This is a genomic window from Halarchaeum nitratireducens, assembly GCF_017874695.1.
In the GTDB taxonomy this organism is placed as follows: domain Archaea; phylum Halobacteriota; class Halobacteria; order Halobacteriales; family Halobacteriaceae; genus Halarchaeum; species Halarchaeum nitratireducens.
This window is the reverse complement of sequence record NZ_JAGIKY010000015.1, coordinates 1-57,671: the sequence shown is the minus strand read 5'-3', so window position 1 is coordinate 57,671 and position 57,671 is coordinate 1. Positions and strand designations below refer to the sequence as shown.

The following is a 57,671-nucleotide window of genomic DNA, read 5'->3' as shown; positions in this document are numbered from 1 at the left end:
GTGTTCGCGTTCTCGACGGTGAGCGTGCCGAGCTTCTTCATCGGCATCCTCTTCCAGCTCGCCTTCGGCTACTTCCTCCAGTGGTTCCCGATCACGGGCCGCGTCTCCTCGGCGGCCGCCGCCGAGTTCACGCGCGTCACGGGCTTCTACCTGCTCGACACCCTGCTCGCCGGCGCGTTCGCGGCACACGTCGACGTCTGGGGTCACCTGCTGCTACCCGCGCTCGCGCTGTCGTTCAGCGGGATGGGGCAGGTCATCCGCATCACGCGCTCGAGCATGATCGACGTCGAGGGCAAGGACTACATCGTGGCCTCGCGCGGCTTCGGACTGCCGTCGTGGATGGTGACGCACAAGTACACGCTGAAGAACGCGTTCGTGCCGACGCTGACGATCCTCGGACTCCAGTACGCGTGGCTCCTCAGCGGCGCGTTCATCATCGAAATCGTCTACTCGTGGCCGGGCGTCGCGAAGTACGGCGTCCAGTCCGTCCTCACCTCGGACGTGAACGCCGTCGTCGGCGTGACGATGCTCATCGGCGTCGCGTTCGTCACCGTGAACTTCCTCGTCGACGTCGTCATGGCTGTCCTCGACCCCCGCATCGACCTCACGGGTGATACGACATGAGCACTGACACCGACCACTCACACGCCCTCGACCGGCTTGTTTCCCCGGCGAGACGCGAACTCTGGTACCGGTCGTATCGCCGCTTCGCGAACCAGCCGATGAGCATGGTCGGGCTCGGCATCGTCACCGTCGTCGTGCTCGCCGCTGTCTTCGCGCCGTACGTCGCGCCCTACCCGGCACAGGTCGGCTCCTTCACCGACTTCGCGAACGCCTACCAGCCCCCGACGGTCGCTCACCCGTTCGGGACGGACAGCGCCGGCCGCGACATCCTCACGCGCGTCATCTACGGCTACCGCATCTCGCTGCTACTCGTCGCGGTCGTGCTCGGAATCGGCGTCCCCGTCGGCGTGCTCCTCGGCCTCGTCGCCGGCTACACCGGCGGCTGGGTCGACACGGTGATCATGCGCGTGACGGACACCTTCCTCGCGCTCCCGCCGCTCGTGCTCGCGCTCGCCATCGCGTCGGCGTTCGAGCCGACGCTCGAAGTCGCGATGTTCGCGGTCGCGTCGCTCTGGTGGACGTGGTACGCCCGCCTCGCGCGCGGACTCGCGGCTGGCCAACGCGACGAGGAGTACGTGCAGGCCGCGGAGCTCGCGGGCGCGGGCACGCCCCACGTGCTCTTTCGCGAGATACTCCCGAACTGCCTCTCGCCGATCCTCGTGAAGGTGACGCTGGACGCCGGCATCGTCATCCTCACGGGCGCGTCGCTCTCGTTCATCGGGCTCGGCGTCCAGCCGCCACAGCCCGGTCTCGGGACGATGGTCGCGAACGGGACGCAGTACCTGCCGGGCAAATGGTGGATCAGCGTCTTCCCCGGGTTCGCCATCTTCGTCCTCGTGATCGGGTTCAACATGCTCGGGGACGGCTTGCGTGACCTCTTCGACGTGGAGGTGGAACAGTGAGCGACGACGCCCTCCTCGACGTCAGCGGCCTCTCCGTGGGCTTCGAGGGGCTCGACGGCTACGCGGACGTCGTCGGCGACGTCGACCTCCGCGTCGAGCACGGCGAAGTCGTGACGATAGTCGGTGAAACCGGCTGCGGGAAGTCGGTGACGACGAAGGCCATCACCGGCCTGCTCGACGAGCCGCCCGCGCACGTCGAGGGCGACGTCGAGTTCGACGGGATGGACTTACGCGAGCTCTCCGAGGCGGAGCGCGAGGACCTGAACGGCGACCGCCTCGGGATGGTCTCGCAGAACCCGCTCTCGAGTCTGAACCCCGTCTTCACCGTCGGTGAGCAGCTCACGGACACCGCGCAGTTCGGTGGGAGCGACGACGCGGGGCTGCTCTCCTACCTCCGCCGGCGGCACTCGGGCTCGGAGCGGGCGGCGGCGCGTGAGCGCGTTCTCGAGATGCTCCGCGAGGTGCAGATGCCCGACCCGGAGGCCGTCATCGACAGCTATCCGTCGGAGCTCTCCGGCGGGATGCGCCAGCGTGCGCTCATCGCGCAGGCGCTCCTCAACGAGCCGGACCTCCTCATCGCCGACGAGCCCGGTTCCGCGCTCGACGTCACCGTCCACGACAGAATCCTCTCGCTCCTCACGGACGTCATCGCCGAGCGCGACATGAGCGTCCTGATGATCACGCACAACCTCGGCGTCGCGCGCCAGATCAGCGACCGGATATACATCATGTACGGCGGCCGCATCGTCGAGTCGGCGCCGACAGAGGAGATATTCACCGAGGCCCGCCATCCGTACACGCAGGGCCTCATCGCGTCCATCCCCCGGCTCTCCGGCGAGCCGATGGCGGGCGGAATCGACGGCTCGGTGCCCGAGTACACCGACCCGCCCTCGGGGTGTCGCTTCCACCCGCGCTGTCCGTACGCGGACGACGACTGCCGGAGCGCGGCGCCGCCGCGTACCGACTTCGGTGAGGAAGCGCACGCGGTCTGCGTGCGCCACGTCGACGGCGGCCCGACGCCGACGATCGCGGAGACGAAGCGCCGACTGATGGCGGACGACGAGCGCGCGGAGTCGGAGGTGGAGCGATGAGCGCGCCCGTCCTCGAAGTGAAGAACCTGAAGAAGCACTTCGCGTCGGACGGCTGGCTCACGGACGAGCCGCCGGCGAAGGCGGTCGACGGCGTCTCGTTCAGCATCGACGAGGGCGAGACGCTCGCGCTCATCGGCGAGTCCGGGAGCGGGAAGTCGACGGTCGCGGAGACCATCATCGACATCCACGAGACCACGGACGGCCTCATCCGCTATCAGGGCGAGGACATCACGAACCCGATCCGCCGGCAGGTGGAGACGATTCGCTCGGAGATCCAGCTCGTCTTCCAGGACCCGACGTCGTGTCTGAACCCGCGGCGGACGATTCGGAAGACGCTGCTCGTCCCGCTGAAGGCGACGGGCGTCCCGCGCGAGGAGCGCGAGGCACGCGTGAGCGAGATGCTCGAGCGCGTCGGCCTCACGGACGAGTATCTCCACAAGTACCCCCACGAGCTGAGCGGCGGCCAGAAGCAGCGCGTGAACATCGCGCGAGCGCTCGCCGTCGAGCCACAGCTCCTGTTGCTCGACGAGCCGACGAGCGCGCTCGACGTCTCGGTGCAGGCGAAGATCGTCGACCTGCTCGCGGACCTCCAAGCGGAACTCGGCCTCACCTACCTCTTCATCACGCACGACCTCTCGCTCGTCCGGAACTTCGCGGACGAGACGGCCGTGATGTACCTCGGAGAGATCCAGGAGCAAGGGCCGACGGCGGAGCTCTTCGAGTCCCCACGCCACCCCTACACGCGCGCGCTCCTCTCCTCGATTCCGGTGACGTCGGCGGCCGACGAAGCGTACAGACCCGAGAGCGAACCGCTGCGCGGCGAGGTGCCGAGCCCACGGGACGTCCCGTCGGGCTGTCGCCTCCACCCGCGCTGTCCACACGCCACCGAGGACTGCTCGATGCGCCAGCCAGACACACGACACGTGAACGACGTAGCGGTCAACTGCATCGCGTACGACGACGACACCGACGGCTTCGACGCGCTGCTCGACGCCGCGACCACCACGCCGGGGGACGCGTCGTGAGCGTCGACCTGGTCGTCGTCGGCGGGACGCTCGCGACGGTGGACGGCCGCCGCGACGCGGGGTTCGCGGTCGACGACGGAACCATCGTCGCGGTCGGTGACCCGGACCGACTCCCGGCGGCCGAGCGGACGCTCGACGTCGACGGCCGCCTCGTCATGCCGGGCGTCGTCGACCCGCACGTCCACGTCGACGGCTTCAACTCCATCGACAGCTACGAGACGGGGACGGCCGCCGCGGCGCGCGGTGGCGTCACCACCGTCATCAACTTCGCGTGGCAGACGTGGACGGGCGAGCGCGAGTACGGCGCGGACGGCTCCGTCTGGGCGGACGAGGGGTCGCTACTCGACGCCATCGAGCGCCAGAAGCGCAAGGCCGACGGCGCGTACGTCGATTACGGCCTCCACGCGACCGTGACGGCCGAGGACGAGTCCGTGTTCGAGGAGTTCGATGCCCTCATCGAGGCCGGCGTCCCGACGGTCAAGTTCTTCACCGCCTACGACATCGGCGTCTCGAACGGCTTCCTCCGGCTCGCGTTCGAGGAGCTCGCCGACCGCGACGCGGTCGCCGTCCTCCACACCGAGGACGCCGCCGTCTGCGAGGCCCTCACGGAAGAGCGGCGCCGCGAGGGGCGGGGCGACCCGGTGGACTACCCGGGCGCGCGCCCCGACTACGCGGAGGCGATGGCGCTCGCGGACGCGGTCACGCTCGCCGACGCGACCGGCTGCAAGTACTACGGCATCCACACGTCCTCGCGCGCGGCCGCGGCGGAGCTCGCGGCCGTCCGAGAGGACGGCAGTCAGTTCCGTGGGGAGACCTGCACGCACTACGCGACGCTCACCGAGGACGCGTACGCCGAGCGGGGGACGCTCGCGCTCCAGTCGCCGCCGCTTCGACGCGCCGACGACGTCGACGCGATGTTCGAGTACCTCCGCGAGGGGACGCTCGACGTCGTCTCGACGGACCACGTCGCCTCGACGCGCGAGGAGAAGACCGTCGATGACTGGTGGGAGTGCTCGTTCGGCGTGAACGGCCTCCAGACGAGCCTCCCGGTCTTCCACGACGAGGCCGTCAACGAGCGCGGGCACTCCTACGGGTTTCTCGTGCGCGCGATGTGCGCGAAGCCGGCGGCGACGTTCGGCCTCCCGAAGAAGGGTCGGCTCGCCGTCGGCGCGGACGCGGACTTCGTCGTCTTCGACCCCGACGAGTCGTACACCATCACGGCCGAGGAGAACGCCTCGAAGGCAGATTACTCGATCTACGAGGGCCGCGAGGTCACCGGGCGCGTGACGGCGACGTACGTTCGGGGCGAACGCGTCGCCGACGAGTCCGGCGTCACGGTCGACCCCGGCTACGGCGAGTTCCGCGCACGGGACGTCCCGGAGTGGGGCGCGCGGGGAGGGAACACGTGAACGTCGAGAGCGCCGTCGACGGCGACGCGCTCCGGCGCGACGTGGAGCGAACCGCCGCGTTCGGTGCGGTCGAGTCCGAGGCGGGACGCGGCCGAACGGCGCTCCCCGCGGACGCGGCGAACGCGCAGGCGCGCGACTACTTCGTCGAGCGACTGGAGGCCGCCGGCCTCGACGTGCGCGTGGACGCCGTCGGGAACATCGCGGGGCGCTGGACACCGCCGAGCGCGGACCCGGACGCTGCGCCCGTCGCCGCCGGCAGCCACCTCGACTCGGTGCCGCGCGGCGGCGTCTTCGACGGCGTCCTCGGCGTCTACGCCGCCCTCGAGGCCGTGCGCTCGCTCCAGCGCCGCGCGGTCGCACCGTCGCGACCACTCGACGTCGTCTGCTTCACGGGCGAGGAGGGAACGCGCTTCGCGGACGGCGTCCTCGGCTCGACGGTCGCGAGCGGGAAGCGCGGCGTCGAGGAGACGCTCGCGCTCTCGGACGGTGACGTCACGCTCGACGCGGCGCTCTCGGAGGCCGGCTACCGGGGGACCGGCCGACTCGACGCGGGCGCGTGGGACTCGTGGCTCGAGCTCCACATCGAGCAGACCACGCGCCTCCGCGACGCGGGCGTGCCGCTCGGCGTCGTCACCGACATCACGGGGACGGCGCGCTGCCACGTCACCATCGAGGGCGAGGCCGACCACTCGGGGACGACGGGGATGGGCGAGCGCCGAGACGCGCTCGCGGCGGCGAGCGAGCTCGTACTCGCGGTCGAGGAGCGTGCGACGGACGCCGCCGCGGACGGGAGCGGCACCGCCGTCGGCACCGTCGGCCGCCTCGACGTCGAGCCGAACACCGTCAACGTCGTCCCCGGTGCGGTCTCGCTCCGCCTCGACCTCCGGTCGGTCGAGCGCCCGGAGATACGGACGCAGCTCGACGCCGTGAAGCGCGCACTCGAGGACATCGAAGCCGAGCGCGGCGTCGGGACGACGTTCGACTGCGACTACGACGTCCCGCCGACCTCGCTCTCCGAACGCTGCCGGCGGACCGTCGCGGACGCGGCGCGCGCACGCGGCATCGAGACGGCGGCCGTCCACTCCGGCGCCGGCCACGACACGATGCAGGTCGCCGACGTCACGGACGCGGCGCTCCTGTTCGTCGCGTCCGAGAACGGCCACTCGCACTCGCCGAGGGAGCGCGCGGACTGGGCGGACTGCACCACCGCGACGGCCGTCCTCACAGACGCGCTCGCGGACCTCGCAACGACCACTGATCACTGAGACAACACAATGTTAGAGATAGAGATAGACGACACGACGTTGACAGCCGAACTGCACGAAGACCGAGCCCCGGAGTCCGTCGCCGCGGTCCGGGAGTTCCTCCCGCTGGAGTCGGAGCTGATGCACGTCCGCTGGAGCGGAATTGCGACGTGGATCAACATCGACGAGATCGAGCTGCCAGAGATTCCACGGGAGAACCACACGGTCTACCCCTCGCGGGGCGACCTCCTGCTCTACCCGGGCTACCGGAACGAACAGGAGATCCTCGTCCCTTGCGGGCCGACCTGTTTCAAGAGCCCGGCCGGGGAACTCGCCGGCAACCACTTCGCGACCATCGACGCCACCCCCAAGGAGCTGAAGGCCATCGAGGAGCGTACCCTCCGCGACGGCATGCTCGAGGTCACAATTCGGGAGGTGGAGGGATGACGGACGTGGTCGTCCTGCGGCAGAAGATCCACGGGCTCGATCCGGCGGATTACGCCGAGGCGATCCGCGAGCGCCTCCCCGAGGCGGACGTTGCGCTCGCGGGCACGCCGAGCGAGGAGCGCGAGCTCCTGATGGAGGCGACGGTGGCGACCGGCTTCCGGATCGACCCGGACGTCGTCGCGGCGTCCGACAGCCTCGACCTCTTCGTCTGCACGTTCGCCGGTACCGACCACCTCCCCCTCGACGCGCTGGAGGAGGCGGGCGTGACGGTCGCGAACGCCTCGGGCGTGCACGGGCCGAACATCGCCGAGCAGGTGCTGGGGTACGTCCTCGCGGACGTCCGGAACCTCCGTCGGGGGTGGGCTCAACACGAGCGCGGCGAGTGGAACCACTATCAGGGCGGGGAACTCGCGGGCTCGACCGCGACGGTCGTCGGGATGGGCCCCATCGGCGAGACGATCATCGACCGCTTCGGGGCCTTCGACGTCGAGACGATCGGCGTGCGCTACACGCCCGCGAAGGGCGGGAACGCAGACGACGTCATCGGTTTCGAGGAGACGGCGCTGCTCGACGCCTTCGCGCGCAGCGACTACCTCGTGCTCGCCTGCCCGCTCACCGACACCACCGAGGGGCTCGTGGACGAGGAGGCCTTCCTCACGCTCCCGACGGACGCGATGGTCGTCAACGTCGCGCGCGGGCCCGTCATCGACACGGACGCGCTCGTGAGCGCGCTGCGCGGCAACGACATCCGGAGCGCCGCCCTCGACGTCACCGACCCCGAACCCCTCCCCGCTGACCACCCCCTCTGGACGCTCGAAAACTGCCTCGTCACGCCGCATAACGCCGGACACACCCCCGAGTACTGGAACCGCTGCGCCGACATCCTCCTCGACGCCGCGAGCGACACCGCGCTCGCGGACGACTGACCAGCCACGCGGGTGGCCTCGGCGTCAGTCTGACGGACAGGCGTGACAGACGTCACACGATCGCCAAGATGTCGGAGGTGATCTATGGTTCCGCTTATTCTACAGATTACTGGACGTACCCTCGCATAAGGGAAAATTTTATGCACTTCCTTTGAATTGTAGTCGATGAAGGTTGACACACAATGACTACGGAATCCGCACGGACCAAACCGCTGCTCGCGATCGTCGGGGCGGCGGTGGCGTTGCTTGCGCTCGGATACGCAGTGATCATGCTCCCGGTGAGCGGGATGAAGGTAGTCGACTCGACGACGGCGCTCGCGGTCGTCGGTGTCCTGTTCATCCTCAGCGGTATCTGGGTGTTCAGAAACGCCCGGAGCACGGAATGAACGAGCGTGTCGATAGCCCATGCCAGCAATAGAACTCGACGGCCTCACGTTCCAGTACCGGGGCGAGAGCGAACCCGCAATCGACGACGTCTCGCTCACCGTCGAGCGCGGGGAGTTCCTCGGTATCGCCGGTGAGACCGGAGTGGGAAAGACGACGCTGCTCAAGTCGATCTGTGGCATCATTCCCTTCCAGGAGGCTGGAACGCGTGAGGGGTCCGTCGTCGTCGACAGCAAGCGCGTCATCGACGCCGAGTCGGTCGATCAGCTCGCCCCGACGGTCTCGATGATCCTGCAGAACCCGGAGAGCCAGCTGTTCAACCTCCGCGTGTTCGACGAGATCATCTGGGGGCCCGAGAACCTCGAGATGGACCGCGAGGAGATCGTCCGCCGCGGTGAGGAGGCCATGGAGTTGTTCGGGTTGGAGGGGTTCGGTGACCGAATCACGTACAACCTCTCCGGGGGGGAGAAACAGAAGGTCGCGATTGCGTCAGTCTACGCGATGAACCCGGACATCATCCTGCTCGACGAGCCGACGAGTCAGCTCGACCCTATCGGGACCGAAATGGTCTTCGACGCGATCGACCGACTCGTCGATGAGGGTGTGACCATCGTCATGGTCGAGCACAAGATCGAGGAGCTCGCGGAGTACGCCGATCGCATCGCCCTGCTCGAGGACGGGTCGGTGACACGTCTCGACGAGACGCGCTCGTTCTTCACCGATACGACCGTCGAGCACGCCAGACCCCAGGTCACGCAGCTCGGAATGCAGTTGAACGAGACCGGCGTCGCGGACGTCGATGTCCCGCTGACGCAGGACGAAGCGGTCGTCGAGTACGACGCGCTACTCGGAGAGCCATGAGCGACTCACGACCGATAATCGAAATCGACAGTGTCGAGTTCGGATACGACCCCGGAACGACGGTCCTGCGAGGCGTCGACCTCACATTCGACCGCGGCGAGTTCGTCACGGTCATCGGGCAGAACGGCTCGGGGAAGTCGACGCTCGTGAAACACCTCACCGGACTGCTCGAACCGGATGAGGGGTCGGTGACGCTGTACGACGGGACGGGCGAGTCGTACGATACGCGGCGGGACTCGATAACCGATCTCTCCGCACACATCGGCTACGTCTTTCAGAATCCCGACGACCAGATCTTCCACACGCGAATCGACGAGGAGATCGAGTACGGACTGAAGAACATCGGCGTGCCACCCGACGAGCGCGAGGAGCGGATCGAATCGGTACTCGAAGCCACGCAGCTCGAGGAACACCGATACGGGAATCCGTTCAGTCTCAGTATCGGGGAACGCCAGCGCCTCGCGATCGCGTCGGTCTTGGCGATGGAACCCGACGTGATCTGCGTCGACGAGCCGACGACCGGACAGGACCACGCGGAAGCGCGGAAGATCATGGACATCCTCCAAGACTACAACGACCGCGGGCACACCGTCGTCGCGGTGACGCACGACATGGGTCTCGCCGCCGAATACACCGACCGCGTCGTCGTCGTGAAGGACGGTGATGTCATCGATGATGGTCCGCCCGAAGAAGTGTTCCTCCGCGGAGAGGTCTTAGAGGAGTCGAACATTCGCCCACCACAGATTACGCAGGTCGGCATTCAACTCGAGGAGGAATCACCGGCGGACGTCCTCGAGGAGATGTGGCTCACCGTGGAGGACGCCTACGACGATATCGAGTCGTTTCACCGCCGAGAGCCGGCACCGACGGGAGTAGCGGAGCGGGGACTCGGTTCGGTCGACGACTAGGCGACGACGCCCTCTCCACGATCGTATACAATCAACCATATCGACTCTAATTTAGACATTCATCGCTATATTCACCAGATCTGCTACCATATGAGGTTATCTAGATCGTATTAGTATCCAAAACCCTTAATTGACTCGCGTCGAAAAGGCGTGTTGTGAGACGGTTTCAATGAGCGAAATGAGCACCACGACTGACGCCGTACATCGAGAACAGAACACCGCGCCGGGACCGCTTCCAGATCGGCTGTTCGGCCAGATGCCGGACTGGAACTACATGCTTTGGCCGAAGTCGACTCAGGTCATCATGTCCTCGTTGTTCTTGGCACTGGGACTGATCGTCTCCCTCCAGGTCGCCGAGCGGCTCGACACGATCATGTTCGGCGGCGTCGCCCCGATATGGGGGACGATCCTCTTCACGCCATGGCTGATAGCAGCTGGTATCTTCTATGGACTGACCGGGGGGCTGATCGTCGCGAACATCAATCCGATCGTCTCGAACCTCACCGCGTCTAGCCCGCTCGCGCCGCTGTTCTTCCCGGCGAACACCCTCTACGCGGTGACGATCGCCCTCTTCGCGTGGTACTTCAAGACGCCCGGCGAGGGGCTGCGGTTCCGCGAGGTGTTCGTCGCGAACGCGATCGCCGGCCTCCTCAATGTCGTTCCGTACATCCTCTACCAGACGATCGTCCTCAAGCTCCCGCTCCGCGTGAGTCTCGGGATCGAGACCATCCAGTTCGTCGCGTTTATCTTGAGCCTCGGCATCGCGTACCCCTTCTGTAAGAAACTCCTCGAGGCCGGCGTAGTCCAAGTCAGGTAGTCGATCGATGAAATCGTTATTCCTCTTCTCGGATCAGGACTCGTTCCTGCATCGTCTCGATCCACGGCCGAAGTTCCTCGTCGTCATCGCTACCCTCACGTACGTCATGCTGTTCGAGCAGCCAGCCTACATGTTCGCGGCGCTCGGCATCATCGTCGCGCTCATCTGGGGGCTGGGTGGTCTCTCCCCGGCGAAGTACTGGCGTGTCCTCCTATTCCTCGTGCCGATGATCGTCGTCGTCTCGCTCATCCAATCGCTGACGTACCATCCGCCCGGGACGACCTATCTCGCCATGGTCGGCCCATTCCGGGTCGCGACGGACGGCCTCGTCCGCGGCGCAGGTGTCGGCGGCCGACTCGGGACCATGGCTCTGTCGTTCATGCTGTTCTCCATGACGACGACGCCGAAGGAAGTCGGGCTGGCACTCAACAGGACCGGCGTCCCGTACAAGTACGCGTATCTGGCGACGATGGGACTCCGTTTCCTCCCACTCATGCAGGAGGACCTGAGCCGACTGCAGAACGCGCGCGCGGCGCGCGGCGACCCGAACGTCGGGTCCCGGAACGTCTTCCGGCGGATAATAAGCCTCCAGAAGTCGCTCTTCCCGTTGGCCGCGACGTCGCTCCGGCAGAGCAACGAGATCGCGACCGCGCTCGAGCTTCGCGGATACGGCGCCAGTGAGAACCGGACGACTGTCGACCGTCTGACCATCGCATCGTACGACTACGCCGTCACTGCCCTCGCGATCGTGAGTATCGCTGCGATCGTCTACGCACGGTTCGCTCTGCATCTCGGGACGCTGGCGAGCTGACACTCCCTCCCAGCAGCTTCGCCGCGGTAGGGCGCGGACGGGCGAAACCGGACTGTGGCGACGCGAGACGGCGCGCGACTCGCGGGCGCGTCGATTCTCTTAATCGAATATCGTCCACTTTTCCATGATTTCTATTTTCAACTTTCCCCTAACTACGCCAGACACGGACCATATGAATACATAATAGGTGCGTAAGGGGAAGATTGAAAAGAAATAATACACTCAGAGTGAGCGTGAGTGGATCAGAAGCCACCGGATCGGAGAGCGACTCCGTCGTGTTGTACGACATCGAAGACAAGCCACCACTGGGGGAGGCGATTCCGCTCGGCATCCAGCACGTGCTCGCGATGTTCCTCGGGAACGTCGCGCCACCGCTTATCCTCGCGGGCGCCGTCGGCGGCGTTACCGGCCAGACGACGTTCCTCGTGCAGATGGCTCTCATCGTCGCTGGCGTCGCGACGCTCGTGCAGGTGTTCCCCATCGGCCCCGTCGGCGCGAAACTCCCCATCGTCATGGGGACGAGCTTCGCGTTCCTCGGACCGCTCATCGGCATCGGGAACCAGTTCGGCATCGCCGCCGTCTTCGGCGCGTCACTGCTCGCCGCGCCCGTCGAGATGGCGATGGGGCTCACGCTCGATCGCTTCCGTAACTACTTCCCGCCGCTCGTCACCGGTATCGTCGTGATGCTCATCGGCCTCACGCTGATTCCGACCGGGATGAACTACGCCGCGGGGGCGTCCGCCGGTCCCGGCGCGGCGGGCTACGGCTCGCTCGCCAACCTCGGGCTCGCCGGCCTCGTCCTCGTCGTCACCGTCGTCCTCAATCAGTTCTTCGAGGGGTTCCTCCGCGTCATCAGCGTCTTCGTCGGCATCGTCGTCGGCTACGTCGTCGCGATCGCGATGGGGATGGTGGACTTCGCCGCCGTCGCGTCCGCCGGCTGGCTCACCGTCCCGACGCCCCTCCGGTACGGCCTCGCGTTCCCGCCGAGCGCCGTCCTCACCGTCGCGTTCCTCTACGTCATCACCGGCATGGAGACGATCGGCGACATCTCCGGCACCGTCTCCGCGACCGGGCGCGACCCCTCGCGTGAGGAGTTACGCGGCGGCCTCATCGCCGACGGCGTCATGAGCGCGTTCGGCGCCGTGTTCAACGCGCTCCCGAACACGTCCTTCTCGCAGAACGTCGGCCTCGTGAACTTCACGGGCGTCGCGAGCCGCTACGTCGTCGGCATCGGCGGCGTCGTCCTCATCCTCCTCGGGCTCGTGCCGAAGGTCGGCGCGGTCGTCTCCGCGATGCCCGACGCCGTCCTCGGCGGCGGCGCGCTCATCCTCTTCGCGATGATCTTCTCGTCGGGCGCGCGCATCATCACGCAGAACGTCACGCTCGACCACCGGAACTCGACGATCCTCGCGCTCTCGATGGCGCTCGGTCTCGGTGTCGCGTTCCGCCCGGAGATCCTCCAGAACCTCCCGACGGAGGTACAGACGCTCTTCGGGTCCGCGCTCGTCACCGGCGGCATCGCCGCGCTCGTCCTCAACGTCGTCATCCCCGGCGGCGGCGTCGGCACCGGCCCAACCGAGTACACGGACGGTCTCGCGCCCGAGACCCCGACGAATATGCAGGATGACATCCCGGACTCCGGGACGTCACCGACCCCCATCGACGACGACTGAGATGCGCGCTCGCACGCATCCCAACGTATGAGCGGGGACGCCGACCCCATCGACCTCCTCGTCCGCGGGACGGTCGTGAACGTCACGACGGGAACGCTACGCGACGGCGCGGTCGCGGTCGACGACGGCGAGATCGTCGCGCTCGCGGAGCGCCCCGCCGAGCGCGTCGTCGAGGGCGCGTACGTCGCGCCCGGCCTCATCGACGCGCACATGCACGTCGAGTCCTCGATGGTGACGCTCCCGCGCTACGGCGAGGCGGTCGTGCCGCGCGGCGTGACGAGCGTCGTCCACGACCCCCACGAGGTCGCGAACGTCCTCGGGGAAGCGGGGGTTCGCGGCGTCATCGCCGACGCCGCGCGCACGCCGCTGAAGGCGCGCTTCACCGTGCCGTCCTCGGTGCCCGCGTCCGACCTACAGGACGGCGGCGCGACCCTCGACGCGGACGCGGTCGCGGACCTACTCGACCACGAGCGCGTCGTCGCGCTCGGTGAGGTGATGAACGTCCCGGGCGTGCTCGCTGGCGACCCGGAAGTGCACGCGAAGATCGAGGCGGCGCGCGAGCGCGGCCTCCCCGTCGACGGCCACGCGCCGCGCCTCGGCGGCGACGACCTCCACGAGGTCGCGCGCCACCTCGACACCGACCACGAGAGCATCGGGCTCCCCGAGGCCCGCGAGAAGGCGCGGGCGGGACTGCGCGTCTACCTCCGCGAGGGCTCCTCGAGCCGGAATCTCGCGGACCTCGCACCGCTTGTCGAGGCGGTGGACGCGCGCCGGCTCTCGCTCTGCACGGACGACCGCGAGGTGACGGACCTCCTCGCGGAGGGCGGCGTCGACAACGCGCTCCGCGAGCTCGTCGACTGCGGCGTCGACCCCGTGACCGCGGTGCAGATGGCGACGCGCAACACCGCGGACGCGTACGGCCTCCCGTTCGGCCGCATCGAGCCCGGCGCGCCCGCGGACCTCGTCGTCCTCTCCGACCTCGCGTCGTGGGACGTCGAGCACGTCGTCGTCGACGGCGTCCTCGACCCGACCGCGGACGCGACCGACCCGCCCCCGACACAGCTCGCGATCGACACGGTCGAGTTCCGCGCGCTCAACGCCGCCGACCTGGCGCTCGCGCATCCGGGCGAAGAGACGGCGACGGTCCGCGTCGTCGACGCCGTCGGCGGCTTACAGACGGGGCGGATGACCGCGACGGTGCCGGCCGTTCCGCTCGCGGACGCCGACGACGCGCCCAGTGTACTCGGTGCCGACGTGGCGAGCGATGTCCTCCCGCTCGCGGTCGTCGAACGCCACGGCGGTGATGGGAGCGTCGGTCGCGGGTTCGTGCACGGCCTCGGGCTGGAGCGTGGCGCGGTCGGGTCGACGGTCGCGCACGACGCGCACAACTGCGTCGTCGCGGGCGCCTCCCACGACGCGATGGCGCGCGTCGCGAACCACCTCCGCGAGGTCGGGGGCGGCGTCGCCGCCTACGACCCCGAGAGCGAGTCGGTCGAGTCGCTCGCGCTCCCGGTCGCGGGGCTGATGTCGGACGCGCCGCTGGCCGACGTCCGCGCGGGTTTCGAGGCCGTGGAGGCGGCGGCGCGCGACCTCGGCCTCCGGGGCGAGGCGGGACTGATGGAGCTCTCCTTCCTCGCACTCGAGGTCATCCCCGAGTACCGCCTGACGAACAACGGCCTCGTGGACGTCGAGGCGTTCGACTACGTCAACGTGGTCGTCGACTGACGCACTCGTGCCGTCGAATTCGATATCCCGGACGCACGTCCGCGTTTCGCTCGATTCGGTTTCGGGTACCAGAAGTTCTAACACGGTCGGGGCGACAGGTGCACTCGAATGAGTGTTGATACGGTAATCGCGGGCGGGACGCTCGTCACCGCCTCCGGAACGCGCGAGGGCGCGCTCGCCATCGACGGCGGCGAGATCGTCGGCGTGGGCGACGAAGCGGCGCTCCCCGACGCCGACGAGCGCGTCGACGCGACCGACCGCCTCGTCATGCCGGGCGTCGTCGACCCGCACGTCCACATCGGTGACCACGTCTCCATCGACAGCTACGAGACGGCGACGCGCGCGGCCGCGCTCGGCGGCGTCACGACCGTCGTCGACTTCGCGTGGCAGGCGTACACGGGCGCGGAGAGCCCGTGGGACGAGCCCGCGCCTCTGCTCGACGGCGTCGAGGAGAAGCGCGCGAACGCCGCGGAGGCGCTCGTCGACTTCGGCCTCCACGGCGGGATCCTCCGCGAAGACGACGACCTCTTCGCGGAGCTGGAGGACGTCGTCGAGGCGGGCGTGACGTCGTTCAAGATGTACACCGCGTACGACTACGGCCTCTCGAACGGCTTCATGGAGCACGTGTTCGAGCGCCTCGCGGAGCACGGCGCGGTCGGCCTCGTCCACAGCGAGGACGACTCGGTCTGCGAGGCGCGCACGGAGCGCCTGCGTGCGGCCGGCCGGGACGAGCCCGAGGCGTACCCGGAGTCGCGCCCCGATTACGCGGAGGCGATGGCCGCCGAGGACGCGGTGCGTCTCGCCCGCGAGGCGGGCGCGAAGTACTACGGCATCCACACGACCGCGCGGGCGTCCGCGGAGGTGATGGAGCGCTTCCGCGAGGACGGCTCGCGGGTCCGCGCGGAGACGTGCGTCCACTACGCGACGCTCGACGACTCCGTCTACGCGGAGCTGGGGAACCTCCCGAAGATCGCGCCGCCGATCCGCGCGCCGGACGACGTCGAGGCGATGTTCGAGTACCTCCGGCAGGGCGTGCTGAGCGTCGTCTCGACGGACCACGTCGCCGCGGCGCGCGCCGACAAGGAGGACCGGCCGTGGTGGGAGGGGCCGTTCGGCGCGAACGGCGTCCAGCGCAGTCTCCCCGTCTTCCACGACGAGGCCGTGAACGAGCGAAGCTTCTCCTATCCCTTCCTCGTGCGCGTCATGTGCGCGAACCCCGCGGAGACGTTCGGGATGCCCGAGAAGGGCACGCTCGACCCGGGGACGGACGCCGACGTCGTCGTCTTCGACCCCGACGCGACGCACACCGTCACGGCCGAGGAGAACGCCTCGAAGGCGGACTACTCGATCTACGAGGGCCGCGAGGTGACGGGTCGCGTGCGAAAGACGTTCGTGCGCGGCGAGCTCGTCGCGGACGACGGCAACATCGTCGCGGAACCCGGGCACGGCGAGTTCCTCGAGCGCGAGATTCCGGAGTGGGGGACGTAGATGGCGGCGCGAGCGACGCGGACGACGCGAGCGAGTCCGAGCAGCGAGTCGACGACCACCGATGGATTCAGTACGCGATGAACGAACACACGACGACGCTGGCGGCGGTGAACGACGCGGACGAGGAGCGCTTCGTCGACCTGCTCGGTGGCGTCTACGAGGAGTCACCGTGGGTGGCCGCGCGGACGCACGCGAAGCGGCCGTTCGGCTCGGTCGAGGAGCTGGCGGCCGCGATGGCCGAGACGGTCGCGGACGCCTCGCGCGAGCGGAAGCTCGAGTTGCTCCGCGCGCACCCCGACCTCGGTGAGCAGACGGAGATGACGGACGCCTCCGAACGCGAGCAGGCGTCGGCCGGCCTCGACGAGTTGAGCCGCGAGCAGTACGAGGCGTTCGAGGAACTGAATGCGCGCTACCGCGAGAAGTTCGGGTTCCCGTTCGTCATGGCGGTGACGGGCGCGTCGCCGGAGGAGATTCGGGCGGCGATGGAAGAGCGCGTCGAGCACGCGGAGGCCGAGGAGTTCCGGACGGCGCTCGAAGAAGTGCACGAGATCGCGCGCCTCCGCCTCGAGGAGCGCGTGCACGCGATCGAGTGAGAGTGTGGAGGCGTTCGTCCACTGAGTAGCCACTTCGGTTCTCGTTGTCCAGTCCTGACGCGAAGTTTTTTGTACGTAGGTGAGAAGGTATCGGATGAGCGATGACGACTCGCAAACCCCTAGCGGACAGTGACGACACGGGCGACTCGGAACGCGCGATGAACTACGGGAAGGAGCAGGTCGCGGTCTACCGGACGTACGCGACGCCGCTCGAGGGCGTCCGGACGATCCCGGAGTCGGACTTCGACGGCCGCGAGAACACGCTCTTCGGGCTGGACGTCCGCGTGCAGGTCGAGGGCGAGGAGTTCCTCCCGTCGTTCAGCGAGGGCGACAACAGCATGGTGGTAGCGACGGACTCGATGAAGAACTTCATCCTCCACCACGCGGGCGAGTACGACGGCGCGACGCTCGAGGGCTTCCTCAAGTACGTCGGGTCGCGCTTCCTCGACACCTACGACCAGATGGAGGCCGTCACGGTGTCCGCGGACGAGATCCCGTTCGACGAGCGCCCCGTCCCCGCGGAGGACGGCGAGGGCTTCGAGGCGAGCGACCTCGTCTTCGGGGTCTCCGACGACGAGTCCGGCTACGGCGAGATCGCGCTCGAGCGCGACGGCGACGACACCGCCATCACCGGCCAGACGAGCGGCGTCACCGACCTCGAGCTCGTGAAGGTGTCCGGGAGCTCGTTCACCGACTACGTGCAGGACGAGTACACGACGCTCCCGGAGCGCGAGGACCGCACGCTCTACATCTCTCTCGACGTCTTCTGGACGTATGACGACGCGACGGACGCGCTCGGTGACGACCCCGAGCGCTACGTCCCGGCCGAGCAAGTGCGCGACATCGCGGGCGTCGTCTTCGACGAGTACGACTCGAACTCGATTCAGGACCTCATCTACCGGGTCGGCCTGCGCGTCCTCGAGCGCTACCCGCAGCTCGAGTCGGTGAGCTTCGAGGCGAACAACCGGACGTGGATCGAGGTCCGCGACGACCTCGAGGGCGACGCGACGGTGCTGCGCGAGCCCGCGCGGCCGACGGGCTTCCAGCAGTTCTCGATGGACCGCGGCGACCTGGAGGGCGAGTGATGAGCGCCGGCCTCACCACGCACGTCCTCGACACGAGCCGCGAGGGGCCGGCGGAGGGCGTGGACGTGACCCTGGAGCGCATCGACGACGCGGGCGACACGACGATGCTCGCGGACGCGACGACGAACGCGGACGGCCGCGTCGACGACCCGCTCCTCTCCGCCGACGAGATGGAGACCGGTACCTATCACCTCCGTTTCGAGGTGGGCGCGTACTACCGCGGCCTCGACGCCGAGCCCTCCTTCCTCGAGACGGTACCGGTGCGCTTCGTCATCGACGACGTCGAGGAGCACTACCACGTCCCCCTCCTCCTCTCACCCGGCGGGTACACGACGTACCGCGGGAGCTGATCCGCTCCCGGGCTCGCTGGCCGTGTGGCACTACTGACGCAGTCGGGTCCGTCGGGACACTCCGAGTCCGTCCGGTCGAGCCTCACCGCATCGGCCAACGAGGGAGAGCGCGGGTGTCGCGAGCGGGTTACTCGATGCCGACGCGCTCGACGACATCCGCGCCGACGGCGGCGGCGTCGCGCAGAATCGCGGCCGTGTCGTCGAGCGTCGCGACCTCGCGCTCCTCCATCACGATATCGCCCGCACAGAGGACGGTATCGACCTCGAAGCCCTGCGCGGCGTAGACGAGCGCGTGGACGGGGTCGGGGCACGGCGTGAGATGGGGATGGTCGAGATCGATGATCGCGACGTCCGCGAGCTTGCCGGCTTCGAGCGACCCGAGGTCGTCCGCGCGGCCGATGGCGCGCGCACCGTCGATCGTCACCATGTCGAAGGCGGTCTGCGCGGGGATGACACCGGGGTCGCGGTGGTAACCCTTGTGCGCGCTCGCGACGGCGCGCAGGTCCGAGAGCGGATTGACGGTGTCGTTCAGGTTCGCGTTGTCGGTGCCGAGGCCGACGGTAACGCCGGCGTCGAGCAGCTCGACGACGGGCGCGAACCCGGTGGCGAGTCGCATGTTCGCCATGAAGTTGTGCGCGACGCTCGTCCCGCTCTTCGCGAGCAAGCGGACGTCCCCGGCGTCGATCTGGACGCAGTGCCCGAGGAGGGTGCGCTCGCCGAGGTAGCCGGCGTTCCGGAGGTACTCGATGCTGGAGAGGCCGGCGTCCGCCTCCTCGACCTCGGCCTCGGCGATGTGCATGGTCGTCCGGACATCGTGCTCCTCGGCGAGCCGAGAGGCCTCCCGGAGGCCGCGCGTAGAGGAGGACGCGAGGACGATCGGGGTCGGCCAGACCGACTGGCGGCCGTCGGCGCTCCCGTGGTGGCGCTCGATGAGGCGCTCGGTCTCGCGGACCGCCCGATCGGTGTCGATCGCGAAGTGGTCGGCGGGCGGGTGCTCGACCCCCGAATCGCGGAGCTGGTAGTCCGCCAGGAGTGCCTCGAACGCCTCGTCGGGCGGGCTGTCCGCGAAGCCCGCGCCGTAGACGTTCCGGACGCCCGCGGTGTCGTAGACGTCGAGTTTCGCCTCGATGGTCTCCGGGGCGTCCCAGACGACCTCGGTGTCGTTCTCGACGAACGTCGTGACACCCGCTCGAATCGCCTCGAGACAGTAGAGCGCGGCGGCGACGGCGTGCTCGTCGGGCGTCATCGCGACGGACGCGGGGCGCTTAACGTTGTAGAGCCAGTCGTAGAGCCCGCGGTCGGCGGCGAACGCGCCGCCGCGGAGGACGACGTCGGAGACGTGCGTGTGCGTGTTGATGAGCCCGGGGATCACCGCGCCGCCGTCGGCGTCGACGACGCGATCGGCGTCGTACTCGTCCGTGACCTCCGCAGTGGGGCCGACCGCCTCGATACGCTCGTCGGTGATCGCGAGCGCGCCGTCCGCGACGACGTCCCGCTCGGCGTTCTGCGTGACGACGCGGCCGTTGGTGACGAGGAGGTCACTCACCAGTGCTCACCCGCGAGTAGTCGGCGAGACAGGAGTTGACGATATCGTACTCTGATTCGTCTAGTCACCATATTCCCTGTGAATATATGTAGATAAATAAGCGTTCGTCTACCGATAGTCGAGGATGTGGACAGCGAAGCGAGGCGGGTTCGAGACGTCAATTACAGACATACACATGTAAATTCACGTAGTTTACACAAGCGGGAGGTTGGGGAAGAAGTGTCGGAGGCGGCTGTGTGGCGAACAAGAACGACAAATCGTCGTCAGTTTGGCTCTGACAGCCTTCGGTCTGGAATCCCCGGCGGCGCGCGACGCCTCACTCGACGGTGTACTTGTGGACGTCCGTCTCGCGGTCGGTCTCGAGGAAATAATCGACGCTCTCGACGTCATCGAGGCCGCGAACGGTGTTCAACAGGTCGGTAGCGTCCTCGACGCCGGCGGCGGTCGCGACTGCGTGGACGTCGATAGACCCGAAGCCACGACAGACCAGCCAGAAGTCGAGTTCGCTCAGTCGCTCGTAGACGGCGTCGGCCGCGGCGGTACCGCCACGGACCGTCACGTCGACACGGAGGACCTGCCAGTCGTGGCCCTGGGGGGCCGTGAGGAGGAGGATCGAGGACTCGTCGAGGAGGTCGGTGACGCGGTGTCGGACACCCTCGGCGCTCATCTCGTAGCCCGCTTCCTCGAGTCGGCTGGCGATCCGCGAGTACGGCATCCGTGGGTCCTCGCTGAGCGTCTGGAGGATCTCCCGATCGATCTCGTCTACGCTGTCACGTACCATACGGTGCCCGTCTCGACGAGCCGACTTAAATCCTCCACGGCGCCATGCGACCGGACGGGACACCGTGTCGTCGACGCTATCGGGGACACGTGAGGGGAGACGGAGCCTACGGGAGGTGAACGGTTCGACGAGGCGAAGCGCGGCGAACGGGGGTTCCGAGCGGGACGGTCGGAGCGCGCGGCGTCGAGTCAAGGGAGGCGTGATGCGAGCGGGTCGTGTGCCCCCGAGAGCGGGCGACCGACCGTTCAGTCGTCCTCGAACTTCCGGCGTCGCGCCTCGAGGACGTTCTCGACGATCAGGTCGGTGACGTCGGGAATGGTCCGGGCGATCGCGTCGTCGAGCTCGCGGCCGGTGACGTCTTTCACGCCGTGGTCGCGGAGTTTCCGCTTGACCTCGAAGTCGAGGGCGGCCTCGCGTGCGTCCCACGAGTCGGGACGCGGGTAGACGGCCTTCTGCCGGACGGCGTCGAACTCGAAGGCCGGCCCCGAGTCGGCGGGGTCGACGGTCGGGGCGACCGCGTCATCGGTCGCGGTGGTGTCGGCGTCGCCCGTCGACTCGGATGCCTCTTCCCCGGGAGCCTCGTCGTCCGCCGTCGGCTCGGCTACGTCTTCCGCGGAGGACGCGTCGGAGGGGTCGTCGCGGCCGTCGTCCGGTGCCGCGTCCCCGTCCGTGTCCGCGTCCGCGTCGTCCACGCCGATGTTGGCGAAGCGGTTGTCGTCAGGCATCGACGGCACCCCGCTCGACGATGTCGGCGAGCTCGTCCAACCGCGGGAGCTGGTCGTTCTCGGAGTCGTAGGCCGCGAGCGGCTTCCCCTCGCGGTACGCGCGACCGAACGCGACGCGCTTTCGGAGGCCGGGGCCGGGCGATGCGTCGAACTGCGCGGAGCGCGCGAACGCCGGGAGGCGATCCGCCCACGGGGAGTCCTCGATGTCCCGGATGATGCGTTTCTCCTCGCCGTCGCCTTCGAGGATGTTCGGGACGATCGCGAGGACGCGGACGTCGATCCCACCCTCGTCGCGCAGCGGGCGGAGCTGTTGTTCGACCATCCGCTGGAACCCGGAGATCGAGGCCTCGCGCATCTTCAGGGGGACGATGACGTTCTGCGTCCCGACGAGCGCCGAGTCGGAGAGCGGGCCGATGCTCGGCGGGCTATCGACGACGATGTAGTCGTACTCGTCGCCGAGCAGCGGATCGACGACGTAGTTGCGGATCCGCGTGACGCCGTACGCGCTCGTGCGGAGTTGGTTCTCGACCTCGTCGAGGTCGCGGTGGCTCGGCACGACGTCCATCCACTCGGTCTCGCGGATGAGATCGTGGATGTCGACGTCCGAGTCGGCGTCCCAGACGTCGCCGAGGGTGTGCTCGGCCTCGTAGCAGTGCGCGAGGCCGACGCCCTCGGTGGCGTTCCCCTGTTGGTCGAGGTCGACGAGGAGCACGTCGTGGCCGCGTGCGTCGAGTCGTTCCGCGACGTTGATCGCGACGGTGGTCTTCCCCACCCCGCCCTTCTGCAGGGCGACGGTCACCGCGCGCGGTTCCGGGTCGTCGGTCATGGGCTACCTACCGTGCCCACCATAGTAAAACTACCCACGGTGACAAAGTGGTGCAAGCTACCTACCGTAGCTACCTTAGCTAAGGTAGATATAGAGTGGCGGGTGAGCCCCGCACGGACCAGTCGCGTTCCCCCACCAGATTATAAGTGTTTTCCCGGTCATCGACACCTCAGGAGGGTGGTTTCGTCGGACGATCCGAAAACGAGTGCCGCGGTCCGCTCCGCGTCGGGTTCGTGTGCGAACGGGGTTACTCCTCGAACTGGTAGACGTCCGGGTACCCGCGGATGCGCTTCGGTTCCGGCGAGCGGTACGTCAACACCTTGCTCGTCGTCTTCCCGAGTTGCACGAGGCTCTCCGCGTGGACGGCGGCGGCGCCGACGCTGTCGATAACCGGCACGGGAAGCTCGGCCTCCAGTTCGACGTCGAGTTTCCCCATGCCCGCACAGCCTAGACAGATAACCTCCGCGCCGTCCTCCTCGATCGCGCGCTCGCTCGCCTCCAACAGCGCGCCCACCGCGGCGTCGCGGGCCGTCTCCGTCTCGACGACCGTGAGTTCCGTGCAGCGGACGGACGCGTACTTCTCGGCGAGTCCCGTCTTCCTGACCGTCTCCTCGAAAGTCCTTCGCGCGCGGGAGGATCGTCGCGACCGAGAAGGACGCGCCGAGGCTGTTCACGACGTACATCGACGCCTCCGCGATGCCGACGACCGGTTTCTCCGTGACTTCGCGGCACGCGTCGAGGCCGGGATCGCCCCAACACGCGTTGATGAACGCGTCGTACTCGTCCGCGTCCCGCCGGATCTCCTCTAGGAGGCCGGGAACCGCAAGGTAGTCGTCGTAGTAGGACTCGATGCTGATCGGGCCCTTCTCAGGGGAGACGGCGACGACATCGGTGTCGTCGCGCGTGTAGCGATCGGCGACGTCGCCGATGTTCTCCGTCATCTCAAGCGTCGTGTTCGGATTGATGGCTTTGATTCGCATGATCGTGTCGTATCGTCTCAGTCGTCGTCGAGCGCCTGGCGGCGCTCGCGCGTCGCGGCCTCGTCTACGGACCCGTCGTCGGTCAGGATGACACCGTAGATCTCGCGCGCACGCTCGCGACTCACGAGGTCGTCAAGGACGTCGGCGCGGACCTTCTCGGGGTCGCGTTCCGTCGGATCGCCCCACCCGCCGGCGCCCGGGCCGACGAGTCGGAGCCGCTGTCCGGCCGCCATCGGGCGGTTTTCGAGCTTCGAGGGGAGCGACTCCTCGTTCTCGTCGCCCGCGTTCCGGACGATCGCGCCCGTCGTCCCCTCGTTCCCCCCGGCGAACCCCCACGGCGGATACTCGTTGCCGTCGCCCTCGATGGAGACGCGGCCGGGCGAGGTGAACTCGATCTCCCGGATCGTCCCGGCCCCGCCGCGGTTTCGTCCCGCGCCCTCCGCGTCTTCGCGGAGTTCGTACGTGCTCACGCGGAGCGGGTAGTGACTCTCGATGTCCTCGATGGGGTTGTTCCGGGTGTTCGCGTACAGCGTGTCGACGGCGTCGATGCCGTCCTTCCCCGGCCGCCCGCCGTAGCTCCCGGACGTGATGTCCATGTAGACCCAGTACTCGTCGTCCGTCACGCCACTGAACGTGGAGATCTTGAGGTTCCCGGTGCCGGCGCAGGTCTGCTCGGGGACGACCTCCGCGAGCGCCTTCAGCGTCAGGTCGGCGATACGATTGCCGGGGCAAAAGCGGGCGATGGTCGGCGCCGGGAAGCGGGGGTTCACGATCGAGCCCTTCGGCGCGTGGACCGAGACCGGCCGCGTGATGCCGTGGTTCTGCGGGATCAGGTCGTGCTCCTCCGTGTCCAACAGCGTCGAGCGGAGCACTAACAGCACCGCGGGGACGACCGTCCCCTCGAACGGCATGTTGATCGGGCGGTTGTCGAGTTGATCGTCGCAGCGCGAAAGGTCGACGTCGACGGACGATCCCTCAACGGTGAGATCGACGGCGAGGAAGACGTCCTTCTCGTCCGGGTCGGTCGACTCCGGGAAGCCGTCGAGATAGCCCTCGGCCGAGTACGTCCCGTCGGGGAGGGACTCAATCCGCCGCCGGAGGTGTTCCTCGGAGTAGTTCATCGCGTCCTGTCCGGCGTATTTCACCGTCTCGTGGCCGTGCTCCTCGAAGAGGTCGACCATCCGCTCGGCGCCGGCGCGCGCGGCCGAGATCTGGGCTTCGACGTCGCCCATCACCATGGCCGGCGTCCGGATGTTGTCGGCGATCAGCTGCCACGCGGTCTCGTTGCGCTCGCCCCCCTCGACGATCTTCAGGGCGTCCAGCCTGATCGACTCGCTGTACGCGTCGATGGTCTCGATGATGCACGTCCCGGGCTTGTCCGCACCGACGTCCAAGTGGTGCGCCGTCGTGACTGAGAACCCGGTCAGCTCGTCCTCGTAGAACACCGGGACGACGACGGCGAAGTCGGGGGCGTGCGTCGCGCCGTGGTACGGGTCGTTGTGGAGGACGACGTCGCCGGGCTCGAAACGCTGGCCGCGCTCCGCGAAGAGGTCGATGACGCCCCGGACGTACGCGGGGATCGGCCCCATCTGGAGGGGCGTGCTGTCAGTCTCGCAGAGCTGTCGGGCGCGCTCGTCGAGCAGCGCGCAGCCGAAGTCCTCCGATTCGCGGATGATGCTTGAGTAGCTCGTCCGCATGAGCTTGTGCCCCATCTCGTCGCAGATGTTCGTGAGACTCCCGGCGACGACGCGGCTCGTCACCGGGTCGATCCGGTCGCCCGGGTCGTCCACGTCGAGCAGCGGCGCGGTCTGTTCTCTGACGGTCGCGGCGGTGTCGTCTGTGTCTGTCATGGTGTTATCGGGTCAGTTCGATGTCGCCGTGCTGGAGGACGGAGACGTCGAAGTCCGGCGGGACGATGATGGTCGAATCCTTCTCCGCGATGATGGCGGGCCCGGAGAGCGAGTGGCCCGCGCGGAGGTCGGTGCGGTCGACGAACGGCGTCGCGTGCGCCTCGATCTCGCCGTCGACGTCGAAGTAGACGTCGTCCTTGAACAGGACGTGCTCCTCTACCATGCTCGTCGCCTCGGGGATCGTGACGAGATCCGCGGTGGGGAGCCGGCCGTACGCGGTTACGCGCTCGTTGACGAGTTCGACGGCGTTCTCGTCGAAGCCGTGACCGAACTCGGATTCGTGGGCGGCGTCGAACGCCGCGTCGATGCGCTCGATCGGGCGAACGCGGCGGCCGTCGCTGACGGGGACGGTGAGTTCGTACCCCTGTCCCTCGTAGCGACAGTCCGCGCTCAGTTCGAGATCGATGCGTTCGTCGGCGACGCCGTCGCGGTGAAGGCGATCCTCGGCGTCCGCGACGAGGGCGTCGTAGTCGGACTGGAGGCGCTCGCGGTCGAGGTCGCTCAGCGTCTCGAAGGTCGTGTGTATCTGATCGAACTGCAGATCGGTCGTCGAGAGCCCAACCGCAGAGAGGACGCCAGAGCTCGCCGGGATGAGCGTGCGCGATACGTCCAGTTCGCGCGCGACGTCCGCGGCGTGCATCGGACCGGCACCGCCGAACGCGACGAGCGTGAAGTTCTCCGGATCGCGGCCCTTCTGCACCGTCTTCGACCGGATGGCGTTCGCCATACCGTTGTTCACGATCCGGAGCACGCCGGCGGCCGCCTCCATCTCGTCCATGCCGAGCGGATCGGCGAGCCGCTCGCGGATAGTCTCGCGTGGCGCGTCGACGAGCAGGTCCATCTCGCCGCCGAGGAAAAACTCGGGGCGGATACGGCCGAGCGCGACGTGCGCGTCCGTGACCGTCGGGTCGGTGCCGCCCCGGTCGTACGCGATCGGCCCCGGCATTGCGCCCGCGGATTTCGGACCGACGCGGAACGCCCCCGTATCGTCGAGGTAGGCGATGCTCCCGCCGCCGGCCCCGATGGTCTCGATGTCGATCATCGGGATCATCACCGGATAGCCGCCGACCTGCGTCTCACGGACGTTCGCCTTGACGATTTCGTCATCGGCGACGATGCCGATGTCAGCGCTCGTCCCACCCATGTCGAGCGTGATCGCGTTCGTCGCCTCCGAGTCGGGCGTGTTGACGTCCGTCCGTCGTTTGCCGCCGAGGATGCCCGCGGCCGGCCCGGAGAGCAGCAGTGTCACCGCACGCTCGGTCACCATCTCCTCGGTCGCGATGCCGCCGTTCGACTGCATGACGTGGAGGTCGGCCGTCACACCGAGCGACCGGAGTTCCCGCTCGAACGTCTCGATGTATTCGACGACGGTCGGCCCGATGGCCGCGTTCATCGCGGTCGTCGTGAACCGCTCGAACTCGCGGAACTGCGGATACACCTCGCTCGACGTGGTGACGTACACGTCGGGGGAGACGTCCTCGATGATCTCTTTCGCCCGCGCCTCGTGTTCGTCGTTCAAGTAGGAGAAGAGAAAGGCGACGGCGATCGAATCGACGCCGGCGTCATCGAGGGCACGTGCCGCCTCAGCGACGGCGTCTTCGTCGAGCGGCGTGCGGACGGTCCCGTCCGCGTCGATCCGCTCCGGAACCGTCATGCGGTGGCGACGCTTCGTGAGCGGGTGCTGTTGCCACGGGACGTCCTGCTGGATAGAGTAGTTCTGTGGTCGCTTGTGACGGCCGATGTGGACGATATCGCGGTACCCCGCCGTCGTGATCATCCCGACCTCGACGCCCTCGTGTTCGAGGACGGCGTTCGTCGCGATGGTCGTCCCGTGGAAGACGTAGTCGAGTTCGCCCGGAGGGGTGTCGGTCATCTCGCAGACCTCGTGGACACCGCGGAGCGCGCCCTCCGAGGGATCGTCCGGCGTCGTGCTCACCTTGTGAACCGTCCGTTCGTTCACGTCGTCGTCGGTGAGATAGACATCGGTGAACGTCCCACCGATATCTATTCCTAATATTTTCATCTATAGGCCTACACCGAGCCAATCGGTCAAAAATATTGTGCCGTGTTCGGCATGTGAACGAGATGTTCGAGATGCGATTTACTATCGACAGTGAGCGTCGGGGGTTCCACACGAGTGGCAGGTCGGGCGGAGTGCGGTAGGGGTCGTTCGAGCACGAGAGAGGGCAGATAGCGCGCGGACACGGATCTAGCATCTAGCCTTCCGAAAGAACCTAACGGGCGGGTTCGGTACCACATGACAATGTCTTCCAAAGTGGTGGTCCTCGGGACGGGCGGTACCATCGCGAGCACGGACGGTGACGACGGCGCGACACCGAGCCGGAGCGGCACCGAGCTCGTCGATGCCGTTCCGGGTATCGAGACCCACGCGGACCTCGACGTTCGGGAAGTCGTCCAGACGCCGAGTTTCGACATCGATCCGGACGACATCGCCGCGGTCGCACGCGGTGCCCGCGACGCCGCCGCCGAGGGAGCGACCGGTGTCGTCGTCACGCACGGGACGGACACGATGGAGGAGAGCGCCTACTACCTCGATCTGGTGCTCGATCTCCCCATCCCGGTCGTCCTCACCGGCGCACAGCGGCGTCCCGACGAGGTGAGCCCGGACGGCCCGAGCAACCTCCTCACTGCGGTTCGCGCCGCGACGAGCGAGCACCTCGCCGGGGCGGGCGGGGTCTACGTCGCGTTCGACGAGGAACTCCACGCCGCCCGCGACGTCACGAAAGCGCACACGAGCGCGCTCTCGACGTTCGTCTCGCCCGACGCGTGTCCGATCGTCCGCTTCACCCGCGAGGGGGAACGCGTCCTCCGCGCCCCCGGAAGTCGCTCCGTCACGCTCGACGTGACCGAAACGTCGGCGGACGTCGAGATGGTGAAAACGGGCGTCGGCGTCGGTGCGCGACAGCTCCGCGCCGCCCTCGACGCGGGTGTCGACGGGATCGTCGTCGAGGGGACCGGCCTCGGCAACACGACCGGCGCGCTCGGTGACGCGATCGCCGACGCCGTCGACGCCGGGACCCCCGTCGTTCTCACCTCGCGCTGTCACGCCGGCGCCGTCGCTCCGGTCTATGGGACGTCGGGCGGCGGGGAGACCCTCCACCGCCACGGCGTCATCAGCGGCGACGACCTCCCCGCGCACAAGGCGCGCGTGAAGCTCATGCTCGCGCTCGCGGCTTCGGACGGCGACGGTGAGACCGTCCGCGACGCGTTCGCGTAGGCGGCGCTCGTTCTCCGCCGGCGCTCTCTCTCACACGCCCTCGGCTTTCGCGGCCGCGACCGTGTCGATGACGTCCTCCATGTTGTCCGTCAGCGGATAGACGACCGGTTCGGTACAGCCGGCCTCGCAGTAGTCGCCGAGCCGCTCGATGACGTCCTCGCGCGTCCCCGTCGCAACGATGTTCCGCACGACCTCGTCGGGGACGTGCTCGGACGCGCGCTCGATGTCGGCAGCGGTCGCCGGCCAGTCGAGTTCCGCCTCGACGCGTTCGGCGTTCGCGTCCGAGATGCCCGACGCCTTCGTGATGTGTGGCTGCTGGCCGATGTACTGAGTGGCGAGTCCGCGTGCTTCGTCGAGTGCGACGTCCACGTCCTCGTCCATCGAGACGGCGATGAGTTGCGGACGATCGACGTCCGCCATCGATCCGCCCTGTTTCTCGACGCCGGCCTCGAGCCGCTCGAGACCGCGCTCGACGTGCTCCGGCGGGATGAAGTAGTTCATGAAGATCCCGTCGACGATCCCCTTACCGACGAGCTCGCCGGTCATCTGGTGCATCGTCTCGCCCGTCGCACCGATATAGATGGGGACGTCGCGGGGCTCCGCGTCGGCGCGTACGAGGTCGAGCTCGATGTCCTCGACCTGTATCTCGTCGCCGTCGTAGGTGACGTTTTCGAGGTCGAGGAGTTTCCGCGTGACCGTGCAGTACTCCCACATGTGGCGTAGGGGGTTCCCGCGGTCGATCCCGACCTTGCTGGCGAGCGGATCCCACCACGCGCCGATACCGAGTTTCGTCCGGCCGCCCGAGAGCTCGTGAAGCGTCGAGAACGTCTGCGCCATCAGCGCCACGTTCCGCGTGTAGCAGTTCGTTACCCCGGGTGCGATGTCGATCTCGTCGGTGACTTGCGTGTACGCACCCATGACGGTCATGGCGTCGCGGACGAGCCGGGATTCGCCCTGCCAGACGGAGTCGAGTCCCGCCTCCTCGGCGTACTGCGCGTAGTGCAGTTCGTCGGTGATGTCGGGCTTCTCCCAGTTCCAGATACCGGCGCGGGTGAACTCGCGGTCGGAATCCATTAGGATGCCCCCGTCGGTGTCGTGGTCGTGACGCTATCGCGCTTCGGGAATGTCGTCCCACTCATACCTCACGATCTACTTTGAAGATAGGTAATAAATGTATGGGTGGTCAGTAGAACGCGTTTCAGTAATTAGTACTGAGTATCGAACGCTGAAACGCGATCGTACGTCAAAATTCGAATTTTGGTGGAACGGATCGCTCAGTGACCTCTCTCGCGACGGTTCACGCTAGACGTATTCACCCTCGGCCTCGTAGACCGTCGGGTCGTCGTCGTATTTCTCCGCGACCGTCTCCAACGAGGTGAACGAGGCGTTCTCGTGCTCTTTCACGTAGCCGATGAAGTCCTCGAGATGCGTGATCATGTGCGGGAGTCCGTGGATGTCCGGGTGGATGGTGAGCGTGTAGACCCCGGCACCGCGACGGTTGTAGAGGAAATCGAACTGGCGCTTGTAGTACTGTTCGTACATCATCTTCGGGTCCTTGTAGCCCGCGTGGTAGTTCGGCTGCTTGATGAACTGCATCGCGGGAATGTCGTCGCGGAACCAACTGATCGGGATCTCGACGACGTCCGTCTCCTCGCCCTTCTCGTACGGCGTCATCCACGTCTCGGCGGGCTGGTCGTACTGGATCTTCTCCCAGCTGTCGCCCTTGCGCATGTAGCCGGGGTCGAACTCGCTCTCCATCAGGCTGCTGTCGTAGAGGAAGCCGTACTTCTCCACGAGATCCGGCGTGTTCTCGCTGTACTCCCACCAGCTCGCCCGGTGACCGACCGGCTTCTCGCCGGTGAGGTCCTGGATGAGGTCGATCGATTCGCCGATGATGAAGTCCTCCTGCTCGCGCGAGAGGTCGGTCGGGTTCTCGTGCGAGTAGCCGTGAACACCGATCTCGTGGCCGGCGTCGGCGACGGCCCCGACCTCCTCCTCGAACGTCTCGATGGTGTGGCCGGGAACGTACCACGACGTGTCGATGTCCTCGTCTTCGAAGAGTTGGAGCATCCGCGGGATCCCCTCCTCGCCCGCACACAGCCCGCGAGAAAGGTCGGCGAGCGAATCCTCGCCGCCGTACGATCCGAGCCAACCCGCGACACAGTCCGCGTCGACGCCGATTGCGATGTCTACATCTCCCATTGTTCGCGTTTACCGATCCACTGCCGACTGTCTTATCGGTATTTTATCCGGCAATTATTCACTCTTCTGCCTCTATATTGGTCATTCGTTCTCCAATTTGTGGTCAGAGGCCGTCAGTGCATCGCGTCACCACCGTCCGGACTCAGCGTCTGGCCGGTGTAGTACGCACCGGCGTCGGAAGCGAGAAAGACCGCCGTCGGCGCGACGTCCTCAACGCGGCCGAACCGCCGCATCGGGATCTCCGCCGCTTTATCGCTCTGCCACTCCTCGCTGATGTCGCCGAGGAGCGGTGTTTCGACGGGGCCGGGTGCGATGGCGTTCACCGTCACCGTCGGCGAGACCTCCCTCGCGAGCGCACGCGTCATCCCGATGACGCCGGCTTTGGCGGCCGAGTAGTGGACGAGCTCGGCGCCGCCCTTAATGCCGAGCTGCGAGGCGACGTTGACGATCGTCCCCGATCCCCGTTCGAGCATCCCCGGGAGAACGAAACGCGTCGTCAGGAAGACGCCGCGGAGATCGACGGCCATCGTCTCGTCCCACATCTCGACCGGCATCTCCGCCAGCGGCGACTGCGTGAGGATCCCGGCGTTGTTGATCAGCGCGTCCGGCGTCCCGTATGCCGATTCGATATCGTCTACCATGGCACGCACGCTCGCCTCGTCGCCCACGTCGGCGGCGAGCGCGACCGCGTCGCCGCCGTTGGCCTCGATATCGGCGACGACGGCGTCGGCCCGCTCGCGCTCGTCAGGCGTCGGCGGGTGGTTCACCGCGACGGTCGCGCCGGCTTCGGCGAGTGCGCGCGCGATACCGGCTCCGATACCGCTGCTCGCGCCCGTGACGAGCGCGAGGGTGTCGTCTAATCGAAACATCGGTTCCAACGAGGAAGGCGTGGTAGTAAAAGCTACCCCGAAACTGGCGTTCTATCCCACATTGTTTCTCTTATTTCGCCTATTAGCATATGTACATACACGTTTTAGATTCAGAAGACCCCAAACGTTATCCTCGTGTATGTCCGACTCGGAACCGATGAGTACGGAAACGATTCGGGTAGAGTCCCTGTCAAAGCGCTTCTCGCGCGAACGGGTCTTGGACGGTATCGACCTCACCGTCGACAAGGGGGAGTTTTGCGTCGTCGTCGGACCGAGCGGCTGCGGGAAGAGCACGCTGTTGAAGTGCATCGCCGGGCTCGAGGAGTTCGAGGACGGCGACGTCTACCTACGCACTCGACCCGCGGCTGAACTCCCCGTCGAAGAGCGGGATATCGGATTCGTCTTCCAGGAGTTCGAGGAGACTTTGTTCCCGCACAAGACCGTCGCGGAGAACATCGCCTTCGGCCTCGAACAGCAGGCGACCGACTACGACGACGCCGAGGTAGAAGGGCGCATCGACGATATGCTCGAACTGCTGTCCATCGAGGAAACGAGAGACAGCCGCCCGAGCGAACTCAGCGGCGGGCAACAACAGCGCGTCGAGGTCGCCCGACAGTTCGTCCGGGAGTGCGACATCATGCTCCTCGACGACCCGCTGGCGGACCTCGATTACAAGCTTCAAAAGCGCATGGAGCTGGAGATCCGCCGGCTCCACGAGCGTCTCGGGAGCACGTTCATATACGTGACCCACAACCAAGAGCAGGCGCTGACGCTCGCGGACACGCTCGTCGTGATGAACCGCGGCGTCATCGAGCAGGTCGGATCGCCGGCTGACGTGTACTCGAACCCCGAGACGGCGTTCGTCGGGCGCTTCGTCGGCGACTCGAACCCCTTCGTTGCGACGGTCGAATCGACCGGTGACGACGAACTCGACGTCGACACCGACGTCGGGACGATGCGCGCGACCGCCGTCGGTGACGCCGGCGTCGGCGACGAGTCGCTCGTTCTCGTCCGCCCGGAGGCCATCACCATCGACGACGAGCGCCGGGACAACACGTACACCGGGACGATCGTCGGGACGACCTACACGGGCGAGGAGACCGAGACCAGCGTCGCGATCGACGGCCTCGACCGGACCGTACAGGTCGTCCAGGCCGACCGCGCCGACGTCGGGGAAGAGGGAGACGACGTGCTCGTCGGGTGGGACGCCGACGACGCCCGCTTCTTCGATCGACTCAGCGAAGACGAGGAGGAGACCATCGAGGAACTCTTGGAGGTGTGACTCATGTCTAAAACCAACGCGACGACCGGCGACGCGAGACGGGACGCCGTACTCGACGTCTCGGAGCTGACGAAGATCTACCCCGACGGCACGCTCGCCGTCGACGGCATCAGCTTCGACGTACAGGCGGGCGACTTCTGCGTCATCATCGGGCCGAGCGGTTGTGGGAAGTCGACGACGCTCCACTCGCTGGTCGGAACGATCGAAGCCACCGATGGAACGATCACGCTTGACGGGGCGGATATCACGGACGCGCCGACGTACGAGCGCGACATCGGTTTGGTGTTTCAGGACTTCCAACTCTTCCCCCACCTCTCCGTCGCGGAGAACGCCGCGTACGGGCTCGAACGCATCGGCGCCGAGGACGACGAGATCGAGGAGCGCGTCGACGACGTCCTCGAGATGATGAACCTCGCGGATCTCGCCGACCGCCAGCCGACGGAGCTCTCGGCCGGGCAGAAGCAGCGCGTCGCGCTCTCGCGCTCGCTCGTCCTCGAACCCACGCTCCTGCTGCTCGACGAGCCGCTGGGGGACATGGATTACAAGCTCCAGAAACAGATGGAGCGCGAGCTCCTTCGGATCCACCACGAGCTCGACATTACGTTCGTGTACGTGACACACGATCAGGTGCAGGCGATGCGGCTGGCCGACCAGATCGTCGTGATGAACGACGGCCAGATCGAGCAGTCCGGGAGCGTCGACGAGGTGTATAACTCGCCCGCGACGGCGTTCGTCTCAACGTTCGTCGGGGACTCGAACACGTTCTACGGGACGATCACCGATATCTACGACGACGGCGCTCTCGTGACGCTCGATACGGTGTTCGGGGAGTTCCGTGCGAGCACGTCAAACCTCTACTCGTCGCCGGCCGATCTCCGCGGGGAGGAGATCCCGTTCGCGGTCCGTCCGCAGTCGGTGACGCTGGGCGACGGGAAACCGAACACCCTCGACTGCACCGTCATGGACGTCCTACACAACCCCGGGTCGGGCTCGCAGGTCATTCTCGAAGCGACGGGGCGCGACGGGCTGGCGAAGGAGGTCCAGGCGAAGACGCGGGACAGCGGCGTCGACGTCGCCGGCGAGACGACGGTCTCGTGGGACCCCGCGGACACGATCCTGCTGGAGAAGACGAGCGTCGTCGACGGCATCGACTTGAGCGAAGACATCCTCGGGGAGTAGTCGTCCCCGGACCCTCACTGCGCCGTCCAGCCGCCGTCGACGCTCAGCACGTGGCCGGTGATGAAGTCGCTCTCGCTGCTCGCGAGGAAGATGGCGGCGTCCGCGACGTCCTCCGGTTCGCCGAATCCCGGCCACGGAGTCAGCGTCTCCCACTCGCTGATGATCTCGGGGTTGTTCGCGCGCCACTCGGCGTTCTGCGCGGTCTTGATGATGCCGGGTGCGAGCGCGTTCACGTTGACGCGGTCGTCGGCGTAATCGATGGCCATCTGTCGCGTGAGGTTGGCGACACCGCCTTTGGAGGCGCAGTAGGCGGCGCTGTTCGATCCGCCGACGAGGCCGTAGATCGAGGCGAGGTTGATCACCTTGCCGTGCTCGCTGGCCGCGAGATGTGGCAGTGCGGCCTTCGATCCGAGGTACACGCCGCGGAGGTTCACGTCGACGATGGCGTCCCACGCGTCCGTCGGCGTCTCGTGGACGGGGTACTGCTGGTAGATCCCGGCGTTGTTCACGAGGACGTCGAGTCCGCCGAACTCATCGATAGCCGTTTCGACGGCGGTCTCGACGGCCGCTTCGTCGCTGACGTCCGTCTCGACGTAGGCGTAGTCGGCGTCCACGTCGTCGAGTCGGTCGAAGACCGACCGTTCGTCGTCGAGCTTCGGCTCTCGGCGGACGTCGGCGATCACGACCGACGCCCCTTCACGTCCGAAGGCGGCCGCGATCGCGTTCCCGATGCCGGAGCTCGCGCCCGTGATGAGGGCGACACGATCTGCGAGTCGTTCCATGGAGGCGAGTCACGCTCCGACGCCATATACGCATCGACGAACGATCCACGACAACGGGATTTCGTTAATCGTGTTTGGCACGAAGGTTGTATTTTGGTAGACAAATATCTACCAATTGGCTACAGAATGCAATTTTTAGAAAGCTTTATGTTTCTATGTGGTTCGGTTGGTAGTGTAACGCATGACCACAGGTATGAAGAGACGGAACTTCGTGAAATACGCCGGCGTCGGCGCCGCCGCGGGATTGGCTGGCTGCTCCGGTGGCGGCGGTGGCGACGGCGGTGAATCGGACTCAGACGGGACGACGTCGGGATCGAGCGACACGCTCGACTCGGGCTCGCGGCCTCTGCAGTGGATCGGTCCGGCGTGGGCCGCCCGCAGTGGTCAGTCTGATAAGTTCACTGAGATGACTGGTATCGACCTCGAGATCACGACCGCGACCAACTCGACGACGCAACAGCGCGTGTTGAGCGGCGGGCAGAGTAGCCTGGACGCGGTGAGTTGCGATACGAGCGCCATCGGCGCTATCGCGACCGACAACGACGCGACCTACGCGCTTCCGACCTCGGACTTCTCGAACTGGACGCCAGACACGGTGGCGGACCTGTTCACCGACCCGGGCAGCGCGCTGGAGGGCCTCGGACAGCAGGTCGAGACGTACAACGAGATCCTGTGGGACGACCCCGGAGAGCAGACGGAGTTCAAGTTCCCGCCGACCATCTGTAACTTCGACGCCATCGGGTCGAACCCGAAGTACGTCGACGAGGTGTCGAAGTGGGGGGCTCTGTTCGACGACCAGTACGAGGGGCAGGTGGCGATGGGCGGGACCGCCGCCATCACCATCCCGGAGGCCATCATGTACCTCCTCGACAACGACATGATCGACGGTGATATCGGGACGCTGAACAACCCCACGGAGGGGCAGATAGACACCGCCGTCGACTTCCTCATCGACCAGAAACAGAGCGGGCAGTTCCGCTCGACGTGGACGGCGTACGGAAACTCGGTCAACCTCATGTCGAGCGAAGAGGCCGTCATCGGAGACATCTGGCAGCCGGCCTGCCTCGACGTCCGTCGCTCCGGGACGCCCTGTAACTACGCTACGATGAGCGAGGGCATCCAAGGCTACCGCTACTGGTACGGCGGGGTCGCCCCGCTCAAGCCGGGCGCGCAGGACCGCAACAACATGGCCGAAGTCCAGTCGCTCATCAACGACGTCCACTGGGGTGCGTGGTTCCCCGGCTACATCCAGAACTGGGGATACTCGGTCCCGCACTACCCGAACACGGACCTCGTCCGCGACGGTTCGGACGACTCGGGACAGGGTATGGGCCCCGAGTACTACGACTGGGCGTACAACGGCACCGGGACCTACCAGTCCGTCGAGAACGACGCGCTGTTCGACCCGCAGTCGTACGAGTGGTCCATGGAAGAGGGCGAACCCGCTGACGACGGCTGCGTCCGCGACAGCGGCCCGATCTCCGAGCGCATCGATCGCATCGGCTTCTTCCAGATCTGGCCGGACAACTCCTCGCACATGCTCGAGCGCTGGCGTGAGTTCACGAGCGCCTGAGCACAGTACACATGGCAACAGAACCAACACAGTCGTCTCGCGCTCGCCGCTGGCTGCCCACACGCTGGGAGTTCGGCGAAGTCCACGTCCTCGCCGGTCCGTCGATCGCGTGGTTCCTGGCCTTCCTCGCCGTCCCGCTGGCCATAATCCTCTACTACAGTTTCCTCACCTACGGGAGTTTCAGCGTCGTCCACGAGATCACGCTCGACGCGTGGCAGAACGCGGTGTTCACGCAGAACGCCCTCGAAGTGTTCGCGCGGACGCTCGTCATCGGCGTCGTCGTGACGGCGATAACGCTCGTCTTCGGCTACCCGCTCGCCTACTTCCTCCGGTTCTACACGTCGACCGTCGGGGGGACGCTCCTCCTGTTGTTCTTCGTCATCCCGTTCTGGACGTCGGGCGTCATCCGGACGATCGGTTGGCTCCCCATCCTCGGGAAGACCGGCGTCATCAACCAACTGCTCGTCATGGCCGGCTTCATCGACCAGCCGATAGCGTGGCTGTTGTACTCGCCGTTCTCACAGATCGTCGGCTACCTCCAGAACTACGTCGTGTTCATGGCGGCACCGATCTACATCTCGCTCTCGCAGATCGACGAGGGGCTCCTCGACGCCTCCGAGACGCTTCGGGGCGATCACGTCGCGACGTTCCGTAACGTCACGTGGCCGCTGAGCCTCCCCGGCGTCGCCATCGGGTCCATCTTCGTCTTCGTCCTTTCCATCGGGAACTTCACCGTCCCGCAGTTCCTCAGCGGGGGCGAAGCCACCATCACGACGCTCATCTACCTCACCGTCAACAACGGTTTGAACTACCCGGCGGCGTCGGCGCTCTCCATCGCGCTCCTCCTCGTCATCTTCGCCGTCGTCCTCCTCCTGCTCCGGCGGGTGGACATCAGCGAGATCGCGCAGAGCTAACACGCACTGCGATCTCCACGGTTCCTTCGACGCACGACTCCGTGAACTCGTTCCGGCGTCACGGGAGCGGAGCAATCGGAGACGGCGGTGAGCCGCGTGTGCTCACGCGTCCGTGAGGGAGTCCATGTGCTGTTCTGCGGCCTCGTCGTAGATGGCGTCCCCGGGGTCGGGCGCGTCCTCGTCCACCTCGGCGTCGATGGCATCGTCGACGCGGAGGATGAGCGACGAGACCGCGGTCGCCGTCCGGTAGCTCTCCGTGCGCCGCGTGACGGGATCGAGGACGCCGGCCTCGGCGGTGTCGCCGATCTCCGCGGCCGGGAGAACGAACCCCTGCCACGGGTCCGTCCGGTTCGCGGCGCGCAGGTCCGCCACCGTCTCGACCGGGTCGACACCGGCGTTGCGCGCGAGCGTGAACGGGAGCTGTTCGAGCGCGTCAGCGAACGCGGTCGTGGCGAGTGCGGCCCGCGATCCGTCGGCGCGTGCGGCGTCCCGGACGGCGGCGGCGGCGTGCGCTTCGGCCGCACCGCCACCGGGAACGACGCCGGGGTGCGAACCGCGTTCGCCGCGCGCGAGCGCGACCGCGGCGGCGGCCTGTCGAATCGACGTCGCCGCACGCTCGCCGAGATCGGCCGGGACGCCCTGCACGAGGACGCAGACGGAGTCCGGGGTCGCACAGTCCTCGAAGACGGTCATGCGGCGGGGGCGCGCGCGTGACTCGGCGCGCTCGATGCGGCGTTCCGCGACGACGCCGGCGTGGCCGAGGTCGTCGGCGGAGACGTCGTGGAGGTCCTTGACGACGGTCGCACCGGTCGCGCGCGCGACGTGCGAGAGCTTGAGGCGGTTGACGGCGCGGATGCCGACGACGTCGTGTTCGGCGAGGCGTTCGAGGAAGCCGTCGTCGATACCGAGTTCGGCGACGACGACGTCGACGCCGGCGCCGTGGATGGTCTCCCAGACGTCCGTGCGCCACGCGTCGAAGACCGCGTCGAGGTCGGCAACGTCGGTCTCCTCGTCGACGCTGGCGGTGTAGTCGTCCGGGAGGTCGGGCGTCCGGAGGCCACCGCGGTCGTGGCCGCCGAGGACGAGCACGGAGGCGTCCTCGACGCGGTCGGGCATCGAGTCGAGGACGCGCGCGCTCCGATCGAGGACGGTCCCGCGGACGAGGCGCGAGTCACCGAGGGAACCGTCGCGGATCGTGCGGACGGGGAGCGTCTTCGCGGTCGGATAGCCGACGCGTCCAGCGGCGTCACAGGCCAGCTTTGCCCACGTCTCGGCGAGTCCGCCGACGTCGTTTCCGGTCATGGCCGTGCGTGCGACGGACCGTGCGGCGGCGTCGGGATCGTCGAAGTCGTCGAGCGGGCGGGCGAGGTCGGCGAGCGCCTCGGTCGCCACGTCGTTCGCGCGCCGGTATCCGCGGATCAGGTCGATCGGATGAACGCCGTCATCGACGAGCGATTCGGCCTCGCGCAGGAGAGCGGCGGCCAACGAGACGCTGGTGGTGACACCGTCGAAGACGTCCTCGCCCTCGACGTCGGTGTCACCGGGCCGTTCGGGGCCGACCATCCGGCGGACGACCGGCGCGACGGGGTGTTCGAGCGGGAGCGATTCGAGGATCGTCGCGCCGTCGCTGGTCGTGACGTAGTCGTCGACGGCGACCTGCCCCGGAGCGGGGTCTTGGCGCGATTCGAGAGCGTTGATCACGAGCTTGTCGCGGGACGCGGGCCCGTAGGTGGTGTCGAGCACGTCGGCGATGGCGCGGACCGCGACGACGTTCGCGTGTGGGAAGATCGGTGGGTCGACCCGCACGTCCTCGACGTCGCTCTGACGTCCGGCGATTTCGGTCGGCGGAGACATCTACGGGATACACTCTGTCGCACGGGTAAAAGCCTATTCCCGAGAGCGGGACAAAATATCCGATACGACCACCGGTACGTTTATAGTGTATTCTCATGTAACACAGCCTGAATGGCTACGAGTCAACAGTCGTCCAGTAAATATGGGAATAATACGACAGTAGTGTCGCAGTGGGTTCAACGGATCCACATCGGAACGGTACTGAAGGTATACGCGTTCCTCATCGGAGTGTACGTCTTCCTCCCGCTTCTCTCGGTCATCGGGTTCTCGTTCAACTCCGGAGGGTTGACGTTCCCGTTCTTGGAGTTCACGACGCGGTGGTACACGGAGCTGTTGAACAGCCCAGAGATGATCGCCGCCATCGTCCGATCGCTCCAGCTCGCGCTCGTCGTGACCGTTATCACGACCGTCATCAGCACCGCGACGGCGCTCGCCTACCGGCGCGACTTCTGGGGGCAGAAAGCCCTCCTCTACGTGCTCCTCGTCGGTATCATCACTCCGGGAATCACGTACGGCGTCGGGGCGACGCTCCTGTTCAATCAGACGCTCGGGCTCTCGAAACAACTCTGGCTCGCCGTCCCCGTTCACGTCGTCTGGACGGTCCCGTTCGCGGTCATCGTGCTCCTCGCCGGCTTCCCGCCGCACCTCGCGCAGAACGAGCGCGCCGCGAAGATGATGGGCGCGAGTCGCCTCACCCGTTTCCGCGAGGTGACGCTCCCTCAAATCATGCCGACCGTGCTCGGGGCGGCCGTCTTCGCCTTCACCCTCTCGTACAACGAGGCGACCCGCGGGCTCTTGCTCATCGGGCAGGATATGACCATGCCGATCCGCATCTTCTCCATCGCGTCCTCACGGCGCGCGACGCCGGAGCTCTTCGCACTCGGGAGTCTCACGACCATCGTGTCCGTCCTGCTTCTCGTCGGCGCGGGCGCGCTCGTCGTCTACGGCTCGAAGCGCTAAGTACAGATGATCGTCTGCGGTTCTTCGCGCTATTCCAATCACGTGAGCGTGTTTTTCCGACGCAAACATTCATGTGGTCACTTATCGACAGAGCGTACGTATGAGTTTCACCCTCGATAGGGATCGACTAGTCGAGACGATGCGGGAGCAGGCGGACATCGGTGGCACGGAGAACGGCGGCCTCCATCGCCTCGCGCTCTCCGATGCCGACAAGGCGGTCCGGGACTGGTTCGACGAACGCCTCACGGAACTCGGCCTCGACGTTCGGGTCGACGAGTTCGGCAACATGTTCGCGCGCCGCGAGGGCGCCGACCCGGACGCGGATCCGCTCCTGCTCGGCTCGCACCTCGACTCACAACCGTACGGTGGCATTTACGACGGCGCGCTCGGCGTCGTCGCGGCCATGGAGTTCGTCCACGAGCTCGAAGCGCGCGACATCGAAACCGAACGCCCGGTCGAGGTCGTGAACTGGACGAACGAGGAGGGGTCGCGCTTCCAGCCCGCGATGCAGGGAAGCGGCGTCTGGGCCGGCGAACTCGACCTCGAAGAGGAGTACGCGAAGACTGATGCGGACGGGCATACGGTCGAGGAGGAACTCGAACGCATCGGCTACAAAGGCGACGAACCGGCGGCGCCGCGAGGCGACTACGACGCCTACCTCGAACTGCACATAGAGCAGGGGCCGTTCCTCGAGGAGAACGACAGGGACGTCGGCGTCGTCACCGGTATCGTCGGCTTCACCTGGGGTGCGACGACGTACTACGGCGAGGCCGACCACACCGGATCGACACCGATGCAGTATCGCTCGGACGCGCTCGTCGCCGCGGCAGACGTCGTGACACAGGTCCGTCGGATCCCGAGCACGCTCGGCAACCGGACGGTCGGGACGGTCGGTTCGATCGAGGCGGAGCCGAACTCGATCAACATCATCCCCGGCGAGGTGACGTTCACGTGGGGGTTCCGCGATCCGAGACGCGAGGTCATCGACGAGGCGAAAGAGCGCGCCCTCCAAGAGATCGATGCCGCGGCCGAACGCGAGGGCGTCGACTACGAGTGGGAAGAGCGCATGGACGTCGATCCCGTGCGTTTCGCCGAGCGCTGTACGAGCGCGATCGCCGACGCGGCCGACGCGCTCGGCTACGACGCGATGGAGGTGTTCAGCGGCGCCGGCCACGACGCGACGTACGCGAATCAGGTCTGCGATACCGCGATGGTGTTCGCGGTGAGCGAAGGCGGAAAGAGCCACACCGAGGAGGAGTACACGAGCTGGGACGACTGTTACGCGGCCGCGAACACGTACGCGCGCGCCGCCCTGACGCTCGCGGGACGAGCGAACTGAAAACGAACGAAGCGGTGCGCTTTCGCGGCGAACCGGGACGCGGCGATCGCGTCAGGGCGACCAGTCGGGGATGTCGCGTTCGAGGAAGGCACCGTGGCCGGGATCGCCGACGACGTCGCCGTCGTCGGCGACGAGTTCACCGCGGACGTAGGTCCGTTTCACGCGGCCGGTGACTTCGCGGCCCTCGTAGACGGAGAAGTCGGCGACCGACTCGTTGTCGTCGGCGGTGATCGTGTACGATTCGTCGGGGTCGAAGACGACGACGTCGGCGTCCGTACCGGGATCGAGGGTCCCCTTCTCGGGCAGTCCGAACGTCTCCGCCGGCCGGGTGCACATCGTGCGGACGAGGAAGGGGTAGGAGAAGCCGCGTTCGTTGACGGCTTCGTCGTGGAAGACCGGGAGACTGGTCTGGAGGGCGTTCGCGCCGAAGGTGCTGTCCCACCAGTTCTCGACGGTCTTGCTGTCGAGCGTGTAGCCGCAGTGGTCGGTGGAGACGATGTCGATGTCGTCCTCCGCGAGGTGCTCGAACATCGCCTCGATGTCGTCGGGTTTCCGGATCGGCGGGGCGATCATCGCCTGGTTGCCGACCGCCTCGTAGACGGTGTCGTCGAGGGTCGTGTAATGCGTGCACGTCTCCGTGCGGACCATGCTCCCGTCGTCGCGGAAGTCCGCGAGCACCTCGGCGGACTTCCGACAGGAGGTGTGGACGCCGTAGTACTTCGCGCCGGCCTCGGTGGCCATTCGAACGGCGTCCTCGGCGGCCATCGCTTCCGCGTAGTCCGGCCGGGATTGCGGGTAGTCCTCGGGGTCGCCGCGCCCAGCTTCCCGGAAGCGCTCGGTGAGCATCTGACAGACGGAATCGTCCTCGGTGTGGACGGCGGCGACCGCGTCGAGCTCCGCGAGCCGTTCCAGAACGCGCTGCATGAAGCCGTTCTGGAGTCCGTGGTCGTACGTGCTGAACATCTTGATCGAGGTGACGCCGTCCGCGACGACGTCATCGAGGTCGTCGAGCACCGCCGGGTCGTCCGCCGTGATCGCGCCGTGGAGCGAGAAGTCGATGAGCGCGTCCTCGCCCCGTTCCTTCGCGGCGTCGATCGCCTCCGGAAGCGTGTCGTCGCCGTCGATGACGCCCATCTCCCCCGCCCAGCGCTGGAAGGCGAACCCGATCAGAGTGGTCGTGCCGCCGACGGCGGCGGCGCGCGATGCGGTCTCGTAGCTATCGGCGGAGAAGGGGTCGTCGACGTGGACGTGCGGGTCGACGATCCCGGGAAGGACGAGTCGGCCGGTCGCGTCAACGACATCGTCCGCGTCCGGGAACGAGTCCCGTTCTCCGACAGCGTGGATCTTCTCGCCATCGATGGCGACGTCGGCATCGTAGGTGCCGTTCGCCGTCACGACAGTGCCACCTCGAATAACGGTATCGATTATCACAACCATTCGGTTGCACCGCGAGTAGATAAAAATTCGGTGAGGTATGCTGAATTTGAGTCTGTATCCAACACATATATCGAGGTATAGTGGCTGTATAGGCAGTAGAGTGGGACGATCGTATCGGCCCCGATCGCCGCGCCAGTAAGTATTCAGTGTTTGTCCCGGAATGACCACGTATCGAAGAACAATGATCTACGATCCGCTCATTCACTGAACGTGTTTCTGACTTTTTCGGGTTTACAGATACATAGTTGCATCTGATCCTATTACGTCCTTATGCATTTTATTACACCGATATTGCTGTAAACCATTCGGGTCGTCGGCAGGCCGTCGGGGCTCAGCCGAGCGACGTAGACGCGGCCGATCGGTCGGCGGGGGATTTATCTACTGACCCGACGAGTCTCCGGTACTGTGTTCGATACGGTGTTGATCGCGAACCGCGGCGAAGTCGCAGTGCGCGTCATGCAGGCGTGTGGGGAACTGGGGATCGAGACGGCGGCCGTGTACAGCGACGCGGACGAGAACGCCAAACACGTTCGGTTCGCCGACGAGGCGTATCACGTCGGCGCGTCGAAAGCGAAGGCGAGCTATCTCGATCAAGACGCCCTCCTCGACGCCGCTCGGGACGCCGACGCCGACGCCATCCACCCGGGTTACGGCTTCCTCGCGGAGAACGTCTCCTTCGCGGCCAACGTGGAGGACAGCGAGTTCGTCTGGATCGGTCCACCGAGCGACGTGATGGCCGATTTCGGCGAGAAGACGACGGCGCGTGCGATCATGGCGGACGCCGATGTCCCGGTTGTTCCGGGAACGGCAGAGCCCGTCGACGACGCCGACGCGGTGCGCGCGTTCGGTGAGGAGCACGGCTACCCCGTCGCGATCAAGGCCGACGGTGGCGGCGGTGGACGCGGCTTCCGTGTCGTCCACGGACCCGACGAGGCGGCCTCGCAGTTCGACGACGCGGTCCGCGAGGCGGACGCGTATTTCGACAACCCGAACGTCTACCTCGAACGGTTTCTGGAGGACCCGAAACACATCGAGGTGCAGATCATCGCGGACGAACACGGGAACGTCCGCCACCTCGGGGAGCGCGACTGCAGTATTCAACGCCGACAGCAGAAACTCGTCGAGGAGTCCCCCTCACCCGTTCTCGACGAAGCGACCCGTGAGCGACTGTGCGCGGCCGCCTGTCGTGGGGCCGCCGCCGCCGGCTACGTCAACGCCGGGACCGTCGAGTTCCTCTACGAGGGCGGCGAGATCTACTTCATCGAGACGAACGCCCGGATTCAGGTCGAACACCCCGTCTCGGAGAGCAGGACGGGTATCGACCTCGTCAAGTGGCAACTCCGCGTCGCGGCCGGCGAAGAACTCGACTTCGCGCAGGCCGACGTCGATCCGCGTGGGACGGCGATGGAGTTTCGCATCAACGCCGAGGACCCGTCGAACGACTTCACGCCGCTCCCCGGGACGCTCTCGACGTACCGGCCGCCGCGCGGTATCGGCGTCCGCGTCGACGACGGCGTCGACGAGGGCGACGCAATCGCGCCGTTCTATGACTCCATGTTCGCCAAGGTCGTCGTCTCCGGGACCGACCGCGAGGAGGTGCTGGCGCGCGCCCGCCGCGTGCTCACGGAGATCGAGATCGAGGGCGTGCCGACGACCGTCCCGTTCCACCGTGAGCTCCTCGAAGACGAGACGTTCATCGAGAACGAACACACGACCAAATACGTCGACCGGGCGTACGGCGGCGACTGAGCGCTCAGGCGATCTCGTCGAGGGACGCGAGCTCGATGTCGTGTTCCTCGATGCGGGCGTGGATCGCGCGGAGCAACTCGACGGCCTCCGGGTTGTCGCCGTGGATGCAGATGCTCTCCGCGGGCACGTCGATCTCCTCGCCGTTCGCGGTCTCCACGACGCCGTCGGTAGCGATGGAGACGAAGCGGTCGGCGACGAGTTCGGGGTCCTTGTCCGCGACGGACTGCTCGACGATGAGCGAGCGATCCGCTCGGTAGTCGATATCGACGTACCCCTCGAAGACCGCGCGGAGCCCCTCGACATCCCGTGCGACCTCGTAGATGTGCATGTCGGTCGCGAGGTAGATGAGGTCCTCGTCGACGTCGAGGATCCCCTCCATCGCGGCGCGCGCGTGCTCCGAACTCTCCGAGAGCATCGAATACATCGCTCCGTGTGGCTTGACGTGCTGGAGTCGCACGCCGCGCTGGCGGGCGAACGCGTCGAGCGCACCGAGCTGGTAGGTGACGTAGTCACGGACTTCCGCGGGCGTCGCGTCCATCCGCCGGCGTCCGAACCCCATCTTGTCCGGCAGTCCGGGATGGACGCCGATGCCGACGTCGTGATCGGTGGCCATCTCGACGGTGTCGCGCATCACGTGCGGGTCGCCCGCGTGGTAGCCGGCGGCGATGTTCGCCGACGTAATGTACGGCATCACGTCCTCGTCGCGCCCCATCCGCCAGTTCCCGAAGCTCTCGCCCATGTCACAGTTTATGTCAATTTGTACCATGTCGTGTGGTTACGGACGGCCTCGCATATAGCTTGGGTCGCGAAGGTGGCAGGCGTCGCGCCGCGTGACGGACGGCGGACGCCCCGGCCGTCACTCCAGTTCGACCAGCGGCTGGTCGGCCGTGATTTCGTCCTCGTTCTCCACGAGGAACGCCGCGACGGTTCCGGCGTGATCGGCTTCGATTTCGTGGAAGTTCTTCATCACTTCGACGAGGCCAACGGGGTCGCCTACGTCGACGCTGTCACCGACCTCGACGAACGGTGGGTCCTCGGGGTCGGGGCGACGGTAGAAGACGCCCGGCATCGGTGCGTTGATGGTCGTTTTCTCGGACATGCGTGGGCTATCTCTCGAATTTCGTGCCGGTCATATATCCTTTCGGGTGTCCTCGACGGCGCTCCGGAGACCGCTCACTCGACGGCGGCGCGCGCCGCATCGAGTCGCTCGGCTCTCGTCTCGCGTGCGTCGAGCGCGGTATCGACGTCGACCTCCTCGAAGTAGACCGAATCGTGCGTCTGGCGCTGGGCGAGGCGCTCACGGTCAGCGCTGATGACCGTCCCGACGGTCGCGTAGCCGCCGCCCGTGACCGCGTCCTGCATGAGGACGATCGGTTTCTGCGGGACCTGAATCGACCCGACCGGATAGCCGAGGTCGACGACGTTCGACGGATCCGTCCCCGCACCGAAGGGCTGATCGCGCTCCTCGAACTCGACGTCCGGCCCGTCGAGTCGGTAGCCGACGCGGTCGGCCTCGGGGGTGACGGTCCACTCGGCGGAGCAGAGTTCCGCACGGCTCTCGGCGGTCAGTCGGTGATCGTTCATTCCGAGGACGACGCGAACGGTCTCCTCGTCGGCGTATTCGGGGACGTACTCGTCGGGCACCGTCGCGCCGACGGCCGGACGCTCTGTCGGTGTCGCCCCGACCGGCAGTTCGTCGCCCGCTTCGAGTCCACGACCCTCGTGGCCGCCGATTCCGACGAGCGTGTACGTCGAGCGACTGTCCATCACTTCGGGGACGTCGAGACCGCCGGCCACGGCGAGATACGCGCGCGCGCCGCTCGTCGCGAACCCCATATCGAGTTCGTCGCCGGCCTCGACGGCCACGCTCTCCCAAGTGCCGATCGGTTCGCCCTCGATCGTCGGGGACATATTGGCCCCCGTGACCGCGATGACCGCGTCCTCGGTGAACGTCGCCGTGATCCCCTGGTACGTCATCTCTATCGTCGCCGCGCTCTCCTCGTTGCCGACGAGGTGGTTCGCGAGCGCGTGCGCGTAGGAATCCATCGCCCCCGAAGGGGGCACGCCGATGTGGTAGTGGCCGGTCCGCCCGTCGTCCTGTACCGTGCTCGCCACGCCGCCGGCTTCGATCTCGATCATGCGACCGCCTCCAAGAGCTGCGCGTTATACTCGTTCGGTGCCTCGAAGAACTCCTCGGGTGAGAACGTCACGTCGGCCATATCGTACTCGTACGTTCCGGCTTCGACCTCGTCTCGAATCGCGTCGTATTCGTCCCGGTCGATCCGCCGGTAGTTGATGATGTCGCCCGGGTTCGGAAGCACCATCGAGTCCTCGAAGGCGGGCAGTTCCTGATCGACGTCGAGCACCTCGGCCGGCGTGCGCCCGTAGAGCTGGTAGCCCCCGGCGCCCGCGACGGGGTAGACGACGGAGAACGCGCCGCCGAAGCCGACGGCGCGGCTCGGCGTCGCGGTTCGCGGCTCGACGTATTTCGGGACCTCCAGCTGGCGTTCGCGGGGCACCATCTGGAAGCACCACGGGAGACCCGGGACGAACCCGACCATCGTCACCATGTGCGGGGCGCCGACGAAGGCGTCGATGAACGACTCGACGTCGTCGTAGCCGTTGAGCTCCGCCGAATATTCGAGGTCGGTCGCGTCCGGGTCCTGGTGGCGGTCCCGGAAGTCCATCAACGTCTCGTGCGTCCATGGGTCCTCGAAGAGGACGGGAACGTCGATAACGCGGGACTCCCACGCGTATTCCGCGACGTCGATCGACGCTTCGATGTCCTTCAGCTCGGCGATGACATCGTCGGGATGGACGACGTCGGGGTCGATCCGGAGCATGTACGATGCGTTCCCCGGGCAGTTCTCGACGACACCGTCGATGTCGCGCTCGGCGACCCGCTGGGTGATCGCCATCGCTTTGAAATTGGCGGTGAAGCTCATCTCCTCCGCGAGATCGACGAACACGTGATCGTCCCCGCCGTACTCGTATCGTGGGTCGGGGAGATCGACCGGTGTGATCCGTTCGCTTGCCATGCTATGAGGTAGCAACGTCGGTTCGGTATGTATAGATATGGGTCGGGCCCCGAACCGTTCGGAGGCGAGGCGGTCGATACCGGGTCACGACCGCGGGCCGGTCGATTCGCATGCCCGTTTGAGGGGACGGGGAGTACCGGGATCGCCGTCATCCGCGTCCGACGTGGTTACGCGTCCGGCCAGCGCTCGATGTACACCGTCTCGTCCGTGTAGAAGCGAACGACGTCCTCGGACTGCGCGTGCAGGTCGCCGAAGAACGAGTCCTTCTGGCCGCCGAAGTGGAAGAACGCCATCGGTGCGGCCGTACCCGCGTTGACCGCGAGATTGCCCGCCTCCGCGCGGTGACGGAACGTGCGCGCGTCAGCCCCGCTGTCGGTGAAGAGGCTGGCCGCGTTACCGTAGTCGGACTCGTTGAGGACGTCGATCGCCGCGTCGACATCGGGGGCGGGCATGAGGCCGAGGACGGGGCCGAAGATCTCCTCACGCGCGATGGACATGTCCGGCGTCACGTCGCGGAAGACGCAGGGGCCGAGGAAGTTTCCGTCCTCGTAGCCCGCGACCTCGACGTCGCGGCCATCGGCGACGAGTTCCGCGCCCTCGTCGATCCCCGCTTCGACGTAGTCACGGACGCGCCGCTCGTGTTCGGCCGTGATGAGCGCGCCGATGGTCGTCTCCTCGTCGAGGCCGTCGCCGACGACTTGCGCCTCGGCCTCCGCGACGACGCGATCGACGAACTCCTCGTAGACCGATTCCTCGACGAGGACGACGTCGTTGGCGAGACAGCGCTCGCCCCCGCACGCGAACGCCGAGGAGACCGTCTTCTCGGCCGCGAACGCCAAGTCCGCCGACTCGGCGACGATGACGTGGTTCTTCGCGCCGCCCTGCGCCTGGACGCGCTTCCCGTTCGCCGCGGCCTTCTCGTAGATGGTCTCCGCGACGGGCGTGCTCCCGACGAAGGAGACGCCCTCGATGCCGTCGTGTTCGAGGACGGCGTTCACGGTGTCGGCGCCGCCGTGGACGAGGTTGACGACGCCGTCCGGAAAGCCGGCCTCGTCGACGAGTTCGAAGAGCTTCACGGCGGTGAGCGGATCGCGCTCGCTCGGCTTCAGGATGAAGGCGTTACCGGAGGCGACGGCGTACGGGAGGAACCAGAGCGGGATCATCCCGGGGAAGTTGAACGGCGTGATCGCGGCGAACACCCCGAGGGGCTGACGGACCGCGGTCTCGTCGATGTCTGGGGCGGCGTTCGAAACGTGGCCGGCCTGCATGAGCCGCGGCATCCCGCAGGCGACCTCGACGTTCTCGATACCGCGGCGGAGTTCGCCCCTCGCCTCAGCGAACGTCTTCCCGTGTTCTTCGACCAGCGTCTCCGCGATGTCGTCGAGGTTCGCCTCGAGGAGTTCCTTGAACCTGAAGAGTGGCTGGATTCGTTCCTCGACGGGTGCCGCCCGCCATGTCTCGAACGCCGCCTGCCCCGCGGCGACGGTCTCGTCGACGTCGTCCGCGGAGCTGAACGCGACGTGTGAAAGAGGGTCCCCCGTCGCCGGGTTCAGGACGTCTTGACCCTCGTCACCGGTTGGCTCGGTCCACTCGCCGTTCACGTAGTTCCGGACCGCGTCGTAATCGCTCACGGCACTGTGTGACGACCCCACCGATATAAGCGTTCCGAGAATCTGAACAATGTACGGATAGTATGGCGTTTTCAAAATTTTCTTTGACCGATGATCGGATACAGCAGAGTATTGTATTCCTACACTCCGTATCGGTAGAAAGTTTAATGTTGTCATGATGGAGAGGAGGAGACACCGATGTCGGATAGACGAGCGCTCAACGATATCGAACAGCTCGACAAGAGACACGTGTTCGGAACGTGGGCATATCAGAGTCAGGTCCGGCCGCGTCAGATCACCGAGAGCGACGGGGTCCGCTTCACCGACGCGAGCGGACACGAGTTCCTCGATTTTTCCGGCCAGCTCATGTGTTCGAATCTCGGTCACTCGGCATCGGGCGTCGCGGACGCGATCGCCGAGCAGGCCGCCGAGGGCGCGTACTTCGCCCCCGGATTCACGACGGAGGTGCGCGCGAAGCTCGGCGCGAAGCTCGCAGAGGTCACTCCGGGTGATCTCTCGAAGACCTTCTTTTCGACCAGCGGGACGGAGGCCGTCGAGGCCGCCATCAAGATCGCGAAGTTCTACACCGGGAAGGACAAGATCGTCTCGCGCTACCGCTCCTACCACGGCGCGACCGCCGGATCGATCAGCGTCACGGGCGATCCGAGGCGTCTCGCCGCCGAGCCCGGCGTTCCGGGGGCGATAAAGGCACCCGACCCGTACGCGTACGGATCGACGCTCGATCCGATGCAGAGCCTCGACTACATCGACGAGATGCTGATGCTCGAGGGCGACACCGTCGCGGCGGTGCTCGTCGAGCCCATCGTCGGCTCGAACGGCATCCTCGTGCCGCCCGACGAGTACCTCCCGCGGCTCAAGGAGATCGCACACGAGCACGGCGCACTGCTCATCTGCGACGAGGTCATGGCCGGCTTCGGCCGTACCGGCGAGTGGTTCGGCTGCGACGTCTTCGACGTCACGCCCGACATCATGACGATGGCGAAGGGGCTCACGGGCGCCTACCAGCCCCTCGGCGCGACCATCGTCACCCCGGAGATCGCCGACTACTTCGAGGACACCATGCTCACGCACGGGCACACGTACGCCGGCCACCCCGTGGCGTGCGCGGCCGGCCTCGCGGCTATCGAGACTTACCAGGAAGAGGGGCTCATCGAGCGCGCCGGTGCGATCGGTGACTACCTCGAAGCACGAATCGATGACCTCGCCGAGGCCCACCCGAGCGTGGGTGACACGCGTGGTGTCGGGCTCTTCCGCGGGATCGAGCTGACGCGAGATGCGGAGCGGCGCGTTCCGTTCGGTGACCGTGAGGACAAGCTCTCGAAGGACTCGAACGTCGTCGACGAGGTGGCCGACGCCGCCTTCGCGGAGGGAACGTACGTGGCGAACATGATCAACACCCTCATCGTCGCGCCCCCGCTCACGATAACCGAGGACGAGATCGACGAGGCGATTACCGCCCTCGACGTCGCACTCGATATCTCCGACGACGCGATGGACTGATCTCTCGACAGATCCATGTACGCCCGTTCAGTTAATTCCTGTACTACCGGCCTACATTTAGAATGGCGAGGCTGTGTTGAAATCCTATTGGTTCGACACCTTTCCAGCTGAAACAGCCGTTAGTTAGAATTGCGCATCTCATAGTATTCATCCCCACCCCTTGCAGAGGAATCGCGTATCACGGGGGGGACGTTCTGCTGGGACGCACTGAAGCATTGTTTTGTATCTCGAGTAGAAATACGTCGCTCATGGTCCCCAATATCAGCGAAGTGTTATTCAACGAGCCACAAGGCCGTCGAATCGGACTTTTCCAGTTCGGCCTGTCGCTTACCTTCTTGTGTATGTTCGCGTATGCCTGGAGTGTCGGCGACGCTGGCGAAACCCGATGGTTACTATTTATGATCGTCGGAACTGCGCTGTCGGGAATCGCCGAATCTCTCCCAGAGACCCAGCTACAGGCGGTAGGCGTACTCCGTTTTACGGCGGGTCTCGTATTGCTGTGCGTCGTCGCTGCCCCGTTCCTCGGTCTCGGATTTATTATCGGAGGATAACCGCTGGTGTTGACGTTCTCTATATCTAATGTTCAGAGTGCCTTGTCGATGTTGTGAGTGAGACAGACGACAACGAGTTCCCGGAACTGCTTCCACCAGTGACGTGAATGGACGAATGCGCCGTATTTCCGTTTGAGGCGAGAGTTCACCGTTTCGTTCTGACTGCGCTGACCGTAGAGATCGGCATCCAACCGAGCATTCCACGCTTCGTGAAGAGACGAGAACTCGCGGTGCTTGATAAGCGGACGTGTCGTCGTTACGTGTACGTCGAAAATCGCGTTTGACCTTGTGTCCACGAGGAGCGTGACTTTCAACTGCTGAATCGTCAACTTCGTTCGCTTCATGTAGTGCTTCGAGGCGTGACTTCGGTCGAACACAGCGGCATCGATCTCGACGACACCGTTAGTCGGAAGAAGCGTGACTGAGAGATTGAGAAGAACCCGCCAAACAGCCATGTCAAGGCGGTTGAACGCCTTACACAACGTCGAAGGAGACGGAATTTCCTGAAGATTGAGGGCGCTCCGAACCCGAGGCATCTCAATAAGTTCGTCAAGGAGCGTCCTGTACGTCGTATTCTTCCGCACCTTGAGACAGAGGAGGACGATGTGTTGATGAAGTGTGTATCGCCGTTTCGAGAATTTCGATGAGTAGCGAGCGACAGTTCGCTGAGCCAAGTGATATGCTCGCTCAACAAACCGGAGTAACTGTGACTTCGGGAGGGCTTCCATCCGGTCAGACTACCGGACGAACCTGTAACCCTCTGAGGATTTCAACAGAGCCAATGGCGACGGAATTATAAGTAGAATGAGTGAGACGGAGGGGTGTGTCCAAACAGACGACGGGTGACGTCGATCTCGACGAGACGGATCTCGAACTCCTCGAGTACATCGAATCCGACTTCGACGTGAGCCTCGAGACGCTCTCCGATCACCTCGAGTTATCGAAGTCCGCGATCCACTATCGACTCAATAAGCTTCGGGAGGACGGCGTCGTCACCGGAACGACCGCCGACCTCGACCCGCTCGCCTTCGGTCTCGACATGGTCGCGCTCACGCAGGTGACGGTCGTCCACGAGAGCGGCTACTCGGATGCCTTGGGAGCGCGGCTCAGCGCGGTCAGCGGAGTCGAGCAAGTCTACTATACGATGGGAGACGTCGATTTCGTGCTCGTGGTTCGCGTACAGGACCGCGAGCAGATGAACGACGTCATCGAGGAAGTCATCGCCATCGACGGCGTCAATCAGACGTCCTCGCGCTTCGTTATGGACGAGATCCGCGGCGACGAGGGAACCGTCGAGAATCTCCGCGAAGACGCACTCGAGGCTCTACGGGGTGGGGACTGAACGGCGGCCGCGGCGTCGAGACGCGTGGCCCCTTCGAACTGAGTCAGGCTGGACGGCGCCGGACGGGGAGACGGACACGACACGAGACGGGTGCGGACGCGATCGCGAAACGCGCGACGATCACAGAGCTCCGAGACACCACACATCATGCTAGAGATCGAAATCGACGACACGACGTTCACGGCCGAACTGCACGAGGACGACGCCCCGGCGTCCGTCGCCGCGGTCCGGGAGTTCCTCCCCCTCGAATCGGAGTTGATGCACGTCCGTTGGAGCGGAATCGCGACGTGAATCAACATCGACGAGATCGATCTGCCCGAAGTCCCCCGGGAGAATCACACCGTCTACCCGTCGCGGGGCGACCTCCTGCTGTATCCGGGATATCGGAACGAACAGGAGATCCTCGTCCCCTGCGGGCCGACCTGTTTCAAGAGCCCGGCCGGGGAACTCGCCGGAAACCACTTCGCGTCCGTGGACGCGAGTGCCGAGGAGCTCAAGGCGATCGAGGAACGGACGCTGCGCGACGGCGTCCTCGGTGTGACGGTCCGGGAGAGAGACGAATAACGACGGCACCGATTTCTGCGACGCTGCGCGACGGCGTCGATCACGCAGACCGCGCGGCGACGATCGAGACTCGTCGGAATCCGCTGGGTGGCGGTCGCCGCACGGGGTTTCGGTGAGGCAGTGACCGACGTACCGTATCCACTGGAGTGGACCTGCCCCCGATCGCAAATTGAGCTACGCCACCTAAGGTAGGTGACGTAGCTACGGTATTCGAGGAGGGCGTTCCGGGAGAACCGAGACGTGTCACGCGGCGTCTATCGGGGACGGAATCGGACCCACCGCGCTTTCGTCGATTCGATCCACTCTCGTGTCTCCGTCGCCCGCATCCACTCGGTAGAAGGGGGTCCGACGCTCCGACGTCGCTCGTCGAGGGAGGAGACGTACCCTCGTAATTCCGGGTGAACGAGTTCGACGCCGAGGCCACGGAGGAGCACCACCCTCGACGAACCGAGCAGGGTGAGCACAGTATATCGAGAGAGGAGATAGTGACGACTCACTCACAACATACCCACACCCCACGTTGTAAGTGTTTCTCCGCGAGAGCGGGCGTGACGGGGGGGACGGTGGAACACCGAAGCGACGATCCACCGGCACCCGACCATGACCCCCCGTGTTGTAAGTGTTTTCGGGACCGTCAGACGCTGAACTCGCTTTGCACGTGGGATCGAGTGGAGTCCTCGAACGACCCGAGGAGGCTGTCAACGGAGGAGGGAAATCCCTGTTCGAGACGCTCGTCCTCGCGGAACGTCTCGACGATGATCCGGGGTTCATCGACGAGCGAGTAGATGTACGATCGGCCGCCACGCCGACCGAGGTTGTGCTCGCCCTTCTCGAGGAGGCCGAACATCTCGAGCGTGTCGAGGTGATCACGCACGCGGCTCTCCGAGAGCGTGTCCGCGTCGACGCGATCGCAGAGGTCTTTGTACAGCGAGTAGATCGTCTTCACCTTCGCCTCGCCGTCGGGATCGATCACCAAGAGCGTCGTCGCCATCAGGACGAGTTGCATCTGACTGGTCAACCGTTCGGTGATGATGTCGCGCGTGTTCGCGCGGTCGACCTCACTGCGAGCGATGCGGACGTGGTCCTCGAGGACGCGGGTATCGCCCTCGTGGCGCGCGATATCCCCCGCGGTTTCGAGGAGGTCGAGTGCCATCCGGGCGTCGCCCGAGTCCTGTGCGGTGAGCGCCGCCGTGAGCGGGATGACGTCCTCCGAGAGGACGCCGTCGCGGAACGTCAGATCGGCGTAGTAGGAGAGGATCGAGCGGAGTTCGTTCGCGTCGTACGGCGAGAACTGGATCTCTTTCTCACAGAGCGTGGATTTGACTCGCTGAGAGAGGTTCTCGCGGAACTTGAAGTTGTTACTGATCCCGACGATACCGACCTCGGCGTTCTCGAGTTCGCCGATGGCCTTCGCACGCGGGAAGTCGTAAAGGAGCTCTTCGTCCTCGCCGAGCTTGTCGATCTCGTCGAGGATCACGATGACGTAGCCGCCGATCTCGTCGAGCGCGTCGTAAATCCGATCCCAGAGGGTGTCGGGATGCGTTCCCTGTTTGAAGTGTTCCTCGGGGTAGAGTTCGTTGGCGAGATACTGGAGTACCTTGTACGTGGACGTGCGCTTGTTACAGTTGACGGTGAGCGTCGTGAGCGCGACGTCGGCGTCGTCGGCTTCCGCTTCGAGGAACTCGATGACCTTCTGTGTCGTCGCGGTCTTCCCCACACCGGTCTGTCCGTAGATGAAGACGTTGGGCGCGCCGAATCCGTCGGGAATGTCCTGGAGCGCGGCCGCGTACTCCTGGATCTCCTCCCCGCGTTCGAGGATTTCGTCCGGAGTGTACCCCTCCTTGAATGGTTCCTTATCACGAAAGACGTGATTCGATCCCTTGAACGGCGAATCCATACCCAACCCGTTACGCTCCATCCATATCAACCCTACCCTGCAAGTGTTCTAACTGTTCTAAGTGTTCCCAAAAACCCGGGAACACACCCCCTCCAGATTGTAAGTGTTCTCCCACTCAGGAAGGCGTGGGGGAGAGACGGGCGGAGATAGTACACGAGACGAGGGCGCACGTGATGAGTAACGAACAGTAGAAGCGACCGGTCCTACGACACTACTACTAGCTAGCCTAGTTGCTAGTATAGTAGTATTAGTCCTTGTGGTGCAGTCAAATATCTCTAAAGGCGTTTATCCTACTATACAGCGTCTTAGACGCGTTTAAACACTTACAATCTGGGGTGTCTGGTCGTATCTAATCGTCCTTCTTTATATTCTATCGAGGATTCTACCCACCCACCCCCTCCTCGCTGTCCACCCGAGAACACTTACAATCCGGGGGGAGGGTGTGATCACCTGCCGCCGAAACTCAAGCTGCAGAGGTTCGGATTTTGACCGATCTACAAACGAGTGAGCGAGATTATCAGGGTGATTCGGGCGAGAGTTCTTAGGGCATGACCCGGCTATGGAGTGGGATCTGCTCTCGGAAACAACTTTGAGGAACCCGCGAGAAGAAATAGCCGATAGTCGCTGCTGTAGGGTTTTCGGCACTGTCTAGTTTAGCACCTCCTCAATCGGCGTGTTTCCGTCGAGAGCTTGATGCGGTCTCTGATGATTGTAGTAATGCACAAACTATCAACCGAGACATAAATTAGAGTTCTGCCGTATAGTCGGAGATTACGGTCTCGAAGAGATTGCTACAGCACTCCCAGAGGAGTTTCGGAGGAGACTCTGCTTCGAACACGGCCCCTTCGTAGCGTGGCGTCTCCATTGAGGCCGTCTGGTACTGAAAGTGCGCTACGCCGAGATCGTCGTGATCTTCATCTTGGTGCCAGCCGCAATGGAACTCCAAGTTTGGATCGGCGTAGTCGATTCTGAATTCGTCGTGGGGCGGCGTCAGTTTCCAGTGGACCTCGAGCTGTGGTGACTCAGGCCCGGTCGGTGGAACGACTCGCTGTGGGTCGATCTCAGCGGCGAGGTACCGTTTCTGGATCGCGTCTGGCTCGAACCTGACGGAGATGACTTCGACTTGTCGTTCCAGTACGTCCTTGAGCGTCCGATAGAGAGCCGGGTTTTCCGCTCCAGGATTCATGCGGAGGCGGAGCGCCGCTCACCGGGGAAGCGGTCGTAGAGCCGGAGCGCGTCTTCGACGAGACGACGGCGCGTTTTGAGGTGGTCCCACTCGCGGGCCGCCTGACGACGTTCACGCTCGTCCGTAACGTCTTCTGTCCTCCCGAGGCTCGCGCGTAATTCGTTGGGGGTTTCGACGTCGTATTTGGCCTTCCATGCTCGAATCTGTTCGTTCATCTCTTCGAGACTCGCGGCGAGGTCGTCAGGCGAGTGTTCTTCGTAGAGCTCGCGCATCTCGATGAGGTACTGACCGACGGGGTCAGGCTCATACGTGGTCTGCTGGCCGCGTGTATCCGCGTTCAGCTTGCCGTCGTCTGTGAGACGTTTGAGGTACTTGGTCGCCGTCTCGTGGGCTACCTCGGCCTCTGCGGCGATCCAGTTGGCCGTTCGGGGTTCACTGACGGCGAGTGCGATTGCTTCGACGCGCTCGGCCGCCGACAGACCGTCAGTCCAGCTTTGGTTCGGTTCGTCGTTCATGACTCCGTCTACGTCCTCAATGAAGAAATAATTTGATGTGGTTCAGAATATATCGAAGGGTAAGTCCCGCTTAGAAATCGTTGAGGACCTCCTAGATTCGGCTGAGGAGATGGTCTACGTTGATAACGTGCTGATGGACCGGGAGTTCGATAGTCAGATGTTCTGGAGATGATCAGCCAGCGTGGGCTCTCCTACGTCGTGCCAAAGGGGATGCAGACGAGTGAGAAAGCACAAGCCAAACGCCTGCTCCAGCAGGATCAAGACCGTTACGAAACCGACCGGAAAATCTATCTCGGGAAGAACGAATGGCACGAGACAACCCTGATATACCGACGGAAAGAAGACGCTGAGCATGATGATCACCGGCAGTACTCGGTGTTCATGACGAATCGAGGGAGCGGACACCTCGTGGAGTACGGCTAGCGCTGGGAGATCGAGAGCGCCTACAGGTCTATCAAGCGGTTTAAGGCCGCCACCACGTCGGAGGATTTCGGGTTGCGATTCTTATATTTCGCGTTCGCCTGCCTGCTGTACTCGATTTGGCGAGCAGTGGACCTGCTCGTGCAGGTCGAATTGAGGGGTGGATATGAACATTCACCGATCGTGATGGCAGACAATACGCCCACGCTGCTGAAGAAGGAAACCGGAATTGGGGAGAGAGACACTCGGCCTGAGTTAGCGCGGTGGCTGAGTGGCTACACTACCAGACGTCTTCGAAAGTTGACGATATAGTTGGTAATACAACACGAAAGCACGATTGAGAGCCAATCTGGAGCCGTACTCGATTACTTATTTGGCCGAAACCACACACCACAAACCGCTAAACCCGCTGTAGTCTCAACCTCCCACAACCTCGGAGGATAGATTTGATGCGTGCCTTCGAATCAGTTCGAAATGAACTGGAAATAAATCATAGTTGACCTCTTGTACCCCGTCAA

General features: G+C 65.6%; 51 protein-coding genes and 4 pseudogenes (1 of these 55 running past the window's edge). 32 read left to right on the top strand and 23 right to left on the bottom strand.

From position 1 onward, the window contains the following. From J2754_RS13760 to uraH, 19 genes are all read left to right on the top strand, one after another. Positions 1 to 624 carry the 3' portion of an ABC transporter permease gene (locus J2754_RS13760; protein WP_211087768.1) on the top strand. The gene continues 405 nt to the left of window position 1, outside the view, so the window shows 624 of its 1,029 coding nt (coding positions 406–1,029); its start codon lies off the left edge, out of view; the stop codon is at positions 622 to 624. Beyond that, a complete protein-coding gene (locus J2754_RS13755; protein ID WP_188879091.1) occupies positions 621 to 1,526 on the top strand; it encodes an ABC transporter permease in 906 nt (301 codons plus the stop codon). The genes J2754_RS13760 and J2754_RS13755 overlap by 4 nt, the downstream gene beginning before the upstream one ends. Next, positions 1,523 to 2,617 carry an ABC transporter ATP-binding protein gene (locus J2754_RS16665; RefSeq protein ID WP_211087767.1) on the top strand — a complete coding sequence of 365 codons (1,095 nt, stop codon included), beginning with the start codon at positions 1,523 to 1,525 and terminating at the stop codon, positions 2,615 to 2,617. Before J2754_RS13755 ends, J2754_RS16665 begins: the two co-directional genes overlap by 4 nt. Beyond that, entirely contained in the window at positions 2,614 to 3,642 is a 1,029-nt protein-coding gene (locus J2754_RS13745) for an ABC transporter ATP-binding protein (protein WP_211087766.1), read from the top strand. Before J2754_RS16665 ends, J2754_RS13745 begins: the two co-directional genes overlap by 4 nt. After that, entirely contained in the window at positions 3,639 to 5,051 is a 1,413-nt protein-coding gene (locus tag J2754_RS13740; RefSeq protein WP_342590129.1) for a dihydroorotase, read from the top strand. Before J2754_RS13745 ends, J2754_RS13740 begins: the two co-directional genes overlap by 4 nt. Further along, the gene (locus tag J2754_RS13735) at positions 5,048 to 6,316 is read left to right on the top strand and encodes a M20 family metallo-hydrolase (protein WP_211087765.1); all 1,269 of its coding nucleotides are present in this window, start codon (positions 5,048 to 5,050) and stop codon (positions 6,314 to 6,316) included. Before J2754_RS13740 ends, J2754_RS13735 begins: the two co-directional genes overlap by 4 nt. Before the next feature lie 9 nt (positions 6,317 to 6,325). Further along, entirely contained in the window at positions 6,326 to 6,742 is a 417-nt protein-coding gene (locus J2754_RS13730; RefSeq protein ID WP_188879099.1) for a DUF3830 family protein, read from the top strand. Then, entirely contained in the window at positions 6,739 to 7,668 is a 930-nt protein-coding gene (locus J2754_RS13725) for a D-2-hydroxyacid dehydrogenase (protein WP_211087764.1), read from the top strand. Before J2754_RS13730 ends, J2754_RS13725 begins: the two co-directional genes overlap by 4 nt. A 182-nt stretch (positions 7,669 to 7,850) precedes the next feature. Then, entirely contained in the window at positions 7,851 to 8,054 is a 204-nt protein-coding gene (locus J2754_RS13720) for a hypothetical protein (protein WP_188879102.1), read from the top strand. Positions 8,055 to 8,073: 19 nt separating this feature from the next. Further along, positions 8,074 to 8,913, top strand: coding sequence for an energy-coupling factor ABC transporter ATP-binding protein (locus J2754_RS13715; protein WP_188879103.1), 840 nt, complete (start codon positions 8,074 to 8,076; stop codon positions 8,911 to 8,913). Then, positions 8,910 to 9,821: an energy-coupling factor ABC transporter ATP-binding protein gene (locus J2754_RS13710; protein WP_188879105.1), complete on the top strand. Its 912-nt coding sequence runs from the start codon at positions 8,910 to 8,912 to the stop codon at positions 9,819 to 9,821. The genes J2754_RS13715 and J2754_RS13710 overlap by 4 nt, the downstream gene beginning before the upstream one ends. A 178-nt stretch (positions 9,822 to 9,999) precedes the next feature. Then, positions 10,000 to 10,638 carry a hypothetical protein gene (locus J2754_RS13705; RefSeq protein ID WP_211087763.1) on the top strand — a complete coding sequence of 213 codons (639 nt, stop codon included), beginning with the start codon at positions 10,000 to 10,002 and terminating at the stop codon, positions 10,636 to 10,638. 7 nt (positions 10,639 to 10,645) lie between these two features. After that, positions 10,646 to 11,449: an energy-coupling factor transporter transmembrane component T family protein gene (locus J2754_RS13700; protein WP_188879108.1), complete on the top strand. Its 804-nt coding sequence runs from the start codon at positions 10,646 to 10,648 to the stop codon at positions 11,447 to 11,449. Positions 11,450 to 11,682: 233 nt separating this feature from the next. Then, positions 11,683 to 13,122, top strand: coding sequence for a uracil-xanthine permease family protein (locus J2754_RS13695; RefSeq protein WP_211087762.1), 1,440 nt, complete (start codon positions 11,683 to 11,685; stop codon positions 13,120 to 13,122). Between the two features lie 27 nt (positions 13,123 to 13,149). Further along, positions 13,150 to 14,847 carry an adenine deaminase gene (locus tag J2754_RS13690; protein WP_211087761.1) on the top strand — a complete coding sequence of 566 codons (1,698 nt, stop codon included), beginning with the start codon at positions 13,150 to 13,152 and terminating at the stop codon, positions 14,845 to 14,847. A gap of 108 nt (positions 14,848 to 14,955) precedes the next feature. Beyond that, the gene (locus J2754_RS13685; RefSeq protein ID WP_211087760.1) at positions 14,956 to 16,335 is read left to right on the top strand and encodes a dihydroorotase; all 1,380 of its coding nucleotides are present in this window, start codon (positions 14,956 to 14,958) and stop codon (positions 16,333 to 16,335) included. 77 nt (positions 16,336 to 16,412) lie between these two features. Continuing rightward, positions 16,413 to 16,928, top strand: a complete 516-nt coding sequence (gene uraD, locus J2754_RS13680) for a 2-oxo-4-hydroxy-4-carboxy-5-ureidoimidazoline decarboxylase (protein WP_211087801.1) — start codon at positions 16,413 to 16,415, stop codon at positions 16,926 to 16,928. Positions 16,929 to 17,029: 101 nt separating this feature from the next. After that, positions 17,030 to 18,013, top strand: a complete 984-nt coding sequence (gene pucL, locus J2754_RS13675) for a factor-independent urate hydroxylase (protein ID WP_245333045.1) — start codon at positions 17,030 to 17,032, stop codon at positions 18,011 to 18,013. After that, positions 18,013 to 18,363 (top strand): hydroxyisourate hydrolase, encoded by a 351-nt coding sequence (gene uraH / locus J2754_RS13670; RefSeq protein WP_211087759.1) that lies wholly within the window; start codon positions 18,013 to 18,015, stop codon positions 18,361 to 18,363. Before pucL ends, uraH begins: the two co-directional genes overlap by 1 nt. A gap of 127 nt (positions 18,364 to 18,490) precedes the next feature. Here the strand turns inward: uraH and J2754_RS13665 are convergent, their stop codons facing one another. From J2754_RS13665 to J2754_RS13630, 7 genes and pseudogenes are all read right to left on the bottom strand, one after another. Next, the gene (locus J2754_RS13665) at positions 18,491 to 19,909 is read right to left on the bottom strand and encodes an amidohydrolase family protein (RefSeq protein ID WP_342590128.1); all 1,419 of its coding nucleotides are present in this window, start codon (positions 19,907 to 19,909) and stop codon (positions 18,491 to 18,493) included. A 316-nt stretch (positions 19,910 to 20,225) separates the two neighbouring features. Continuing rightward, positions 20,226 to 20,690: an Lrp/AsnC family transcriptional regulator gene (locus tag J2754_RS13660; protein ID WP_188879117.1), complete on the bottom strand. Its 465-nt coding sequence runs from the start codon at positions 20,688 to 20,690 to the stop codon at positions 20,226 to 20,228. A 245-nt stretch (positions 20,691 to 20,935) separates the two neighbouring features. Beyond that, positions 20,936 to 21,415: a DUF7970 domain-containing protein gene (locus J2754_RS13655; RefSeq protein ID WP_188879119.1), complete on the bottom strand. Its 480-nt coding sequence runs from the start codon at positions 21,413 to 21,415 to the stop codon at positions 20,936 to 20,938. Then, a complete protein-coding gene (locus J2754_RS13650; RefSeq protein ID WP_188879120.1) occupies positions 21,408 to 22,241 on the bottom strand; it encodes a ParA family protein in 834 nt (277 codons plus the stop codon). Before J2754_RS13650 ends, J2754_RS13655 begins: the two co-directional genes overlap by 8 nt. A 247-nt stretch (positions 22,242 to 22,488) precedes the next feature. After that, a pseudogene (locus J2754_RS16275) lies at positions 22,489 to 23,182 on the bottom strand (aspartate/glutamate racemase family protein). Between the two features lie 56 nt (positions 23,183 to 23,238). Next, complete coding sequence (locus J2754_RS13635) at positions 23,239 to 25,071, bottom strand: hydantoinase B/oxoprolinase family protein (RefSeq protein ID WP_211087756.1); 1,833 nt, start codon at positions 25,069 to 25,071, stop codon at positions 23,239 to 23,241. A 4-nt stretch (positions 25,072 to 25,075) separates the two neighbouring features. Continuing rightward, positions 25,076 to 27,154 carry a hydantoinase/oxoprolinase family protein gene (locus J2754_RS13630; protein WP_211087755.1) on the bottom strand — a complete coding sequence of 693 codons (2,079 nt, stop codon included), beginning with the start codon at positions 27,152 to 27,154 and terminating at the stop codon, positions 25,076 to 25,078. 240 nt (positions 27,155 to 27,394) lie between these two features. Between J2754_RS13630 and J2754_RS13625 the strand changes: the two genes are divergently transcribed. Then, entirely contained in the window at positions 27,395 to 28,369 is a 975-nt protein-coding gene (locus J2754_RS13625) for an asparaginase (protein WP_211087754.1), read from the top strand. A gap of 30 nt (positions 28,370 to 28,399) precedes the next feature. Here the strand turns inward: J2754_RS13625 and J2754_RS13620 are convergent, their stop codons facing one another. The 3 genes from J2754_RS13620 to J2754_RS13610 all read right to left on the bottom strand — a co-directional run bounded on the left by J2754_RS13620 (position 28,400) and on the right by J2754_RS13610 (position 31,440). Further along, positions 28,400 to 29,443, bottom strand: coding sequence for an LLM class flavin-dependent oxidoreductase (locus J2754_RS13620; protein WP_211087753.1), 1,044 nt, complete (start codon positions 29,441 to 29,443; stop codon positions 28,400 to 28,402). A gap of 228 nt (positions 29,444 to 29,671) precedes the next feature. Further along, complete coding sequence (locus J2754_RS13615) at positions 29,672 to 30,571, bottom strand: polysaccharide deacetylase family protein (protein ID WP_188879126.1); 900 nt, start codon at positions 30,569 to 30,571, stop codon at positions 29,672 to 29,674. A 113-nt stretch (positions 30,572 to 30,684) separates the two neighbouring features. Beyond that, positions 30,685 to 31,440, bottom strand: a complete 756-nt coding sequence (locus J2754_RS13610) for an SDR family NAD(P)-dependent oxidoreductase (protein WP_188879129.1) — start codon at positions 31,438 to 31,440, stop codon at positions 30,685 to 30,687. Between the two features lie 157 nt (positions 31,441 to 31,597). On the opposite strand from J2754_RS13610, the gene J2754_RS13605 reads away from it, so the two are divergent. Together J2754_RS13605 and J2754_RS13600 are read left to right on the top strand one after the other, a co-directional pair. After that, positions 31,598 to 32,722, top strand: coding sequence for an ABC transporter ATP-binding protein (locus J2754_RS13605; protein WP_211087752.1), 1,125 nt, complete (start codon positions 31,598 to 31,600; stop codon positions 32,720 to 32,722). A 3-nt stretch (positions 32,723 to 32,725) separates the two neighbouring features. After that, on the top strand, positions 32,726 to 33,901 hold the full coding sequence (locus J2754_RS13600; RefSeq protein WP_188879131.1) for an ABC transporter ATP-binding protein: 1,176 nt from the start codon (positions 32,726 to 32,728) through the stop codon (positions 33,899 to 33,901). Positions 33,902 to 33,915: 14 nt separating this feature from the next. Here J2754_RS13600 and J2754_RS13595 read toward each other — a convergent pair whose 3' ends face one another. Further along, a complete protein-coding gene (locus J2754_RS13595; RefSeq protein WP_211087751.1) occupies positions 33,916 to 34,683 on the bottom strand; it encodes an SDR family NAD(P)-dependent oxidoreductase in 768 nt (255 codons plus the stop codon). Between the two features lie 181 nt (positions 34,684 to 34,864). Between J2754_RS13595 and J2754_RS13590 the strand changes: the two genes are divergently transcribed. Both J2754_RS13590 and J2754_RS13585 read left to right on the top strand, forming a co-directional pair. After that, complete coding sequence (locus J2754_RS13590; protein WP_211087750.1) at positions 34,865 to 36,256, top strand: extracellular solute-binding protein; 1,392 nt, start codon at positions 34,865 to 34,867, stop codon at positions 36,254 to 36,256. 11 nt (positions 36,257 to 36,267) lie between these two features. Beyond that, on the top strand, positions 36,268 to 37,170 hold the full coding sequence (locus J2754_RS13585; RefSeq protein ID WP_211087749.1) for an ABC transporter permease: 903 nt from the start codon (positions 36,268 to 36,270) through the stop codon (positions 37,168 to 37,170). Positions 37,171 to 37,272: 102 nt separating this feature from the next. On the opposite strand, the gene J2754_RS13580 is transcribed toward J2754_RS13585, so the two are convergent. Beyond that, positions 37,273 to 39,024, bottom strand: a complete 1,752-nt coding sequence (locus tag J2754_RS13580; RefSeq protein WP_211087748.1) for a TCP-1/cpn60 chaperonin family protein — start codon at positions 39,022 to 39,024, stop codon at positions 37,273 to 37,275. A gap of 162 nt (positions 39,025 to 39,186) precedes the next feature. Here J2754_RS13580 and J2754_RS13575 point away from each other — a divergent pair, with 162 nt between their 5' ends. Next, on the top strand, positions 39,187 to 39,984 hold the full coding sequence (locus J2754_RS13575) for an ABC transporter permease (RefSeq protein WP_211087747.1): 798 nt from the start codon (positions 39,187 to 39,189) through the stop codon (positions 39,982 to 39,984). A 100-nt stretch (positions 39,985 to 40,084) separates the two neighbouring features. After that, positions 40,085 to 41,323 carry a Zn-dependent hydrolase gene (locus J2754_RS13570; RefSeq protein ID WP_211087746.1) on the top strand — a complete coding sequence of 413 codons (1,239 nt, stop codon included), beginning with the start codon at positions 40,085 to 40,087 and terminating at the stop codon, positions 41,321 to 41,323. A 51-nt stretch (positions 41,324 to 41,374) separates the two neighbouring features. Here J2754_RS13570 and J2754_RS13565 read toward each other — a convergent pair whose 3' ends face one another. Further along, positions 41,375 to 42,754, bottom strand: coding sequence for a dihydroorotase (locus tag J2754_RS13565; RefSeq protein ID WP_211087745.1), 1,380 nt, complete (start codon positions 42,752 to 42,754; stop codon positions 41,375 to 41,377). Positions 42,755 to 43,165: 411 nt separating this feature from the next. Here J2754_RS13565 and J2754_RS13560 point away from each other — a divergent pair, with 411 nt between their 5' ends. Continuing rightward, positions 43,166 to 44,509: an acetyl-CoA carboxylase biotin carboxylase subunit gene (locus tag J2754_RS13560; RefSeq protein WP_188879139.1), complete on the top strand. Its 1,344-nt coding sequence runs from the start codon at positions 43,166 to 43,168 to the stop codon at positions 44,507 to 44,509. 4 nt (positions 44,510 to 44,513) lie between these two features. On the opposite strand, the gene J2754_RS13555 is transcribed toward J2754_RS13560, so the two are convergent. From J2754_RS13555 to J2754_RS13535, 5 genes are all read right to left on the bottom strand, one after another. Beyond that, positions 44,514 to 45,275: a LamB/YcsF family protein gene (locus J2754_RS13555; protein WP_188879140.1), complete on the bottom strand. Its 762-nt coding sequence runs from the start codon at positions 45,273 to 45,275 to the stop codon at positions 44,514 to 44,516. 90 nt (positions 45,276 to 45,365) lie between these two features. Continuing rightward, positions 45,366 to 45,608 carry an acetyl-CoA carboxylase gene (locus J2754_RS13550; RefSeq protein ID WP_188879142.1) on the bottom strand — a complete coding sequence of 81 codons (243 nt, stop codon included), beginning with the start codon at positions 45,606 to 45,608 and terminating at the stop codon, positions 45,366 to 45,368. Positions 45,609 to 45,682: 74 nt separating this feature from the next. Beyond that, complete coding sequence (locus J2754_RS13545) at positions 45,683 to 46,648, bottom strand: 5-oxoprolinase subunit C family protein (protein ID WP_188879144.1); 966 nt, start codon at positions 46,646 to 46,648, stop codon at positions 45,683 to 45,685. Next, on the bottom strand, positions 46,645 to 47,547 hold the full coding sequence (locus J2754_RS13540) for a 5-oxoprolinase subunit B family protein (RefSeq protein WP_211087744.1): 903 nt from the start codon (positions 47,545 to 47,547) through the stop codon (positions 46,645 to 46,647). Before J2754_RS13540 ends, J2754_RS13545 begins: the two co-directional genes overlap by 4 nt. A 167-nt stretch (positions 47,548 to 47,714) precedes the next feature. Next, a complete protein-coding gene (locus J2754_RS13535) occupies positions 47,715 to 49,178 on the bottom strand; it encodes a CoA-acylating methylmalonate-semialdehyde dehydrogenase (RefSeq protein WP_342590126.1) in 1,464 nt (487 codons plus the stop codon). A gap of 177 nt (positions 49,179 to 49,355) precedes the next feature. On the opposite strand from J2754_RS13535, the gene J2754_RS13530 reads away from it, so the two are divergent. Next, positions 49,356 to 50,678: an aminotransferase family protein gene (locus J2754_RS13530; RefSeq protein WP_211087742.1), complete on the top strand. Its 1,323-nt coding sequence runs from the start codon at positions 49,356 to 49,358 to the stop codon at positions 50,676 to 50,678. Between the two features lie 248 nt (positions 50,679 to 50,926). Further along, positions 50,927 to 51,229, top strand: a complete 303-nt coding sequence (locus J2754_RS13525) for a DUF8011 family protein (protein WP_137685468.1) — start codon at positions 50,927 to 50,929, stop codon at positions 51,227 to 51,229. Positions 51,230 to 51,261: 32 nt separating this feature from the next. On the opposite strand, the gene J2754_RS13520 is transcribed toward J2754_RS13525, so the two are convergent. Further along, positions 51,262 to 51,957, bottom strand: a complete 696-nt coding sequence (locus tag J2754_RS13520) for an IS5/IS1182 family transposase (protein ID WP_188879148.1) — start codon at positions 51,955 to 51,957, stop codon at positions 51,262 to 51,264. 95 nt (positions 51,958 to 52,052) lie between these two features. Here J2754_RS13520 and J2754_RS16660 point away from each other — a divergent pair, with 95 nt between their 5' ends. Continuing rightward, positions 52,053 to 52,571 (top strand): Lrp/AsnC family transcriptional regulator, encoded by a 519-nt coding sequence (locus tag J2754_RS16660; protein WP_188879149.1) that lies wholly within the window; start codon positions 52,053 to 52,055, stop codon positions 52,569 to 52,571. A gap of 147 nt (positions 52,572 to 52,718) precedes the next feature. After that, positions 52,719 to 53,135: pseudogene (locus J2754_RS13510) on the top strand (DUF3830 family protein). 634 nt (positions 53,136 to 53,769) lie between these two features. On the opposite strand, the gene J2754_RS13505 reads toward J2754_RS13510, so the two are convergent. The 4 genes and pseudogenes from J2754_RS13505 to J2754_RS13490 form a co-directional block, all read right to left on the bottom strand. Continuing rightward, positions 53,770 to 55,032, bottom strand: coding sequence for a Cdc6/Cdc18 family protein (locus J2754_RS13505; protein ID WP_188879150.1), 1,263 nt, complete (start codon positions 55,030 to 55,032; stop codon positions 53,770 to 53,772). 648 nt (positions 55,033 to 55,680) lie between these two features. Further along, positions 55,681 to 55,758, bottom strand: a pseudogene (locus J2754_RS13500) (integrase core domain-containing protein); the annotation flags it as partial. Between the two features lie 19 nt (positions 55,759 to 55,777). After that, a complete protein-coding gene (locus tag J2754_RS13495; RefSeq protein WP_188879151.1) occupies positions 55,778 to 56,218 on the bottom strand; it encodes a hypothetical protein in 441 nt (146 codons plus the stop codon). Continuing rightward, a complete protein-coding gene (locus tag J2754_RS13490) occupies positions 56,215 to 56,733 on the bottom strand; it encodes a DUF7342 family protein (protein WP_188879152.1) in 519 nt (172 codons plus the stop codon). Before J2754_RS13490 ends, J2754_RS13495 begins: the two co-directional genes overlap by 4 nt. A gap of 49 nt (positions 56,734 to 56,782) precedes the next feature. On the opposite strand from J2754_RS13490, the pseudogene J2754_RS13485 reads away from it, so the two are divergent. After that, positions 56,783 to 57,387 (top strand): annotated as a pseudogene (locus tag J2754_RS13485) (transposase); the annotation flags it as partial. Between the last annotated feature and the right edge of the window lie 284 nt (positions 57,388 to 57,671).

Coding starts and splice junctions, on each gene's coding strand:
- J2754_RS13755 (WP_188879091.1), top strand. CDS start 621: ATGAGCACTGACACCGACCACTCACACGCCCTCGACCGGCTTGTTTCC.
- J2754_RS13745 (WP_211087766.1), top strand. CDS start 2,614: ATGAGCGCGCCCGTCCTCGAAGTGAAGAACCTGAAGAAGCACTTCGCG.
- J2754_RS13730 (WP_188879099.1), top strand. CDS start 6,326: ATGTTAGAGATAGAGATAGACGACACGACGTTGACAGCCGAACTGCAC.
- J2754_RS13725 (WP_211087764.1), top strand. CDS start 6,739: ATGACGGACGTGGTCGTCCTGCGGCAGAAGATCCACGGGCTCGATCCG.
- J2754_RS13720 (WP_188879102.1), top strand. CDS start 7,851: ATGACTACGGAATCCGCACGGACCAAACCGCTGCTCGCGATCGTCGGG.
- J2754_RS13715 (WP_188879103.1), top strand. CDS start 8,074: ATGCCAGCAATAGAACTCGACGGCCTCACGTTCCAGTACCGGGGCGAG.
- J2754_RS13710 (WP_188879105.1), top strand. CDS start 8,910: ATGAGCGACTCACGACCGATAATCGAAATCGACAGTGTCGAGTTCGGA.
- J2754_RS13705 (WP_211087763.1), top strand. CDS start 10,000: ATGAGCACCACGACTGACGCCGTACATCGAGAACAGAACACCGCGCCG.
- J2754_RS13700 (WP_188879108.1), top strand. CDS start 10,646: ATGAAATCGTTATTCCTCTTCTCGGATCAGGACTCGTTCCTGCATCGT.
- J2754_RS13690 (WP_211087761.1), top strand. CDS start 13,150: ATGAGCGGGGACGCCGACCCCATCGACCTCCTCGTCCGCGGGACGGTC.
- J2754_RS13685 (WP_211087760.1), top strand. CDS start 14,956: ATGAGTGTTGATACGGTAATCGCGGGCGGGACGCTCGTCACCGCCTCC.
- uraD (WP_211087801.1), top strand. CDS start 16,413: ATGAACGAACACACGACGACGCTGGCGGCGGTGAACGACGCGGACGAG.
- pucL (WP_245333045.1), top strand. CDS start 17,030: ATGACGACTCGCAAACCCCTAGCGGACAGTGACGACACGGGCGACTCG.
- uraH (WP_211087759.1), top strand. CDS start 18,013: ATGAGCGCCGGCCTCACCACGCACGTCCTCGACACGAGCCGCGAGGGG.
- J2754_RS13660 (WP_188879117.1), bottom strand. CDS start 20,690: ATGGTACGTGACAGCGTAGACGAGATCGATCGGGAGATCCTCCAGACG.
- J2754_RS13655 (WP_188879119.1), bottom strand. CDS start 21,415: ATGCCTGACGACAACCGCTTCGCCAACATCGGCGTGGACGACGCGGAC.
- J2754_RS13650 (WP_188879120.1), bottom strand. CDS start 22,241: ATGACCGACGACCCGGAACCGCGCGCGGTGACCGTCGCCCTGCAGAAG.
- J2754_RS13635 (WP_211087756.1), bottom strand. CDS start 25,071: ATGACAGACACAGACGACACCGCCGCGACCGTCAGAGAACAGACCGCG.
- J2754_RS13630 (WP_211087755.1), bottom strand. CDS start 27,154: ATGAAAATATTAGGAATAGATATCGGTGGGACGTTCACCGATGTCTAT.
- J2754_RS13625 (WP_211087754.1), top strand. CDS start 27,395: ATGTCTTCCAAAGTGGTGGTCCTCGGGACGGGCGGTACCATCGCGAGC.
- J2754_RS13620 (WP_211087753.1), bottom strand. CDS start 29,443: ATGGATTCCGACCGCGAGTTCACCCGCGCCGGTATCTGGAACTGGGAG.
- J2754_RS13615 (WP_188879126.1), bottom strand. CDS start 30,571: ATGGGAGATGTAGACATCGCAATCGGCGTCGACGCGGACTGTGTCGCG.
- J2754_RS13610 (WP_188879129.1), bottom strand. CDS start 31,440: ATGTTTCGATTAGACGACACCCTCGCGCTCGTCACGGGCGCGAGCAGC.
- J2754_RS13605 (WP_211087752.1), top strand. CDS start 31,598: ATGAGTACGGAAACGATTCGGGTAGAGTCCCTGTCAAAGCGCTTCTCG.
- J2754_RS13600 (WP_188879131.1), top strand. CDS start 32,726: ATGTCTAAAACCAACGCGACGACCGGCGACGCGAGACGGGACGCCGTA.
- J2754_RS13595 (WP_211087751.1), bottom strand. CDS start 34,683: ATGGAACGACTCGCAGATCGTGTCGCCCTCATCACGGGCGCGAGCTCC.
- J2754_RS13590 (WP_211087750.1), top strand. CDS start 34,865: ATGACCACAGGTATGAAGAGACGGAACTTCGTGAAATACGCCGGCGTC.
- J2754_RS13585 (WP_211087749.1), top strand. CDS start 36,268: ATGGCAACAGAACCAACACAGTCGTCTCGCGCTCGCCGCTGGCTGCCC.
- J2754_RS13580 (WP_211087748.1), bottom strand. CDS start 39,024: ATGTCTCCGCCGACCGAAATCGCCGGACGTCAGAGCGACGTCGAGGAC.
- J2754_RS13570 (WP_211087746.1), top strand. CDS start 40,085: ATGAGTTTCACCCTCGATAGGGATCGACTAGTCGAGACGATGCGGGAG.
- J2754_RS13555 (WP_188879140.1), bottom strand. CDS start 45,275: ATGGTACAAATTGACATAAACTGTGACATGGGCGAGAGCTTCGGGAAC.
- J2754_RS13550 (WP_188879142.1), bottom strand. CDS start 45,608: ATGTCCGAGAAAACGACCATCAACGCACCGATGCCGGGCGTCTTCTAC.
- J2754_RS13545 (WP_188879144.1), bottom strand. CDS start 46,648: ATGATCGAGATCGAAGCCGGCGGCGTGGCGAGCACGGTACAGGACGAC.
- J2754_RS13540 (WP_211087744.1), bottom strand. CDS start 47,547: ATGGCAAGCGAACGGATCACACCGGTCGATCTCCCCGACCCACGATAC.
- J2754_RS13530 (WP_211087742.1), top strand. CDS start 49,356: ATGTCGGATAGACGAGCGCTCAACGATATCGAACAGCTCGACAAGAGA.
- J2754_RS13525 (WP_137685468.1), top strand. CDS start 50,927: ATGGTCCCCAATATCAGCGAAGTGTTATTCAACGAGCCACAAGGCCGT.
- J2754_RS13520 (WP_188879148.1), bottom strand. CDS start 51,957: ATGGAAGCCCTCCCGAAGTCACAGTTACTCCGGTTTGTTGAGCGAGCA.
- J2754_RS13505 (WP_188879150.1), bottom strand. CDS start 55,032: ATGGATTCGCCGTTCAAGGGATCGAATCACGTCTTTCGTGATAAGGAA.
- J2754_RS13495 (WP_188879151.1), bottom strand. CDS start 56,218: ATGAATCCTGGAGCGGAAAACCCGGCTCTCTATCGGACGCTCAAGGAC.
- J2754_RS13490 (WP_188879152.1), bottom strand. CDS start 56,733: ATGAACGACGAACCGAACCAAAGCTGGACTGACGGTCTGTCGGCGGCC.